Below are 56,940 nucleotides of genomic sequence, written 5' to 3' on the forward strand. Positions count from 1 at the left end.
TGCTCGCCAATCTGGCCTTCTCGCTCTCGCTCTACAGCGGCCAGATGTGCACCACCCCGCAGAATCTCCTCATCCCGCGCGACGGCATCTCCACGGACACGGGCCCGAAAGCCTTCGACGAGGTGGTCGCCGACCTGGCGGCCTCGGTGAGCGGTCTGCTGGGCGACGACGCCCGGGCCAACGGGCTGCTCGGCGCCCTGGTCAACCCCGACGTGAAGGGCAGGCTGGACGCGGCCGGGGACCTCGGTGACGTGGCGCTCGCCTCGCGTGTGATCGCGAATCCGGACTTCCCGGACGCGGTGGTCCGTACGCCGGTGATCGTCAAGTCCGACGGTTCGCGCAAGCAGTGGGACCCGGCGGCGGGGGCGAACGGCTCGGAGGCGCCCTATCTCTCGGAGTGCTTCGGCCCGGTCTCCTTCGCGGTCGCCGTGGAGTCGACCGAGGAGGCGCTGGAGCTGCTGCGCCGTACGGTCCGCGACAAGGGCGCGATGACCGTCGGGGCGTACACGACCTCGCCGGAGACGGAGCGCGCGGTCGAGGACGTCTGTCTGGAGGAGCTGGCCCAGCTGTCGCTCAATCTGACGGGCGGCGTCTATGTGAACCAGACCGCGGCCTTCTCCGACTTCCATGGCTCCGGCGGCAATCCGGCGGCGAACGCGGCGCTGAGCGACGCGGCGTTCGTGGCCAACCGCTTCCGTACGGTGGAGGTCCGCCGCCAGGCGTGAGACCGGCACCCGGGCCCGGCCGTCGAACGGCGGCCGGGCGCGGGTCAGTTCGGCCCGCCCCAGTGGAAGAGCGCCATGGCCACGCTGGTGGCGAGGTTGTAGCTGGAGACCTGGGGCCGCATCGGCAGGGCCAGCAACGTGTCGGCGCGCGACCGCAGTCCGGCGGAGAGTCCGTGCCGTTCGGAGCCGAAGGCGAGCAGCGCGTCGTCGGGGAGGGTCACCGACCGGATGTCCTCCCCCTCCGGATCCAGCGCGTACAGCGGACCCGGTGGGAATTCGTCGGGTGACAGCCGCTCCACGGCGGTGGCGTAGTGCAGTCCGGCGCCGGCGCGGACGACGTTCGGATGCCAGGGATCGAGCTCCCCGGTGGTCACCACACCGGTCGCCCCGAATCCGGCCGCGAGCCGGACCACCGCCCCGACGTTTCCGAGATTGCGCGGATTGTCGAGGACGACGACGGGTGAGCGACGGTCCACCGCCTCCAGCGCGGCCAGGTTCTCCGTACGCTCACGCCTGACCGCCAGGGCGGCCACCCGCGTGGGGTGCGCCTTGGGCACCAGTTCCCGCAGTTCGTCGGCGGAGACGTCGACCAGGGAGCGCCGCAGCGTGTCGGTCAGATCCCCGGCGAGCTCGGCCGCGAGGGCGAGCGCCGCCTCCTTGTCGCTGGTGACCGCGAGCCGCACGTCCGCGCCGAAGCGCAGGGCGTGCTTCAGCGCGTGGAAACCGTCGAGCACCACGGCGCCGGGGGCACTCTCCTGCCAGAGCCGCAGGGCGTTCGCGGTATCGACATCGTTCATCGGCCCAGCGTAGGCGGCGCGGCAAGGAGCGCTGTCACCGGACGAGTGAGCGGTCCGCGTCCACGCCGGGCGGCGCGGGAGGCGCCTTCGCCTCGGACCCCGCGTCCTCCGGCTCGCGCTGGTCCGGCACGGTCGCCCCGTCGGCGTCCTTGAGCACCGGCCCTCCGGTGAACCGCCGTCGCAGCCGCGTCGCCGCGTGGCCGAGCCGGACCATGAAGCTCGTCGGCAGGAACACGGCGTCCGCGGCGATCATGGCGAGCGAGAAGAACGGCAGCCCCAGCAGGACCGCGATGCCCGCGTGCTCCAGCATCATGGCCACCAGCAGGACGTTCTTGACCCGCCGGTTGAAGAGCGTGAACGGGAACGCGACCTGCACCATGACCGTGCCGTACGTCAGCACCATCACGATCAGACCGCTGGACGCCAGGATGTCGGCGAGCGCGGGCCAGGGGGCGAAGTAGTCCAGGTGCAGCGGGTAGTAGAGCGCGGTGCCGTCCTGCCAGCGCGAACCCTGGATCTTGTACCAGCCGGCCGTGGCGTAGATCAGACAGACCTCCGCCATGATCACGAAGAGCGCGGCGTTGTGCGCCAGGTTCGCGACGACCTCCAGCAGCGCGCGCGGCTCACTCCTCGGCGCGTAACGGTTCGCCGCCCACCACAGCCCTTGCGAGAGCCACAGCGTCCACAGGAGGGCGGTCATCCACCACTCGCCGCCGGTCGTGTCGAGCAGCGTGCCCAGCAGTCCCACGCCGAGCACGACCCACAGGACGGGCCCGGCCCGGTCCACCGGCGCGGTCCCCCCGGAGGCCACCAGGCGCGCGGCGCGGGCCTCCCTGCGTGCGTCCAGCGACCAGACCCGGCCGCAGCGTGTGAGCACCAGATAGATCGCCATCAGATGGATGACGTTGTCGCCGCCGTCGCCCATGAAGATGCTGCGGTTCTGGAGGGACAGCACGCCGACCATGAAGAGCACCGACATGGCGCGGGTGCGCCAGCCGAGCATCAGCAGGGCGCTGGACACGACGGCGACGGCGTAGACGATCTCGAACCAGACGGCGCTGTCCGACCACATCAGCGTGGTGAACGCGCTGTTGCCGGCGATCAGCTGCTGGGCGAGGTCCCAGCTCCACGGGCCGCCGGGCCCGTACAGCTCACGCCGGTTCGGCAGCTCACGCAGGAGGAAGAGGAGCCAGGCGGCGGCGAATCCGATACGGACGACCGCGCTCTGGTGGGGGCCGAGGGGCCCGGAGGTGACGCGCTGGAGGGCGAGCGCGGCCTGACGGGTGACGGTCCCCGCGTGGGCGGGGCGGTTCATCCGGTGGCCTCCGTACGGCCGTCGCCGGAACCGTCGCCCGGGCCGTCGTTCCGCACGCCGTCGGAGAGATCGGCCGGGGTCACGGTCCACCACGGGAAGACGCGGTAGCCGGGCTTGGTGTCGGTCTTCTCGTCGCTCCACGGGGGCGCCTGGACGACCCGGGAGGCGGAGCGGAGCTGGATACGGCCGACGGGACCGCCGAGATCGTACGACTCCAGGCGCAGCATCACGATCCTGCGTATGTACTTCTCGGAGAGCTCCCCGCGCAGACCGTTGGGGCGGGCCTTGTCGTCGTGGGAGTTGGCGAAGAAGTCCCAGCCCCGGCGCAGCTCGTTCTGGTCGACATGGCTGGGGAAGGGGTTGCCGCGGATCGACCGGGCGTCCTCGGCGGTCAGATTGATCCAGCCGGTCGTGTCGCGCGACCCGTCGGTCTTCGTCACGTCGGCGCGCACCTCGACGGCGATGTTCTGCTGGAGGGGATTGGGGGCGAACAGCTTCCAGTTCTGCTCGAACTCCGGATAGATCCAGTCGCCGACCTGCTCGCTGTACTCCTTGGAGACGGTGTTCTGGGGCGCGACGTGCAGGAACACCATGGCCACATGGCCCACGGCGACGAGTCCGACGACCGCGAGGGCGACCGCGGCGACCACCTGGTACGGGAAGGAGAGCCCGGCTATCCCGGCCGGTGGAGCCGCTGGTGCGCCCGCTGGTGGACCCGGTGGTGATTCCGGGTTCCCACCCTTGTCGTCGTTCGAATCCATCCCGCCCCGATCCCCGTCTTCCCACAGTCGGTTATCCACAGGGTTGACACCCTACGGGCCGCCGACCGACCATTGAAGTCCATGAACCGAACGATCGGTCGGTAGGGGGCCCGGATGACGGCAGTGACCGCGGGGACGGCTGTGGAGGCAACGGTGGAGACGACGGCAGAGGCACACGAGGCGGCGTTCGACGCCGCGGTGGCCGCCGACGAGCGCATCGAGCCCCGCGACTGGATGCCGGAGGCCTACCGCGCATCGCTCGTCCGCCAGATGGCCCAGCACGCGCACTCGGAAATCATCGGCATGCAGCCGGAGGCGAACTGGATCACGCGCGCGCCCTCGCTGCGGCGCAAGGCGATCCTGATGGCCAAGGTGCAGGACGAGGCGGGGCACGGGCTGTATCTCTACAGCGCGGCGGAGACGCTGGGCACCAGCCGGGACGAGCTGCTCGACAAGCTCCACGCCGGCCGCCAGAGGTATTCGTCGATCTTCAACTATCCGACGCTGACCTGGGCGGACGTCGGCGCGATCGGCTGGCTGGTGGACGGCGCGGCGATCACGAACCAGGTCCCGCTCTGCCGCTGCTCGTACGGGCCGTATGCGCGCGCGATGGTCCGTATCTGCAAGGAGGAGTCCTTCCACCAGCGCCAGGGGTACGAATCACTGCTCGCCCTCAGCCGCGGCACGCCCGCGCAGCACGAGATGGCGCAGGACGCGGTGAACCGCTGGTGGTGGCCCTCGCTGATGATGTTCGGCCCGCCGGACGACGAATCGGCGCACTCCGCGCAGTCGATGACCTGGAAGATCAAGCGGCATTCGAACGACGAGCTGCGGCAGCGGTTCGTGGACATATGCGTTCCCCAGGCCGAGACGCTGGGTCTCACACTCCCCGACCCGGACCTGAAGTGGAACGAGGCGCGGGGGCAGCACGACTTCGGGGCGATCGACTGGGACGAGTTCCGCGAGGTCCTGAAGGGCAACGGCCCCTGCAACGAACAGCGGATCGACCAGCGGCGCCGCGCCCACGAGGAAGGCGCCTGGGTGCGCGAGGCGGCGACGGCGTACGCGGCGAAGCACGGCGGCGCCAAGAGCGCCGGCCCGACGGAGAAAGAGGCGACGGCATGAGCGGTTCGACCCAGTGGCCTCTGTGGGAGGTCTTCGTACGGTCCCGCCGTGGGCTCTCGCACACGCACGCGGGGAGCCTGCACGCCCCGGACGCGGAGATGGCGTTGCGCAACGCCCGCGATCTCTACACCCGGCGCAGCGAAGGGGTGTCGATCTGGGTGGTCCCCTCCGACTCGATCACGGCGTCCTCGCCGGACGAGAAGGACTCGTTCTTCGAGCCGGCCGGTGACAAGCCGTACCGTCACCCGACGTTCTACGAGATCCCGGAAGGGGTGCGTCACCTGTGACCGGCACCGGCACCGGCACCCCGACCGGCTCCGCGCTCGCCCTCGCCGACGACGCCCTGATCCTCTCGCACCGGCTGGGGGAGTGGGCGGGACACGCGCCCGAGCTGGAGGAGGACGTGGCCCTGGCCAACATCGCGCTGGACCTGCTGGGCCAGGCGCGGGTCCTGTACTCCCTCGTGGGGGACGAGGACGAGCTGGCCTATCTCCGTGAGGAGCGCGCCTTCCGCAATCTCCAGCTGGTCGAGCAGCCCAACGGCGACTTCGCCCACTCGATGGCGCGCCAGCTCTACTTCTCCACCTACCAGCGGCTGCTGTACGAGGAGTTGGCGACCGGGGACGGACCGTTCGCCGGGCTCGCCGCCAAGGCCGTGAAGGAGGTGGACTACCACCAGGACCACGCCGAGCAGTGGACGCTGCGGCTCGGTGACGGCACGGCCGAGAGCCATGAGCGGATGCGGCGGGCGTGTGCGGCGCTGTGGCGGTTCACCGGCGAGATGTTCCAGCCGGTCGAGGGTGGGAGCGGCGCCGAGGATGAGGGCTACGGCGACGGGCTGGACGGCGTCAACAGGCGGAAACTGGAGGAGCGTTGGCTCTCCTCGATCACCGACGTGCTGAAGCGCGCGACGCTGACCGTGCCCGAGGGACCGCGCACCGGAGCGTGGACGGCGGGCGCGGGAAGGCAGGGCCTGCACACCGAGTCCTTCGGCCGGATGCTCGCGGAGATGCAGCACCTGCACCGCAGCCATCCGGGAGCGTCATGGTGACCGGCGCGAGAGACAGGACAGACCCTTCGGGCACGTCGGAGGTGACGGGTCCCGCCGGCACCGCACCGGCCGGACCGACAGCGCTGGAGAGCGAACTGCGCGCGCTCGCCGGCTCCGTCCCCGACCCCGAACTGCCCGTGCTGACGCTGGAGGAGCTCGGTGTGCTGCGCGCCGTGCATGTCCCGGGACCGGGCAGGGTCCGGGTCGAGCTGACCCCCACCTACACCGGCTGCCCCGCCATCGAGACGATGTCCACCGACATCGAACGGGTGCTGCACGAGAGGGGGATACCGGACGTCTCCGTCGTCACGGTCCTCTCCCCCGCCTGGTCGACGGACGACATCAGCGCCGAAGGCCGCCGCAAGCTCGCGGAGTTCGGCATCGCCCCGCCCCGCCCGCACAGCACGGACGGACCGGTGCCGCTCAGCCTCTCCATCCGCTGCCCGCACTGCGGCTCGACGGACACCGAGCTGCTGAGCAGGTTCTCCTCCACCGCGTGCAAGGCGCTGCGCCGCTGCTCGTCGTGTCGTGAACCGTTCGACCACTTCAAGGAGTTGTAGATGTTCCATCCGCTCCGAGTCAGCGAGGTCGAGCGGCTCACGGACGACTCGGTGACCGTCACGTTCGCCGTGCCGCCCGAGCTGGACGAGAGGTTCCGCCACACACCGGGGCAGCACATCGCGCTGCGCCGGACCGTGGACGGCGAGGAGATCCGTCGTACGTACTCGATCTGCGCGCCCGCCGGCGAGCGCCCGGTGCTGCGGGTGGGCATCCGGCTGGTCGAGGGCGGCGACTTCTCGACGTACGCCCTCAAGGAACTCGCCGTGGGCGACACGGTCGAGGTCATGGAGCCGACCGGCCGCTTCGTACTCCCGCCGCGCCCCGGCCACTTCGCCGCGATCGTCGGCGGCAGCGGGATCACCCCGGTGCTCTCGATGGCCACAACGCTTCTCGCCCGGGAGCCGGACGCCCGGTTCTGTCTGATCCGCAGCGACCGCACCGTGGCCTCGACGATGTTCCTGGAGGAGGTGGCCGACCTCAAGGACCGCTTTCCGGACCGCTTCCAGCTGGTCACGGTCGTGTCCAGGGAGGAGCAGCAGGCCGGGCTACCGTCGGGCCGGCTGGACGAGGAGCGCCTGGCGGGACTGCTGCCGGCGCTGCTCTCGGTGGACGGGGTCGACGGCTGGTTCCTGTGCGGCCCGCTCGGTCTGGTCAAGGGCGCGGAGCGGGCCCTGCGCGGCCTCGGCGTCGCGCGCGGGATGATCCACCAGGAGATCTTCCACGTCGACGAGGGCGCCCTGCCCCCGTCCACCGGCGCCGCGAGCCCCGCTGCGGGCAGCACGCTCACCGTGACGCTGGACGGGCGTTCGGGAAGCTGGCCGGTCCAGGAGGGGGACTCCCTGCTGGAGACGGTGCTGCGCAGCCGGGCGGACGCGCCGTACGCGTGCAAGGGCGGCGTCTGCGGGACCTGCCGGGCCTTCCTCGTCTCGGGCGAGGTGCGGATGGACCGCAACTTCGCGCTGGAGCCGGAGGAGACGGAAGCGGGCTACGTACTGGCCTGCCAGTCCCGTCCGGCCACGGCCGAGGTCGAGTTGGACTTCGACCGCTGACGGCAGCGGACCGCCCCACGGCGGGAGGTGACGCCCGGCGCCCGGCGTCCCACGGGGTCCGCTGGTGACATCGGCACCGGACCCCGTGCCGGAGAGCACGCGAGCGGAGGCAACAAGCCGCGAGCGGCAGATAGGCCGGTTCCGGACGACTTTCGCGGACGGCCCGCCCGTCGCCGAGGCGGGCGGGCGCGGCCCGTCACGATCGAACCGGCGGCACGCCGGTCGGTGGCCCGGGCGCCACGGCGGCCAGGAGGTCTACCGGTCGCCGTGAGTCGTCAGGCGTCAGGCGTCAGGCGTCAGGCGTCAGGCGTCAGAGCACGAACGGCTGGGCGCCGTTGTCGGTGACCATCGGGCGCCCCGCGCCCTCCCACGCCTGCATGCCGCCGTCGACGTTCGCCGCGTCGATGCCCTGCTGCACCAGATACTGCGTGACCTGCGCGGACCGACCGCCGACGCGGCACATGACGAAGGCCTTCCGGCCGTCGGCCACCGCCTCGGTCACCTCACCGAGCCGCGCCACGAACTCACTCATCGGGATGTGCAGCGCGCCCTCGACATGGCCCGCCGCCCATTCGTCGTCCTCACGGACGTCGAGCACCAGACCGTCGGACGGGACCGCCGCGGCGTCGACCGCGGGCAGCTGGGCAAAACTCATGTGATGTGCCTTCTCTCGTACGTGTGGGTCCCCGGGTGCGACAGATACAGCAGGTACAGCCTCGCGCACGCGGGCCGCTATCCCTGTACCAACCGGGCCAGTTCGGACTCGCGTGCCGAAACCTCCGCGAGCAGCTGCTCGGCGATCTCCTCCAGCAGCCGGTCGGGGTCGTCCGGCGCCATCTGAAGCATCGCCCCGATCGCGCTCTTCTCCAGCTCCTGCGCCACGAGCGACAGCAGCTCCTTGCGCTGGGCCAGCCACTCCAGCCGGGCGTAGAGCTCCTCGTTCTCGCTCAGGCGCGGCTCCTTCGGCACGGGCCCCGCCGCCCACTCGTCGGCGAGCTGCCGGAGCAGGCCCTCGTCCCCGCGTCCGTAGGCGGCGTTCACGCGCGTGATGAACTCGTCCCGGCGCTCCCGCTCGGCGTCGTCCTGCGCGAGATCCGGGTGCGCCTTGCGGGCCAGGTCGCGGTAGAGCTTGCGGGCCTCGTCCGTCGGCCGTACCCGCTTCGGCGGCTGCACGGACTGGTCGGTCAGCATCGCGGCGGCCTCGGGCGACAGACCGTCGGAGTCGAGCCAGTCGTGGAACAGCTCCTCGATGCCCGGCATCGGCTGCACCATCGCCCGTGCCTCACGCGCCTTGCGCAGATCCTCGGGGTCGCCCGACCGGGAGGCACGGGCCTCGGCGATCATCGCGTCCAGCTCGTCCAGCCGCGCGTACATGGGGCCCAGCCGCTGGTGATGCAGCCGGGAGAAGTTCTCCACCTCGACCCGGAAGGTCTCCAGCGCGATCTCGAACTCGATCAGCGCCTGCTCCGCCGCCCGCACGGCCCGCTCCAGCCGTGCCTCCGGCCGCTCAGTCCCCGACCGCGCGCCCGCGGCGCCGTCATCACCCTCGGCCCCGCCGACCGCGTCCCCGGCGCTCTCAGGGGCATCCACGCCCCCCGTGGCAGCCCCCGCCGCGCCTTCCACACCCTGCGCGCCCCCGGCGGCATCCGTCGTGGCATCCGTCGTCGCGTCCGGCACGTCTGGCACGTCCTGCTCGTCGTCGTTACGGATCGTCGGCTCCCGGAAGGCGTCCTGCGTCACCCGTCCAGCCTACGGGCGAACCCGACCCCCTCCTTCACATCCCTGGCCAAAGGCCCCCCGGGAACCGCCGAGCCCCGCCGATTCCCGGCCCCGCCCGGCCCCGGAACGCGTCTTTCGGACCGTGCCGCCCTCACACCCCGAGCTCAGCGGCGATCCGCCCGCTCCTGACGGCCGTCACCAGCTCCGCGTGATCCGCCTCGGTCCGGTCCGCGTACGCGACGGCGAAGGCCGCGACCGCCTCGTCCAGATCCTCGTTCTTGCCGCAGTAGCCCGCGACGAGCCTCGGGTCCACGCTGTGCGCGTGCGCCCTGGCCAGCAGCGCGCCGGTCATCCGCGCGTAGTCGTCTACCTGGTCGGCCGGCAGCGCGGCCGGATCCACACTGCCCTTGCGGTTCCTGAACTGCCGTACCTGGAACGGTCTGCCGTCCACCGTCGTCCAGCCCAGCAGGTTGTCGCTGACGACCTGCATCCGCTTCTGCCCGAGCACCACCCGGCGCCCCTCGTGCTCCACCTCCGACGCCGGGAACCCCGCCGCCTCCACGAACGGCAGCAGCGCCGACGCCCGCGCCTCCTTCACCTGAAGCACCAGCGCCTCGCCCCGGTGATCCAGCAGCAGCACCACATACGAACGGGTCCCGACACTGCCGGTGCCGACCACGCGGAACGCCACGTCGTGGATCGCGTACCGCGCGAGCAGCGGCAACCGGTCCTCCGAGAGCGTGTCCACGTACTCACCCAGCGCGGCGGCGACCGCCGCCGCCTCCCCGTCCGACACCCGCCGCAGCACCGGAGGCGCGTCGACGAACCGCCGCTGCCCCGCCCCGCCCGCACCCGGTCCCTCGCCGTCGCCCTCGCCCACGATCTCCGTCGACTTGGCGGCGAACCGCGCGCTCGTGTTCTTGCGCGCCTTCTCCGACACCCGCTCCAGCGTCCCCATCAGATCGCGCGCGTCCGTGTGGGAGACGAGCTCCTCGTCCGCGATCGCGTTCCACGCGTCCAGGGCCGACAGCTTCGACAGCAGCCGCATCGTGCGCCGGTACGCCCCCACCGCGTCCCGGGCGCCCCGGCGGCACGTCTCCTCGTCCGCGCCCGCCTCCCGCCCGGCGAGCACCAGCGAGGTCGCGAGCCGCTTGACGTCCCACTCCCAGGGCCCGACCACGGTCTCGTCGAAGTCGTTCAGATCGATCACAAGACGGCCGCGCGCGTCCCCGTACAGCCCGAAGTTCGCCGCGTGCGCGTCACCGCAGATCTGCGCGCCCGCACCCGTCACCGGTGTCCCCACCAGGTCGTGCGCCATCAGACCGGCCGCGCCCCGCAGAAACGCGAAGGGCGAGGCGGCCATCCGGCCCACCCGCAGCGGCGCCAGCTCCGGCACCCGGCCGCGGTTCGACTCCTCGACGGCGCGCACCGCGTCCGGCCGCGAGGCCGAGAGCACCAGCGAATCGTGCGAGGACCTCGGCACCCGCTCCCGCAGGGCCTTCCCCGCGTCCTTCGGCGTGCTTCCCGCCCCGCCGGGCGCCAGGCGGCGCGCGAAACCGGGCACCACCGGAATGCGTTCGTCCGTCACCACCGAACCGGCCTCACCCATGGAAAGCCGCCTCCCCCGTGCTCGCCCAACATCAACTACCCACGACGGTACTCCCGTGTCCCACGGCCGTCTCCCCCTGTGGATAACCCCAGAACCCCCAGCTCCCGGTGGTGTCGCCGGTGCGTGGTCCGCAGAGTGAAAGGGCGGGGGCTACTTCTCGGGCAGGCCCCGGTCCGCCCTCGGGCACCCGCTCTCGCCGGCCAGATGCTTCTCGGCCCACCGCCCCAGTTCCTGCAGCGCGGGCTCCATCGCCGTCCCCGCGTCGGTGAGCCGGTACGCGACCCGCAGCGGCGGTCCCTCGTCGACCTCGCGCACCAGCAGGCCCGCGCCGGCCAGCTCGGTCAGCCGGTCGGACAGCATGCGCTCACTGATGCCGGGGATCGCTCGCCTCAACTCCGCGAAGTGCACAGGGCGTTGCATGAGGACGGACACGATCAGCCCGGTCCACCTCTTGCCGAAAAGCTCGAAGACGCGGGTCATCCCCACGTCTGCCGGCTTGCACGTGTCGTCCGAGCGTCCCTCCATGCCCACCAGAGTACTGCGAATCCCAGGGAGACCTAATGAAAAGTAAGCTGCTGTGTTATCAATAGGTACGTACGAAAGCGCGGCGACGCGAGCACCGGCATCCGCCGGTCCGCGCGCACCGCCCACCCGTGTGTCCGTTCATCCGTCGTCACCCCCTGGAGAGCCCCATGGCCACGTTGCTGCACATCGACTCCGCCGTTTCCCCGCAGGGATCCGCCTCCCGCGAAGTCACCGCCGCCTTCGTAGAAAGCTGGCGCGAGCAGCACCCACAAGGCGAGGTCGTCTACCGCGACCTCGCGGCGGCACCCCTGCCGCACCTGAACATCGCCGCCGTCGTCGCGGGCCCCGAGAACGCGCTGCGCGCGGAGCTCGCCGCCGAGCTGGCGGCCGCGGACGCGGTACTCATCGGCGCCCCGATGTACAACTTCACGATCCCGTCGACCCTGAAGGCATGGCTGGACCACGTGATCATCAGCGGTCACAACTCCGGCGAGAACAGCCTGATCAAGGGCAGGCCGGTCACGGTCGTCGCCAGCCGGGGAGGCTCGTACGCGGCCGGCACCCCGCGCGAGGACTTCGAGTTCGTCCAGACCTATCTGGAGAAGGTCCTCAACGAGATGTTCGGGGTCGAGGTCGACTTCATCGTCCCGGAGTTGACCCTGGCCCACCAGGTGCCCGCGATGACCGACCTCATCCCGCTCGCCGAGGCGTCCCGGGCGAAAGCGCAGGAGGAGGCCGCGCGGAAGGCCAAGGCCCTCGCCGCCCGCCTCGCCGCCTGAGACGCCTGAGACGCCTGACGCGCCGGGAACTCGGCGCGAGCGACCGATCGACCCGCACCCGGGGCCGCCCCGGGTGCGGGTCGATCCGTGCGCAGACCCCCGCGGCGGTGTCGGCGTACCCGCGCGGTGACATGCGTCACCGCACAACTCATCACCCTCGCATCACGATCAACCTCAGCCCCGCACACCACACAGCGCACCGACGGCACCGAGGGACACCACCGGCCACACGTCGGAACAGCGGGATCCGGACATACGAGAAACGGGCCTCCGCCTGGACTTTCGTCCTTGGCGGAGACCCGTTCCTTCGGTCTCTCCTGGTGCGCGAGGGGGGAGTTGAACCCCCACGCCCTTGCGGGCACTGGAACCTGAATCCAGCGCGTCTGCCTATTCCGCCACCCGCGCATTGGGTGTGCCGTCGGGCCTCTCACCTGCTGGTGTGATCGCCTGGCGACATCGAAAAGATTAGCACGCTGCACAGCGTGGAATCACATCGGTTTGTCTCGGCAACCCGGCCGGGGAACAAGCAACCTCGAGCGGCCTCCCCCCACTCCTCCTGAGCGCACCCCGCGTGCGGGACACTGTCCTGAGGCCGCCTCTACGATCCGTGTGAGAGGTGACACTCATCGACGGGGCAGACAAGGGGAACCAGCCGATTTCCCGACGCGTGGATACGATCAGTAAGCAGTACCAGGACGGCAACGACGGAGGAGGTGCCCCATGGGAGTCCTGAAGCGATTCGAGCAGCGACTCGAAGGTCTGGTCAACGGCACCTTCGCGAAGGTGTTCAAGTCCGAGGTCCAGCCCGTGGAGATCGCCGGCGCCCTTCAGCGTGAGTGCGACAACAACGCCACGATCTGGAACCGCGAGCGCACCGTCGTCCCCAACGACTTCATCGTGGAGCTGAGCGCGCCCGACTTCGAGCGCCTCAGCCCGTACTCGGGACAGCTCGGCGACGAACTCTCCGGGCTCGTCCGCGACTACGCGAAGCAGCAGCGCTACACCTTCATGGGCCCGATCAAGGTCCATCTGGAGAAGGCCGACGACCTCGACACCGGTCTGTACCGGGTGCGCAGCCGCACCCTGGCGTCGAGTACGTCACAGGGCCCCGAGCACGGCCCGGGACCCGCGCCCGCACCCGGGCGGGGCCCCGCGGCCCCGCCGCCCGCGGCGCCCGGTGGTTACGGCTACCCGCCCTCGTCCCCGCCCCCCATGCCCTCGACGCCCCCGCCGGGCGCCGGGCGCCCCGGACAGGCCGCGCAGCCGCCCTCGACACCGCCTCCCGGGGCGATGCCGGGAGCCCAGGTCCGCCGCTGGATCGAGATCAACGGCAATCGCCACCAGATCTCGCGCCCCACGCTGGTGCTGGGCCGCAGCACCGACGCCGACGTGCGGATCGACGACCCCGGCGTCTCGCGCCGGCACTGCGAGATCCGGACCGGAACGCCCTCGACGATCCAGGATCTCGGGTCCACCAACGGCATCGTGGTAGACGGACAGCACACCACCCGCGCTACGCTCCGCGACGGCTCGCGGATCGTCGTGGGCCAAACCACCATCGTTTACCGGCAAGCCGAAGGGTGAAGCGGGGGCAATGTCAGAGCTGACCCTGACGGTCATGCGGCTAGGTTTCCTAGCCGTTCTGTGGCTGTTCGTGATTGTGGCCGTCCAGGTCATTCGGAGCGATCTGTTCGGCACACGTGTCACGCAGCGCGGCTCACGCCGCAACGCCGACGCACGGCCGCCGCAGGGCGCCGCCCGCCAGAACCCCGCGCCGCCCGCACAGCGGCAGCAGGGCGGCAGGCAGCGCCGGGGGGCGCCCACGAAGCTGGTCGTCTCGGAGGGCATCCTCACCGGCACCACGGTGGCCCTCCAGGGACAGACCATCACCCTGGGACGGGCGCACGACTCAACGATCGTGCTGGACGACGACTACGCGTCCAGCAGGCATGCCAGGATCTACCCGGACCGGGACGGTCAGTGGATCGTCGAGGATCTCGGGTCCACCAACGGCACGTATCTCGACCGGACCCGGCTCACCACCCCGACACCGATTCCGCCGGGCGCGCCGATCCGCATCGGCAAGACCGTCATCGAGCTGCGGAAGTAGTACGACAATGAGCGAGCGGAGCGAGCGAGCCGCGGCGGTCCTGACGTGGGACCGCGGCAGGCTCCCGACCGGAGGGTGGGCAGTGTGGCTCGAGACCGGCTGGCGCCACATTCGGCTGGCGAACCGACAGGAGAGGCGCGCATGAGTCTTTCTCTGCGCTTCGCCGCCGGGTCGCACAAAGGCATGATCCGGGAGGGGAACGAGGACTCCGGCTACGCCGGTCCCCGGCTCCTGGCCATCGCCGACGGCATGGGCGGCCAGGCCGCCGGTGAGGTCGCCTCGTCCGAGGTGATCTCCACGCTCGTGCAGCTCGACGACGACGTGCCGGGATCGGACATCCTCACCTCGCTCGGTACGGCGGTCCAGCGCGCCAACGACCAGCTGCGCGTGATGGTCGAGGAGGACCCCCAGCTGGAGGGCATGGGCACCACGCTCACCGCCCTCCTGTGGACGGGCCAGCGCCTCGGCCTCGTACACGTCGGCGACTCCCGCGCCTACCTCCTGCGCGACGGCGTGCTCACGCAGATCACGCAGGACCACACCTGGGTGCAGCGCCTCGTCGACGAGGGGCGCATCACCGAGGAAGAGGCCACCACCCACCCGCAGCGCTCCCTGCTGATGCGCGCGCTGGGCAGCGGCGACCATGTGGAGCCCGATCTCTCGATCCGCGAAGTCCGCGCGGGCGACCGCTACTTGATCTGCTCCGACGGCCTCTCCGGCGTTGTCTCGCACCAGACCATGGAAGAGACCCTGGCGAGCTACCAGGGCCCGCAGGAGACCATCCAGGACCTCATCCAGCTCGCTCTGCGCGGCGGCGGTCCCGACAACATCACCTGCATCGTCGCCGACGTCCTGGACGTCGAGTCCAACGACACCCTCGCCGGGCAGCTCAACGACACCCCGGTCGTCGTCGGCGCGGTGGCGGAGAACCAGCAGCTGCACGCCGCCGAGAGCGACCCGTCGATGCAGACGCCCGCCGGCCGCGCGGCCGGCCTGGGCCGCCCCGTACCGCAGCAGCACCAGCCGCCGCCGGGGGGCTTCGGCCCGCCGGGCAGCGGAGACGGAGCCGGTTACGGCGGCATGCCGCCGGACGCCGGCTTCGGCGCTTACAACGACGACGACTTCGTCAAGCAGCGCTCCGGCGGAAAGTGGTTCAAGCGCTCGTTCTTCGTCGCGCTCGCGCTGGTGGTCGTGGGAGGCGGTCTGTACGGCGGCTACCGCTGGACCCAGACCCAGTACTACGTCGGCGCCAACGACGAGCACGTCGCGCTCTACCGCGGCATCAGCCAGGATCTGGCGTGGGTCTCGCTGTCGAAGGTCGAAGAGGACTTCGCCAAGATCGAACTCAAGTACCTGCCGCCGTACCAGCGCAAGCAGGTCGAGGACACGATCGCCGAGGGCAGCAAGGCCTCCGCGCGCACCAAGATCGAGGACCTCTCCAAGCAGGCCGCCGCGTGCAAGAAGGACGAACAGCGCCGTGAGTCCGAGCGCGCGGCGAACGCGATCACCGGCGAGGGCGAGGCCGGCGGTACGACCGGGACGAAGCCGAAGACCGGGACCAGCACCGACACCAAGCCGAAAGAAGCGTCTCCCACTCCGGGCCCCAGCCTCTCGGAGGAGGAGCAGAAGCTGGCCTCGAACTGCGGTAAGCAGTAGCCGGCCGTAAGGGGCCTTCACCACCATGAGCGTTGTCACCAACACGACCACCATCGGCGCGATCGAAGCACCGAGCCGCCGCAACACCGAGCTCGCGATGCTCGCCTTCGCCGTCGCCATCCCCGTTCTCGCGTATCTGAACGTGGGTCTGGCGGTCAACGACGAAGTGCCCAGCGGCATGATCGGGTACGGCCTGGGCATCGGGCTGCTGGCCGGTGTCGGCCATCTCGTGGTGCGCAAGTTCGCCCCGTACGCCGACCCGCTGCTGCTGCCCCTCGCCACCCTCCTCAACGGCCTCGGGCTCGTCCTCATCTGGAGGCTGGACCAGTCGCCGCGGCTGATCGCCCGCGCCGAGCGCGCCTTCGGGGCGTTCACCCCGGACGCCCCCAAGCAGCTGCTCTACTCCGCGATCGGCATCGCGCTCTTCGTCGCCGTCCTGCTGCTGCTCAAGGACCATCGCATCCTCCAGCGCTACACCTACATCTCCATGGCGGTGGCGCTGGTCCTGCTGATCCTGCCGGTCTTCTTCCCGGCGGTGAACGGCGCGAAGATCTGGGTCAGCATCGGCCCGTTCAACGTCCAGCCCGGCGAGTTCGCGAAGATCATCATCGCGATCTTCTTCTCCGGCTATCTGATGGTGAAGCGCGACGCCCTGGCGCTCGCCAGCCGCCGGGTGATGGGCCTCTACCTGCCGCGCGGCCGTGACCTCGGACCGATCCTCGCGGTCTGGGCCATGTCGATCCTGATCCTGGTCTTCGAGACCGACCTCGGTACCTCGCTGCTCTTCTTCGGTCTCTTCGTGATCATGCTGTACGTGGCCACGGAGCGGACCAGCTGGATCGTCTTCGGTCTGGTGATGTCGGCCGCGGGCGCGGTCGGTGTCGCCACGTTCGAGCCGCACGTCCAGCAGCGCGTCGAGTTCTGGCTCAACCCCTTCGCCGAGTCCACCTGGGAGCAGAGCGACCAGATCGGCCAGGCGCTGATGTCGTTCGGCGCCGGCGGCACGCTCGGCACCGGGCTCGGCCAGGGCAACTCCGACCTGATCGGCTTCGCGGCCAACTCCGACTTCATCCTCTCCACCGTCGGCGAGGAGTTCGGACTGGCGGGCATGATGGCGTTCCTGCTGATCTACGGCCTGATCGTGGAGCGCGGCGTACGGACCGCGCTCGCCGCCCGCGACCCCTTCGGCAAGCTCCTGGCGATCGGCCTCTCCGGCGCCTTCGCCATCCAGGTCTTCGTCGTCGCCGGCGGCGTCATGGGCCTCATCCCGCTGACGGGTATGACGATGCCGTTCGTCGCGGCCGGCGGTTCCTCGGTGATCGCCAACTGGGCGCTGATCGGCATCCTCATCCGTATCAGCGACACCGCCCGCCGCCCCGCGCCGACGCCCGCACCATCACCCGACGCCGAGATGACTCAGGTGGTCCGACCGTGAACAAGCCCCTGCGCCGCATCGCGATCTTCTGCGGACTGCTCGTGCTGGCGCTGCTGGTGCGCACCAACTGGCTCCAGTACGTCGAGGCCGACGAGCTCAACACCCACGAGAAGAACCGCCGGGTGCTCATCGAGCGGTACGCCAAGGAACGCGGCAACATCGTCGTCGACGGCAAGCCCATAACGGGCTCCACCAAGACGGACGACACCGACTTCAAGTACAAGCGGACCTATCTCGACGGCCCGATGTGGGCGCCGGTCACCGGCTACGCCTCGCAGGCGTTCGGTGCCACGCAGATCGAGAATCTCGAGGACGGCATCCTCACCGGCAACGACGACCAGCTCTTCTTCGACCGCACCATGGCGATGTTCACCGGCGACGAGGCGAAGGGCGGCAACGTCGTCACCACCCTCAACGGCGCCGCCCAGAAGGCCGCCTTCGAGGGGCTCGGCGAGAAGAAGGGCGCCGTCGTCGCCCTGGAGCCGGGGACCGGCAAGATCCTCGCGCTCGCCTCCACCCCGTCGTACGACCCCTCGTCCTTCGCCGGCTACGCGGGCAAGGACGAGAAAGCCTGGAACTCGCTCGGCAAGGACGCCGACAAGCCGATGCTGAACCGCGCGCTGCGCGAGACGTATCCGCCCGGCTCCACGTTCAAGGTCGTCACGGCCGCCGCGGCGCTGGAGCACGGTGTCGTCGACGACATCGACGCGAAGACCGACTCCCCGCTTCCGTGGACCATGCCGGGAACGACCACCGAGCTGGTGAACGAGGGAAACATCCCCTGTAAGGACGCGACCCTCAGGGAAGCGCTGCGGGTCTCCTGCAACACCGTCTTCGGCAAGCTCGGCTTCAACGTCGGCAAGGACAAGATGCTGGAGACCGCGAAGAAATTCGGCTTCAACGAGGAGCAGTTCGTACCGGTCCGCGCCAACGCCTCGATCTTCCCCGAGGAATTGAACGATTCGCAGACCGCGCTCTCCTCCATCGGGCAGTTCGACACCCGCACCACCCCGCTCCAGATGGCCATGGTCGTCTCCGCCATCGCCAACGACGGCAAGCTGATGAAGCCGTACATGATCGACCAGCTCGAAGCCCCGAACCTGGACGTGATCAAGAAGACCGAGCCCGAGGAGATGGGCCAGCCCGTCAGCCAGGAGCACGCGCAGATGCTCCAGGAGATGATGGAGACGGTGGTCAACGAGGGCACCGGTGCGAACGCCAAGATCCCCGACGTCACGGTCGGCGGCAAGACCGGCACCGCGCAGCACGGCGAGAACAACAGCAAGAACCCGTACGCCTGGTTCGTCTCCTACGCCAAGGGCGAGAACGGGTCGCCGGTGGCGGTCGCCGTCGTGGTCGAGGACAGCGACGCGGTCCGTGACGACATCTCCGGCGGCGGTCTCGCCGCGCCGATCGCCAAGGACGTCATGAAGGCCGTGATCGACAGCAAGAAGTAATCAAGGACATTCGGTAATGGCCCGGACAGTCGCACACTGTCCGGGCCATTGTCGGACCCGGCGGGGAGACCTTCCGAGGAAGTGGAGAAGTTTCCCTTTACACCGAACCCGACGGTGCCGACCGTGGAATGCCGACGGAATCGGAATTCGGGCGCCGATGTCCCACGGGTGACTTACCTCACCACCGGGAACACGAGCATTAACGACCGATATGTGGCCATTGAAGTACCAGTCCTGTATCAGCTACCAGGGACGGTCGGACCGGATGCGGCGTGCCCGGTAGCGTATGCGCGAACAGCACACCGCCGGACCGCACACCGGTGCGGTCGGGACAGACGGAGAGGGCTGGAACAGTATGGAAGAGCCGCGTCGCCTCGGCGGCCGGTACGAGCTGGGCTCGGTGCTCGGCCGTGGTGGCATGGCCGAGGTGTACCTCGCGCACGACACCCGGCTCGGCCGCACCGTCGCTGTGAAGACGCTGCGGGCCGACCTCGCCCGCGATCCGTCCTTCCAAGCCCGGTTCCGCCGAGAGGCCCAGTCGGCCGCCTCGCTCAACCACCCCGCGATCGTCGCTGTCTACGACACGGGTGAGGACTACGTCGACGGGGTGTCCATCCCGTACATCGTGATGGAGTACGTCGACGGGTCCACTCTGCGCGAGCTGCTGCACTCCGGACGCAGACTGCTGCCCGAGCGCACGCTGGAGATGACCGTAGGGATCCTCCAGGCGCTGGAGTACTCGCACCGGGCCCAGATCGTCCACCGCGACATCAAGCCCGCCAACGTCATGCTCACGCGTACCGGCCAGGTCAAGGTCATGGACTTCGGCATCGCCCGCGCGATGGGCGACTCCGGCATGACGATGACGCAGACCTCCGCGGTCATCGGCACCGCGCAGTACCTCTCCCCCGAGCAGGCCAAGGGCGAGCAGGTCGACGCGCGCTCCGACCTCTACTCCACCGGCTGTCTGCTGTACGAGCTGCTGACCGTGCGCCCGCCCTTCATCGGGGACTCACCGGTCGCGGTCGCGTACCAGCACGTACGGGAGGAGCCGCAGCCGCCGAGCACCTTCGACCCCGAGATCACGCCCGAGATGGACGCGATCGTGCTGAAGGCCCTCGTCAAGGACCCGGACTACCGGTATCAGTCCGCCGACGAGATGCGGGCCGACATCGAGGCCTGCCTCGACGGCCAGCCGGTCGCGGCGACAGCGGCGATGGGCTCGGTCGGTTACGCGGGCGGCTACGGCGGCTCCGACGACCAGCCCACCACGGCCCTGCGCACGGCCCCGCCCGGCGGCGGCCAGACGTCGATGATGCCGCCGGTCAACCCGGACGCCGGCGGTGGCTACGGCAACTACGACGACCGTCCGGACCGGCGCCGGCAGAAGAAGTCCAACACCTCGACGATCCTGCTGATCGTCGCCGGCGTCCTGGTGCTCGCGGGCGCCATCCTGATCGGCAAGGCGGTCTTCGGCGGCGACGGCGGAGGCTCGGAGCAGATCACCGTGCCGCAGCTCGTGGGAGAGACGCTGGAGGAGGCGAAGGGACTGGCGAGCAACGCGTCGGTCGAGGTCGCCCAGTCCGGCACGGACCGCTGCGACCAGCCCAAGGGCGCCATCTGCTCCCAGCAGCCGGCGTCCGGCCAGAAGATGGAGCAGGGCGACACCATCCAGGTCGTCGTCTCCGAGGGCGCGCCCAAGGTCCAGGTGCCCGACGTCGCCGACGAGACGGTCGAGGACGCCACGAAGACCCTTCAGGAAGCCGACTTCAGGGTCGAGACCAAGCAGGTCGAGAGCGACCAGGACCCCGGCACGGTCGTCAGTCAGAAGCCGTCCGGCGGCTCCGAGGCCGAGAAGGGCGCGACGGTCACGCTCTCCGTCGCCAAGCAGGCACAGGTCCCGGTGCCGCCCGTCACGGACCAGACGTTCGACGCGGCGAAGAGCCAGCTGGAGACGCTCGGCTTCACGGTTGCCAGCACGGACGTGGACTCCGACAAGCCGGCGAACACCGTCGTCGGCCAGAGCCCGGCGGGCAACAGCAAGGCGCCCAAGGGCAGCCAGGTCACGCTCCAGGTGTCGAAGGGGCCCAAGCAGCCGGAGAAGGTGCAGGTCCCCGGCGACCTCGCGGGCAAGACCTTCGCCGAGGCGAAGGCCCAGTTGGAAAGCGTGGGTCTGACGGCCGCACTGGCGCCGAACTCGCCGAACGACCCCAACGCGCGGGTGATCGCGAGCAACCCCGGTGGCAACCAGCCGGTCGACAAGGGCAGCGCGGTGACGCTCTTCGTGACACCCGTCGGTGGCGGCAACAACGGCGGCGGGGACAACGGTGGCGGCGACAACGGAGGGTTCATCGGCGGCAACGGTGGATTCGGGGGCGACGGCTGAGGTCGTCATCTCCTGAGGAGGTGAAGAAGCCCCGGCGTCCTGGAGAGGACGCCGGGGCTTCTTCGTGGTCCGGCCCGCCTGTACGGCCGTCTGTCCGGCCGTTTGTACGGCCCGTCCGCCCGTCCGTCTGTCCGTCGCGGACGGCGCGTCCGCCGGGGACGGCGCGTCCGGCGCGGACCGCGCGGGGCTCAGCGCAGTTCGTCCGGCTTGGTGCGGTCCTTGTCGACCTTCTCCGTGCGCTCCAGCTCGGCCCAGACGACGTAGCGGTAGTCGGAGGTGTAGATGGGCGTGCACGTCGTGAGGGTCAGATAGCGGCCGGGCTTCTTCTTGCCCGACTCCTTGGGGACCGGCTTGAGCACGTCCACGTTGTACTTGGAGGTCTGCGGGAGGTCCTTGAAGACCTTGTAGACGTACCAGGTGTCCTTCGTCTCGAAGACGATCACGTCACCGGTCTTGAGCTTGTGGATGTTGTGGAACTTCGCGCCGTGCCCGTCGCGGTGGGCGGCCAGCGAGAAGTTTCCCCGCTCGGCGGAGGGCAGCGCGGACTTGACCGGGTCCGTGTAGTAGCCGGCGACGCCGTTGTTGAGGGACTTCAGGTCCGTGCCCTTCTTCACGAGGACCTCGCCGTTCTTCATGGCGGGCACGTGCAGGAAGCCGATCCCGTTCTTGACGTCGAGGGCGCCGGGACCGCCTCGGCCCTCGGCCCAGTTGTCGCGTACCTGGTTGCCCTGTTTCGTGGCCTCGCGGTCGGCCAGCACATTGGTCCACCACAGCGAGTAGACGACGAAGAGACCGAGCACCAGACCGGCGGTGATGAGCAGTTCGCCGAAGACGCTGACCACGGAGGCGGTACGGCTCCGCGTAGGAGCCCGGCGCACGGCCGGAGCGGGCTCGAGTTCAGGCCCGGACTCAGGCTCGGCCGGGGGCTCGGGCTCCACGGCCGGGGCCGCCGGGTCCCCCTCCGCGGACGCACGCTCGGGGTCGGCCACCCCCGTTGTCGCGGATGTATCGTTTTTCCCTGTTTCGCCGGGTGTGTTCACATGCCCGTCGTCGTGCTCTCCTGCCGCTGCCACAGCACCCGTCCCCCGGTCCCTGGTCTCCGTCGTGATTCGTTCAGCCGACGAGAGCGTCGGGCTTTCCCTTACCGCGTGGCCGTTCCTCAACCATCTTGCCCCACACGATCATTCGATACGTACTGGTGAATTCCGGCGTACAGGTCGTCAACGTGATGTATCGCCCCGGCTCCGCGAACCCGGAGCCGGGCGGCACGGGCCCGATGACGCCGACGTTCGACGGCGAGGTCTGCGGAAGGATGCTCGCCATGTCGTACGTGAAGTAGGAGTCCTGCGTCTCCACGATGATCTTGTCGCCGGGCTTCAGACGGTTGATGTAACGGAACGGCTCGCCATGGGTGTTGCGGTGTCCCGCGACCGCGAAGTTGCCCTGCTTGTCGGAGGGCATCGCCGTCTTGAGCCTGCCCTCCGAGTAGTGGCCGACCATGCCGCGGTCCAGGACCTTCGCCTTGTCGATGCCCTCGGCGATCGGCACGACCACGTCCAGCTTGGGGATGTGCATGATCGCGAATCCCTGGCCGGGCTCGAACGCCCCGGGCTGACGCCCCTTCGCCCAGCCGTCCTGGATCTTGTCCGTCTGCTTTCCCGCGTACAGATCGGCCTGGATGTTCGTCCACCACAGCTGGTACGTGACGAACAGCAGCATCAGAACGCCGAGGCTGATGAAGATCTCGCCGAGGGCGCGGCTGAGAATCACTCCGGGACTGTCCTTGAGAGCGCGGGCGGCACGCCGCGCCTCGACGCGGGAGAGCGGCCTGGAGGGCGCTGAGGCGCTCCGGGAGCCCCTGGGGCTCCCGGCACCCTCCGGGCGCCCACGACCGCGCCCACGGCCGCCCTTGGCCGCCTTACGGCGCTCCGCACGGCCCCCGGTGGCCGGTTCGGACCGCCTCGGCCGGTCCGGGCCGGATGCGGGGACGGCCGGCATCACCGCCGTGGCATCCCCGGCGCTCTCGGCGTCCTCCGTACGGAGGACCGTGGTCCCGTCGTCCTGGGCAGGGACATAGGGCGGCGCGGCATCCGGCAGCGGCGCCCGGAGAGGGGTCGGTGCGGCAATCGGTCCCTGCGTCGGCACGGGCGCGGGTGTCGGCGTCGGCACGGGCGTCGGCGCCTCCGGAGGGAGCGGCAGGGACACCGGCTCCGGGGCGACCTGCGAGGCCCAGTCCTGCCCGTATCCGGCGGGCACCTCCGTCGCGTACGGGTAGGGCCCGTACCCCGACCACTCCCGTTCCGCCTGGGGCGGCCCGGATATTCCGTCACCCGCCGTCCAGGGGCCGGGCGGCGGCGCGGGCGAGGGAAACGCGGGGGGAGTCGCGGCGGGGGGCGGCACGGGCGCCTGTCCGGGAAGGGGATCGTTCAACGGATCGGCGAGTCCGTCCACCGCCGCCTCGAACGCGCCGGCTCCCTCGTACGGTTCCCGCTGCTCGTACGAGGCGCCGTATCCCGCGTCGTGCTCGGGACGGAGTGCGGTCACGCGACCGCCTTGCCCACCACCGGCGCCAGGCCCGCCGACCGGCCCACGGCGCCCGGATCGCCGCACTGCGCCAGCCAGTTGGCCAGCATCAGATGACCGTGCTCGGTCAGTACGGACTCGGGGTGGAACTGCACGCCCTCGACGGGCAGTTCACGGTGGCGCACCCCCATGATGATGCCGTCGGCCGTACGCGCGGTGACCTCCAGCTCGTCCGGCAGCTCGGCGGGCTCCGCGGCCAGCGAGTGGTAACGCGTCGCGGTGAACGGCGAGGGCAGTCCGGCGAACACGCCCTTGCCCTCGTGCGTGACGAGCGAGGTCTTGCCGTGGAGCAGCTCGGGGGCGCGGCCGACCACGCCGCCGTACGCCACCGCCATCGACTGCATGCCGAGGCAGACCCCGAAGACGGGAACGCCGGTGGACGCGCAGTGGCGCACCATGTCGACGCAGACACCGGCCTGTTCGGGCGCGCCGGGGCCGGGGGAGAGCATCACACCGTCGAAGCCGTCCTGCGCGTGCTCCGTCGACACCTCGTCGTTACGGAGCACCTCGCACTCAGCGCCGAGCTGGTAGAGGTACTGGACGATGTTGAAGACGAAGCTGTCGTAGTTGTCCACGACCAGAACGCGGGCGCCGCTCATGTCCTGCCTCCGGCGCCGGTCACCGTCGCGTCCCCGAACGGGAGGATCGGCTCCGCCCAGGGGAAGACGTACTGGAACAGCATGAAGACGACCGCCAGGGCCAGCACGAGCGCGATGACCGCCCGCATCCACACGTTGCCCGGCAGATGCCGCCAGATCCAGCCGTACATGCTGTCCCTTCCGTTCCGTACCGTTCCCCGTTCGCGCCGCCGCCGTACCGGCGTGCGCGAACCAGACTAAGGGGCCGGGGGGTCACGTGGGCGGCGCATGGGCCAGGTGTGCCGTGAGCCTCTTTTTCTTCCCGGGGCCGCCGGGGCGTGCCGCCGGGCCCGGCTACTTCACCGGCTCCGCGTAATGGAGGTCCACGGCGCCCGTGTAGCCGGGGAGTGTCGTCCCGCCCTCCTCGTCGACCTTCCAGCCGAGGCCGTACGCCTGTACGTACAGCTGGTAGTTCTGGATCGCGGGCGAATCGTCCAGCGCCTTCCGGAGCCGGCCCTGGTCCCCCACGGCGGTGATCTTGTACGGAGGTGAGTAGACCCGGCCCTGGAGGATCAGGGTGTTGCCGACGCAGCGCACCGCGCTGGTGGAGATCAGCCGCTGGTCCATGACGCGGATTCCGCGCGCGCCGCCCTGCCAGAGGGCGTTGACGACTGCCTGGAGATCCTGCTGGTGGATGACCAGGTCGTTGGGCTGGGGCTCGGGGTAGCCCGGATTGGCCGTGGCGTCCGGCGGGGCGTCGTCCAGGGTGACGGTGAGGGCCTGGCCAGAGACCTTCCTGGTGCCCGCCGCGTCCTCCAGTTGACGGAGTTCGGCGTCCTCCGCCTTGGTGGAGCCGTCGTCGCGGTTGGCGAGCCTGTCGACGTCCTCGCGCACGGCGCCGGTGGACTCCTCCAGTTCGGCGTTCTTGTCGCTGCGCTCCTGGATCAGGTCCGAGAGCTTGAGCAGGGAGTCGTCCGTACGGAGGTTGGTGCCCCTCGCCGTGTTGAAGCTCGTGACGAAGATGAGGCCGGCGAGGGCGAAGACCCCGGCCGTGAGCAGCCGGACCGGTCGCCAGGACCTCCGGCGGACCGGCCCTTCGGGGAAGTCGGCAGAATTGCTCAACGTACCCTTATCTCCTTAGGCGCCACGGAAGCACTACGCTAACGGACGCCCGGGGGAGCCAGTGTTCCCCCTGCTCCTCACCCCGGCACACCGTTTCAGTTACCTGCGCGGTCACGCAGCGCATCGACAGGAGAGTCCCTCGTGCCGAAGTCACGTATCCGCAAGAAGCCCGATTTCACTCCGCCCCCCGCGGCGAAGCAGTCGACCACGATAAAGCTGTCCAACCGGAGCTGGGTGGCGCCGGTCATGCTCGGCCTGTTCCTCATCGGGCTGGCATGGATCGTCGTCTTCTACGTGACCGAGGGATCGCTGCCGATCGACGCCTTCGGCAACTGGAACATCGTCGTCGGCTTCGGTTTCATCGCCGCCGGCTTCGGTGTCTCCACGCAGTGGAAGTAGCGGTCGCGGCCGGCGTCAAGCTCTGCCCAGAGACTTATCCACAGTGCTGTCCACAGCCGGGGGAAAAGGTCTGACGATCTGTGGATAACTCCACGGCAGGTTGACGCCGGTGTGACTGGATCACCCGCTTCGGCCGTTGTGATGAAGCGTCTCGCCCCTTGTCCCTGCTGGGAAAACCCAGATCAGCGACAAGGGGCACTGATGTTCCCCCACAGAATGCACAAGATCCGACACACGCTGTGGACAACTGTGTGCTTCACCGTCTCCGAGAGCCCTCAGGACCCCGGAACACCGGGATCCGGGGAGCCCGGCCGGGCCCTCAGGTGAGCTGAGTCGTTCTGAGCACGACGACGGCCACGGTCGCGAGCAGCACCACCGCGCAGGTGCCCCACTGGACCAGCGCCCGGCGTTCACGCGGCGCGTGCACCAGGCCGACGGCGATCGCCGTCCCCGCGACGAGACCGCCGAGATGTGCCTCCCAGGCGATCCCGGACCAGAGGAATGTGAAGACCAGGTTCAGCGCCAGCAGCCCGAGGACCGGCTTCATGTCGTAGTTCATCCGGCGCATCAGTACGGCCGTGGCGCCGAGGAGACCGAAGATCGCGCCCGAGGCACCGAGCGACGGCTGGTTCGGCTCGGCGATCAGATAGGTCAGGGCGCTGCCGGCCAGTCCGGAGATCAGATACAGCGCGACGAAGCGCACGCGTCCGAGCGCCGCCTCCAGCGGCCCGCCGAGCCACCACAGCCCCAGCATGTTGAACGCGATGTGCCATACGGCCTGGTGCAGGAACATCGCGGTGAACAGCCGGTACCACTGCCCGTCCGCGACCCCGACGACCTCGCCGATCTCCGGGTTGAAGGCGTGCCCGATGAGATCCAGCTCACCGACGACGCGCTGTTCCGCCGAGAGGACGGCGACGAAGACCGCGAGATTCAGGCCCAGGAGGATCTTCGTGATCAGCCGGGGGTCGGCGGAGATCGTCCCGCCGGTGATCGTGCGCGGGCGGGTGGACGTCGGGGACATGCCCGATCCGGTCCCCTCCCGGACGCAGTTCGGACACTGGAATCCGACCGAGGCGCTGATCATGCAGTCCGTGCAGATGGGGCGCTCGCAGCGGGTACAGCGGATGCCCGTCTCACGGTCCGGGTGCCGGTAACAGTGGGGGGTCGCGTCGGCGGCGTGCCGGTCCGGTCCCCCGGGCTGCTGGTCCATCTGTCCCCTCGGTACTCGTTGCGGCGGGAGGGCGCACAACGCACCGCGCCCTCCCCGTCCGGTATGTAACCACTACGGACGGGCAGGGCGGGAGGTTCCCCGAACGTGAATCCGATACCGGGGGCGCGTCCTCAGCGGGACTCGACGACGACCGACTCGATCTTGACCTCTTCGACCGGGCGGTCGGTGCGCGGGTTGGTCTGGGTGACTCCGATGCTGTCCACGACCTTCTTGCTCGCCTCGTCGGTGACCTCGCCGAAGATGGTGTGCTTGCGGGTCAGCCACGCGGTGGGCGCCAGGGTGACGAAGAACTGCGAGCCGTTGGTGCCGGGGCCCGCGTTCGCCATGGCCAGGAGGTAGGGCTTGTCGAAGGAGAGGTCCGGGTGGAACTCGTCCTCGAACTCGTAGCCCGGACCACCGGTGCCGTTGCCCAGCGGGTCCCCTCCCTGGATCATGAAACCGCTGATCACCCGGTGGAAGACGGTCCCGTCGTACAGGCGGTCGTTCGACTTCTTGCCGGTCGCCGGGTTGGTCCACTCACGCTCGCCCTTGGCGAGCTCCACAAAGTTCTTGACCGTCTTCGGCGCGTGGTTCGGCAGGAGCCGGATCTCGATATCGCCGTGGTTGGTCTTCAGGGTGGCGTAAAGCTGCTCGGCCACGATCTGCCTTCCGTAAGTCTGATCTGACCCTGTCGATCCTCGCACGGACGGCGGGCGCGCCGCCCGCCCCGTACCCCTCAAGCGCTCGCGGCGCCCGGTGACGGGGAATCAGCGGCCGCGCGGGGGGAACACGCAACGGGCAGGCGACGACCGGGCGACGGTTGACCCGGATGCCCGCACCGCATGCCGGTCCGGCAGGCGGGAGGCATGATTTCGATCTGGGTGGACAGACGGATCTTTGTCCAAATAACGGGGGAAACCCCCAAGCCCCTGACCGCCACCGAGGAGGAGGATCCTGTGACCCGCATGGACAGCGTGCGCGCCGCTACCGATTCGGCGAAGGAGAGCGTGCTGCACGCCGCGGAAGCGGTGGCACCCTACGCCGATACGGCCAAGGAACAGGCCGCGTTGTACGCCGAAGAGGCCCGCGTCCGGCTCGCACCGAAGGTGTCGAAGGCCGCGAAGCAGGCTCGTGTTCAGTACGGCGTCCATGTGGCGCCGCATGTACCCCCGAACCTCGACATGGCAGCACAGCGTGCCGCCGCGCGGACGCGCAAGGCGGCGCAGCAGGCGGCCTGCTACACGGTGCCACGTGTCGAGCACGCCGTCTCCGTCGCACAGCCGGTGGCAGGGGAGGCAGCGGCACGTTCCGCCGCCGCTCTCGCCGCGCTGCGCGGTCAGGTCACGGTGCAGGAGGTCCAGAAGCTTGTGAGGAAGCATGAGCGACGGGCCAGGTGCGGACGGCTCGCCAAGGGCCTGGCGGTCCTCGGTCTGCTGACCGGTGGCGCTTACGCCGCGTGGAAGTGGTGGGACAAGCAGGCCAATCCTGACTGGCTGGTGGAGCCGCCGCCTCCTACCGAGGTCTCCGCGCACAACTCGTCGCTGTCGTCCGTCGACGGCAGCCAGGGTGCGCTCGACCCGGAGGCAAAGGCGAATCAGACCAAGGGAAAAGGGGCGAAGGATCGCGACAACCGCACGTGAGTGACGGGTGACCGGTGATCCGTAGGACGGTGGTGCGGGTGACGCGGGTGTCGCGCGTGGTGTGAGCACCACGTGTGGCACCGGTCTCGCGTGTGCCGGGGATGGCACCGACAGCACCGATGACACCGATGACGGCGACGACACTGGCGGAGCGGGTCGCGCGGCTGGAGCGGATCACCGTGGTGAGGCTCGTCGCGCGGGTGAAGCTCGTCAGGCAGGTGGAGCGGGTCGCGCGGGCTGAACTGGTCACGCGGGCGCTGTGCGCGGTGCGGATGCCGGGAGTCGTCAGGGAATCCCGGATTCTCACGCCGCGAGCGCCGCGTCGGCCGCCGCCTTGTTGTCCCGCGCGACCTCGGCGTCCGTACGGGTGTCGACGGGCAGCCGCCGGACCGAAGGTGACGAGCCGTGCGCCTCCGCGCGGATACGCTGCTCGATGGTCGGCGGCCGGGACGTGTCCGCCGGCCGCGCGCTCTCCGGCAGTGCCCGTCGTACCGCGGGTGCCGCCTCCCCTCCTCCCCGCTCCTCGGCGGCGACCGGCGGCTGACCGCCCTTCACCGGCTGGTCGGCGGGCTGCTGTACGGCGGCCTCCGCGGGCGCCGCGGGGGCGGTGAGCCCCAGGGTGGTGAGCACCGCGAAGAACGCGGTCAGGAAGGCTGTCCACAGATTCTTGACCTTGAAGGCGGCCATGACCCCTCGCTTTCAGGTTGCGCTCGGGTTGAGCGATCTACATACCTTCCTCATGATGTGTACGCATCTTGGGAATCGAGGGACCCACGCAGCCGCTGCACAGTTCTTCTGATGAACACCACCCGTACGGTGCAACGGGCGTCGTTAATCGTTTCTGATGCCGGGTCAGGCGGCCTTCCGGCTCCCCCTCATCACCGTGAACAGGCTGGTGAAGCTGGAGTCGCCGTGGCCTTCCGCGACCCCTCGTCGGAACAGCTCCAGGACCGCCGCCGGCAGCGCGGTGTCGACCCCCGAGGCCTCCGTGGTGTGCACGACGTGCTCGATACTCGCGACCCCCATGGCCAGCCTGTCGACATCACCCGGGAACTCGCCGGCGTCGATCCGGGGTGAGTAGAACTCGAAGAACCGCGACATCCCCCGGGTGCTCTCCGACGCGTACGGCAGGATCTCGGCGGCCGGGATGCCGTTGGCGTCCGCGACCGCCAGGGCGTGCACCCAGCTGAGCATCGTGGTCCAGAACAGGTCCATCCCGATCTGGTAGTACAGCGCGGCGAGCCCCTGGTCCTCGCCCCGGTAGTCGGTGCCGGTCAGCACCTCCAGCGTCGGGACCAGCTCGTCGAAGAGGTCCCTGGGGCCGCTGTAGTACGTGAAGGCCTCCCGCGTACCGATGCCGGAGGGCGGCGTGTTCACCCCGCCGGTCAGCTGCCGGGCACCGTGGCCCGAGAACCAGAGCGCCGCCTCCCGTGCCCGCTCCGGGGTGTCCGACGTCAGATTGACGACCACCCGTCCCGGCAGGCTCGCGGCGGCCGGTTCGAGGATCGCGTACATCGCGTCGTAGTCGGTCAGGCTGAGCAGCACCGGCCCGCCGGCGGCGAGGGCCTCGTCCACCGAAGCGGCGAGGGTCGCGCCCCTGGTCACCAGCTCGTCGGCCTTGCCGGCGCTGCGGTTCCAGAGCGTCACCTCGTACCCCTTGTCGAGGTACGCGCCCGCCATCGCCCGTCCCATGGGGCCGAGGCCGATCACGGTCACCGCGGGCGCACTCGTCTCCGTACTCATCAGGTTTCCCATCCCACTCTCGCTAAAACGAACGCTCTATCCAGTGGAAACGTAGCACGCCTCTGTAGCGAGCGTTCTATTCAGTAGACTCGGCGCTGTGAAGACTGCGGAGCAGGACCCCACGGAGGACACGGAACGCCCGGTCGGCACGCGCGAGAGAATCGTCCGGGCGGCGTCGCTGCTGATGCAGCGCCAGGGCTACGACGGCACGGGGATCAAACAGATCTCCACCGAGGCCGGAGCCACACTCGGGTCGGTCTACCACTTCTTCCCCGGCGGCAAGCAGCAGCTGGCAGTGGCCGCGATCGGCCACGGTGAGCGTGAGTTCGCCGACGAACTGCGCCTCACTCTCGACGGCGCGGACGACCCCGCCCAGGCGGTGATCGACTGCGCGTACCGCCTCGCGGAGGGACTGCGCGAGTCCGACTGGATCGAGGGCTGCCCGGTCACGTCCACGGCGCTGGGCACGGCGGGACGCGCCCCCGACATCCAGGAGGCGGCGGCTGCCGCGTTCGCGAACTGGCGCGACCTGGTGTATGCCAGACTTCGCCGCGCCGAGATCGCCGACGAGGACGCCCGCGATCTGGCCCATACGGTGATCAGCACCCTGGAAGGCGCCGAACTGGCCGCCCAGGTCTCCCGGAGCGAGCGGCCCCTCCTCACCGCCGGGCGTCATCTCGCCCAGCTGATCAACCTCTACAGCCCGGCGGCGAATTCCTGAGAGCGCGTCAGGCCATTCGGGTCGGAGCCGCTCTCAAGCGCCGCTCAAGGAGCGCTCAAGCGGGGCTCAAGCAAGGGTCGAGGGGCGGTCGAGCGGGATTCAAGCTCCGCTCAAGTTCCGCTCAAGCGGCGGTCGAGAAGGAGTCGAGCCGTGATCCAGCGCGCGTCCAGCGGCGCCTGAGCCGGAGTCGAGGTGCAGGCGGGAGAGTCGGGTCCGAGGGCACGGCAGCCCCGGGGGGCCCTGGTTCCGCATGGGCGCCCGCCACCGGCTCAAGGGGGACTCCCGTGGAACAGCAGACGAAGCTGACTCCGCAGATGAAGCACTACGAGGATTTCGCGGGCGCGGACATCCGCTGGATGCCGTACGTCATGTTCTACAACCGGACCGACTACCGGTCTCCCGCGATCAACACCGACTCCGCCGGCTTCCGGATAACGGAGACCGACAAGGGCCCGGTATCGCTCGGCGAACCCCTTCCCGAAGGGGAGGTGAGCCTGATCCTCGGCGCGTCGACCGCTTTCGGATTCGGCGCGACCGCCGACTCCCAGACCATCCCCTCACTGCTCTCGCAGGGCGAGGGCACGGTGCCGTGGCTCAATCTCGCGGCCCCCGCGTTCAACTCCACCCAGGAACTCATCCTCTTCCTGATGCACCGGCACAGCCTCGGCCGGGTCCGGGACATCGTCGTTTTCTCCGGGCTCAACAATCTGGTGGTCTCCGGCCTCCCCGGCGCGGACGAGGGGTACGGGCAGTTCTTCTTCTCCGGACCGTTCTTCCGGCAGCTGGGCATCATGACCGACCAGTTCGAGAAGCCCGGCCAACAGCCCGGGAAGCTCGCGCGGGCCGCGCGGCGTATCGGGCTCGGCGGCGGGCCGGACAAGGCCAACGACGCCGACAAGCCGGCGCTGGCCGACCCGGAGGCGCGGATCGAGGTCGCGCTGCGCAACGCGATCCGCGATCTCGACACGCTCCAGTACCTGGCCGTACCGACCGGGGCGCGCGTCCGCTACGTACTCCAGCCCACCGCGTCCTGGTCCGGAAAGTCCCTCACTCCCGAGGAGAAGCTCCTCATCGAGGAGAACTACACGGAACGCGGCGGGGTGTGGGATCTCTTCCGGCAGATCCTCGAACCCTCGGTCCACTCCGTCTACTCACAGGCGCTGGCGGACGCCTGCAAGACGCGCGGAATCGACTATCTCGACCTGAACGCCGCTTTCAAGGTGGCGCCGAACCGCGATTCCTGGCTGTTCACCGACCAGCCGCACCTCAACGACGAAGGAAACCGCCTGGCGGTGGACATCATGAACGCCGAACTGGGGCTCAACAGGCCGGCCTGACAGAGGCCACGGGAATGAGGTGATCAGCCGTGCTCAAGAAACTCATCGCGCTCTTCCGGCGACGCAAGAAGAAGCCTCGCAAGGACAACAGCATCTACCCGATGTTCTGAGCGGAAGGACCACGACCGCCATGTACCGCGCCCTGTATCTACGAGCGCTGGCCCCCGAGGGCCCGCTGCCACTGTCCGCCCGGGACGTGGAACTCGTACGGGCCGCTCTGTCGGCACCCGATACGGACGGCGCGGCGGACCGGCCGGCGGACCGGCCGAGAGGCTCGTCGGCGGGCGAACCCGCCGGCGCGGGCGCATCGGACGCCGCCCTTCCGGAGCTGATGGAGACCGTCCGGCGGTGGAGCGGCGAGGAGGCGGACCGGTTCGCCTCGGTGCTCGAAGGGCCGGAGGCCGTACGCGGTGTGCTGCGCGAGTGCGCGCCGCTGGCCCTCTCCGCCGGGGCCTGGCTCCAGTGGATCCCCAGCCCGGGCAACTCCGAGACCGAACCGGTCCTCAGAGTGCTCACCCTCTACGCCTCCGACGTGGGGGCCGGGCTGCCGCTCTCGGATCGCGGCAGCGCGTACCGCGCCCTGCTCCGCCGGCACCGGATCGCCGAGGAGCAGCCGGGGGTACGGCTGGCGAGCAGCGAGTACGTCGAGACCGCCGGCTTCCGGCTGCCCGCGCTGCTGCTCGCGATGAGCAGGCTGCCGGACGAGTTCCTGCCGGAGATCCTCGGTGCCGACCTCTGTCTACGGGCGGTGGGGACACTGCCCGCGGTCGCGGCGGTGGTCAAGGCGGGCATCGGCTCCGCCGGGGCGGGCGGCACCGACGGCGACGACCTGGAGAGCCTGGACATGGGCGGCGCCCGGCCCGGCGCGGTGCCCACCGCGCGGGAGCTGTCGCTGGCCGCCGCCCACGCGTACATCGATGAGCGGTCCGCCCTGGCGGGCCCGGCGGGCGGCCGGGAGGCGGAGCGCCGGCTGCGGCTCGGTTTCCACTGGGCGGCTCGCGAGGTGCGCTCCTGGAGCGCCCGGCTGCTCGACGAGACGGCGCTGGCCCGCCAACCCGACCACGGCGTCTGGCGGATGATCTGCCGCCGGGCCCGCCAGGCCGCCGTGTACCACTCCGACTACGAACTGGAGGGGCGCCCGCTCTCCGACTGGTTCGCCGACGTGGCCGCCGGTCCCGGTCCGTTCCTGACCGCGCTGGCCCGGAGCCGGCTCGTACGCCCGGGGAAACCGGACTCAAGTCCCCTGCTGGGAGGGCTGGTCGCGCCCGACGGGCCGATGTTCCGGATCTTCACCGACGAGGACGTCGCGGTGCTCCGCCGGTGGATCGCGCATCTGCCGTCGGAAGGCTCGGTGCTGCACCCGAAGGACGGCCCTCCGCCCGCCCACCACGAGGCACTGCGCGAGGCGCAGCGCACCTGGCATGCCCAGGACGCGGCCCACCAGGACGCCGACGGGGACACGCGCCGAGACACCGGTCGCACCGATACGGCGTCCGGGTCCACCGCTTCTGCTGCGCGTCCCGGCCGGCGCCGTACACCCGCGGCACGCTCCCGCCCCACGGCCCGGGGCACGTACCGAAGCCTCCTCAGCCGTGCCGACTCCCCGGCCCTGCGCGAGTTCGCCCACTCCTACGCGACCCGCTGGCTGGCCCGTTCCCGTTACGCCCCGCACCGCGCGCCCGAGCAGCTGCCCGCCCACTGGGACGCGGAGCACGGACTGCGTCACTGGCTCACGCGCGCACACGACCGGCACGCCGAGACCTTCCAAGAAGGCGACGTCGAACTGCCCTCCCGGGAAGAGCTGATCGACTCCACCCTCCAGCTCGCCCCGCTGATCATGATCGACGGAGGCTGGCTCCAGGGCTTCACCGACTATCAGCACGCCTCGTCCCGCTCCGGCCATCTGCTCTTCCGGACGTACTGGGACGAACTCGGCAACGGTGAGTCCGAGCTCAACCATCCCCGCATCTACCGCGCGCTGCTGAGCGAGATGGGCATCGATCTGCCCGCCACCGCGTCGCCGGAGTTCAGCGCCTGGCCGGACTTCCGCGACGAGGCGTTCTCGATGCCGGTCTACTGGCTGAGCATCTCGCGCTTCCCGGAGACCTTCATGCCGGAGATCCTCGGGCTCAACCTCGCGATGGAACTGTCCGGCGTCGGCGGCAGCTACCGCAGTGCGCGGGTGGGGCTGAAGCACCACGGTTTCAGCACCCAGTTCGTGGATCTGCACAACACCATCGACAACGTCGCGACCGGCCACTCCGCATGGGCGGCGGACGCGATCGACAGCTATCTGGCCGATCTGCCCGGTGTCCTCGGGCCCGGCGGGACCCATGACATCTGGGAGCGGATCAAGGTGGGCCACCGCTCGCTCAATCCCCCGGGCGGCCGGGCGGCGGAGCTGTACGCCGCGTTCCACAGCCGGCGCGCGAAGCGCGCCCGGCGCCCGGACCACCCGGCGCGTCAGGCCCCCGAGGCACACCAGGACCGCCCGCACCGGCCGGCACACCCGGACCGCCTCGATCTGAGGAGCTGACCCATGGCCCCGCGTACCCCGGCCACCACCGTTCTCGGCCTCTCCGCCTACTACCACGACAGCGCCGCCGCCCTGGTCGGCGAGAACGGCATCATCGCCGCGGCGCAGGAGGAGCGCTTCAGCAGGCGCCGGCACGATCCGTCCTTCCCCGAACTGGCCGTCCGCTACTGCCTCGACGAGGGCGGCGCGAAGCTCGGCGACCTCGACCGGATCGCCTACTACGAGCAGCCCACCCGTAAGTTCCGCCGGGTTCTGGCGACCTATCTGGGCACCGCGCCCCGGACCTGGAGCTCCTTCCGCGAGGTCGCGCCCGCCTGGCTGGGCCGGAAGCTGCGTACGGCCTCCGAGGTCCGCGACCGGCTCGCGGAGCTGGGGCTCGGCCCCGTACCGGACGTGGAGTGCTTTGAGCACCACGAGTCGCACGCCGCCTCCGCCTTCCTGCCGAGTCCCTACGAATCGGCGGCCGTGCTCTGTGTGGACGGCGTGGGCGAGTGGGCCACCACCTCCATCTGGCACGGCACCGGTGACCGGGTCACGCCCGTGGCCGAGCTGTCCTTCCCGCACTCCCTGGGGCTGCTCTACTCCTCCTTCACCTATTTCTGCGGGTTCAAGGTCGACTCCGGCGAGTACAAGCTGATGGGCCTCGCGCCGTACGGCAGACCCGTCTACGCGCCCCTGATACGTGAGCATCTGATCGACCTGAAGGACGACGGCTCGTTCCGGCTCGACACCCGGTTCTTCGAGTTCCTGCACGGGCATGTGATGACCGGGCGCCGCTTCGAGCAGCTCTTCGGGGGGCCGCGCCGGGAGCCCGAAGGACCGCTCACGGAGCGGGAGTTCGACCTGGCCGCGTCGGTGCAGCAGGTCACCGAGGAAGTGATGCTCAGGCTGGCCCGTACGGCGCGGCGGCTCACCGGCGAGAGCCGTCTGTGCATGGCGGGCGGTGTGGCGCTGAACTGCGTGGCCAACGGGAAGATCGTGGAGAGCGGCCTCTTCGAGGAGGTCTGGGTGCAGCCGGCCGCCGGGGACGCGGGCGGCGCGCTCGGCGCCGCGCTGCTGGCCAGGCGGGACGGGCCCGGCACGGAGCGCACGCATACGCGCGAGTCCCGTGACGCCATGCGTGGCTCGCGCCTCGGACCCGGCTTCGACAGCGACGGGATCAAGGCCTTCCTGGACGCCCGCTCGCTCCCGTACACGCGCCTTCCTACGGAGGAGCTCTCCCGCAGGGTCGCGGGAGAGCTGGCCGAGGGGAAGGTGGTGGGGTGGTTCCAGGGGCGGATGGAGTTCGGGCCGCGGGCCCTCGGCTCCCGTTCGATCCTCGGGGACGCGCGCAATCCGACGATGCAGTCGGTCATGAACCAGAAGATCAAGTTCCGGGAGTCCTTCCGGCCCTTCGCGCCGATCGTCATGGCGGAGCACACCGAGGAGTACTTCGACCTGCGGCAGCCGAGCCCCTACATGCTCGTCGTCGCGGCTGTCGCGGAACGCCAGCGGATCGAGGCGGACGTCGCGGCCGACGCGACCGGGCTCGACCGCCTGCGCGCGCGCCGGTCGACGATCCCCGCGGTGACGCATGTGGACCACTCCGCGCGGGTCCAGACCGTCACGGCCGACCACGACCCTCGACTGCACCGGCTGCTGGGCGACTTCAACGAACTGACCGGATGCCCGGTCCTGGTCAACACCTCCTTCAACGTGCGCGGCGAGCCGATCGTGGCCACGCCCGAGGATGCGTACCGGTGCTTCATGCGTACCGACATCGACACCCTGGCCCTCGGTGACTTCCTGCTGGAGAAGACCGCCCAGCCCGCCTGGTCGGAGAAGGACGACTGGCGCGACCTGATTCCGCTGGACTGAGGACAACGAGAGGACTTTGCCCATGAGCGGGATACGGCGCCTCGCCGCCTCCGCGCTGCTCGCCGCCGTCTATCTGCTGGTGATCACTCCGGTCGGGCTCGTGGCACGGGTGGTACGTGATCCTCTGCGGCGCCGGCCCGACCGCGCCGCGACCTCCTACTGGAACCGTCGCGACGGAAGCGCGCCGCACGGCGAATGATTCGGGCCCACGGGCACCACTGGTTTCAGAAATTGGCTGATACTCGGCTGCGACGGATCATGGGGTCGCATTAGCGTGACCACCATCGCTGGGTTGACCAGTGAGCCAAGGGGGATTACGGGGATTGGTCAGCGGAATGCGGCACACCCACGGCCGACCACCGTGGACGGAGTTACGGAAAGTAATTCCGGAGTGGCGCATTCTCGTTCTGACGGACTTGTCCGGCCGCAGCTGTCGGCCGGACGCGGCGTGGGCCGCTCCGCACCGGACGACCGGTGCCGACGACCCGCGCCGCCGAGGCACCTCTTGGTTCATGCGTGCGGCCAAGATGTTGCCTATTCACATACGGAGGTGCCGTATGGATATCGAAGTGCTGGGTCCGCTGTGCGTCCGGATCAATGACGGATCGATCGTGCCGAGGGCAGGCAAACCACGACAGTTGCTCGCCCTTCTCGCCCTGCGCGCGGGTCGCATGGTTCCGGTTTCCACACTCATGGACGAGATATGGGGCGACCGCATTCCACGGAGCGCCCCGACCACCTTGCAGACGTACGTACTGCAACTCAGACGACTCATCGGCGACGCCTTGCCCACGGACTCGCCGCTCACCCCGAAAGACGTTCTGACAACCCATTTCGGCAGCTATCAACTGAACGCGCCCGCCGTCACCTGCGACGCGAACACCTTCAAGGACATGAGCGCGGCGGCCGGGGAGGCGCTGGCGCGGGGCGACGACGCCCGGGCCTCCTGGATGCTGGGCGAGGCTCTCGCCCTGTGGCGCGGGGCGGCCCTGGCCGACGTCCCGGCCGGCCGGGTGCTGGAGACGGAGGTGCTCGGCCTGGACGAGCAGCAGACCCGGGCGCGGGAACTCCGTATCGAGATCGATCTGCGGCTCGGCCGGCACAACGAGATCCTGGGCGAACTGCTCATGCTGACCGCTCAGCGCCCGCTCGACGAGAATCTCTGCGGCCACCTGATGACGGCCCTGCACCGGGCGGGCCACACCTGGCGCGCGCTGGAGGCCTTCCAGCGTCTGCGGACGACCCTCGTCGACGAGCTCGGCGTCGAGCCCTCCGCCCGCGTACAACGCCTCCACCAGCATGTACTCGGTGGCAGGCCCATTCCCCAGGGCCGGGCGGCCTGACACGGAAGAAGGCCCTCCGACCACGTTTCCGCAGTCGGAGGGCCCGGAGAAGTGTGGAGCCTAGGGGAGTCGAACCCCTGACATCTGCCATGCAAAGACAGCGCTCTACCAACTGAGCTAAGGCCCCTGGAGGGGTGTACGGCGGCTCCGTACGACATCCCGGTGACCGCCTGGAACAGAGTACCGGGTGTCCCCCGTGATCCCGCAAAAGGATTGGGACTCCCGGTGCGGGACCCCGCTCCGTAGGATGCCCCAGAGGTTCGCAGCAGCGAAGCTGCCGCCTGGGGAAGCGATGGGGAGACGCGAATGGACGCCGCACAGCAGGAATCGACAGCAAGAGCCAGGGAACTCCAGCGCAGCTGGTACGGAGAACCGCTGGGAGCCCTCTTCCGTCGGCTGATCGATGACCTGGGGCTCAATCAGGCCAGGCTCGCCGCGGTGCTCGGTCTGTCGGCCCCGATGCTCTCCCAGCTCATGAGCGGCCAGCGCGCCAAGATCGGAAATCCCGCGGTGGTCCAGCGCGTTCAGGCGCTCCAGGACCTGGCGGGACAGGTCGCCGACGGCAGCGTCAGCGCCGCCGAGGCCACCGCCCGGATGGAAGAGGTCAAGAAGTCGCAGGGCGGCTCCGTCCTCACCGCGACCAGCCAGACGACGAACAGCACGGGCGCGCCGACCGTGCGGCGGGTCGTCCGCGAGATCCAGTCATTGCTGCGGTCGGTCGCCGCCGCCGGTGACATCATCGACGCGGCGGACTCCCTCGCACCGAGCCACCCCGAGCTGGCAGAGTTTCTCCGGGTCTACGGAGCCGGGCGCACCGCCGAGGCGGTCGCGCACTACGAGGCGCACCAGAACTAGGCCGCGGCTGGGCACGGCAGGCACGGGTGGGACCGCGGCCGAGGACGACGGTCCGCCGGACAGGACGACTGGGAGCGAGCGCGGCGCAATGGGTGAGGTCTTCGCTGGTCGGTACGAGTTGGTCGACCCGATCGGACGCGGCGGTGTGGGCGCGGTCTGGCGTGCCTGGGACCACCGGCGCCGCCGCTATGTCGCCGCCAAGGTCCTCCAGCAGAGCGACGCGCACACTCTGCTGCGTTTCGTACGCGAGCAGGCCGTGCGGATCGATCACCCGCATGTGCTCGCGCCGGCCAGCTGGGCCGCCGACGACGACAAGGTCCTGTTCACCATGGACCTGGTGAGCGGCGGATCGCTGGCCCATGTCATCGGCGACTACGGGCCGTTGCCCCCGCGTTTCGTCTGTGTCCTGCTCGACCAGCTCCTCGCCGGTCTCGCGGCGGTGCACGCCGAAGGAGTCGTGCACCGGGACATCAAGCCCGCCAACATACTGCTGGAGGCCACCGGGACGGGCCGGCCGCATCTGAGGCTGTCCGACTTCGGCATCTCCATGCGCAAGGGCGAGCCGCGCCTGACGGAGACCAACTACGTGGTGGGCACGCCCGGTTACTTCGCGCCGGAGCAGATGATGGGCGCGGAGCCGGACTTCCCCGCCGACCTCTTCGCCGTCGGTCTGGTCGCGCTCTATCTGCTGGAGGGCCAGAAGCCCGACTCCAAGGCCCTGGTGGAGTATTTCGAGGCGCACGGCACCCCCGGAGCACCGCAGGGAATCCCCGAGCCGCTGTGGCAGGTCCTCGCCGGTCTGCTCCAGCCGGACCCGAGCGCGCGGTTCCGTACCGCCACGGGGGCCCGCAAGGCCCTCACGGCGGCCGTCGAGATGCTGCCGGACCAGACCGAGGACGACGAGCCCGTCGAGGTCTTCGACCAACTCGGCCCGCTGCCGCACCCGTTCGGCCCCGAAGGGCCCGTCTCGCCCTCCGACCCGAACCGGTCGGCCGGGGCCCCTCAGCCGTCCCCGTACGGAAACCAGCACACCGGTGCCTTCACCGGGGGAGTGACCGGCGGGCTCACGGGCGGACTCACGGGCGGTGTCCCCGACGGGATGACCGGTGGGGCGACCAGCGGGACGACCGAGGGGCAGCAGCCCCGGAGCGGCCCGAGCGATCCCTGGACGCCCGACCCCACCTCCGTACCGCGGCAGCCCGCCCCCGCGACCTCCATGTCGGAGACCGGCAGCTTCCACCTCCCCCCGCCGCCGCAGGCCGAGCAGCGACAGGAACCGCACCACCACCCCCAGCAGCATCAGTCCCACCAACCCCCTTCCGGTCCGCACCCGTTGCAGCCGACCCCGCCCACCGCTCCCTACGCGACGCCCACGCATCCGCCCGCTTCCTCTCCCCCTGGGACGCCCGACCTGTCGCAGGCGCCCACCGCCGCCGTGCCGCACGACGACTTGCAGCACACCCGTAGATACACCGCTCAGCAGCCCGGGGTTCCCGCCCAGTACCCACCCGCTCCCTACGCCCCGTACACGCCGGGAGCACCCGGCACCCCGAGCGCCCCCGCCCCGGCCCACGCCCCGGTGGCCCCGCAGAAGCGACCGGGACCGCCACCCAAGGTGACGATCCCGGTTCTCCTGCTCGCACTTGTCTGTTTCGCCGTGGGCTTCTGGGCGCTCTCCCAGACCTGACGCCCCCGCGCCCGGCCGCCCGGAGAACCCGCTACCGCCCCGCCGCCCGCCGCCGCGCCAGCAGCATCCACCCGCCGAGCCCCAGCACCAGCACCGTCCCCGTACCTATCCCGCCCGCGGCGACCAGCTCCATCGTGCCGGAGTCCCCGGCGGCCTCGGACGTCTTCCCGTCGCCCGCCGGGTCGAGGCCCTCGTCCGGCACGGTGAACTCGTCGGCCGGCCCGTCGTACCCCGGCCCGTCCTCGGCCGTCCCGTCGACCGCCACCCGCAACGTCAGATCGTGCGGCAGCTGCCCGAACTTCTCGCCCACCTCGGGGTTGAGGCTCACCCGCAGGTAGTACCAGCCCGCGAAGCGCATCGCCCTCTCGTCACCCGAGGAACTGAAGCGGTTCGCGTAATCCACCGGCGGCGCCGGATCCGTCGACAGCGACTTCTGCTCGCCGTTGTACGTCATCGACTCCGCGCTGTCGACAAGCCCTCTCGCCGGGTTGTACACGGCCAGGGACAGCGCGCCGCTGACGAAGCCGTCCCCCTCCGAACTCCCCAGCTCCGCGCTGGTGAAGAGCTGCTGCCCCCAGTCGACGGGCACGCGGTAGAACAGCGACTCACCGGGATCGATCCCCGCCGTCCACTCACCCCGGCCCAGGCTCGTGGCATCGGTGAATCCGGCGCCGCCCTCACGCGCCTTCGAAGCGCCCGACGGCGGCTCGGGGGAGGCGCTCGGCCAGTCGTCCGGCGCCTCGGTGGGTCCGGCGGTCGTGAGCCCGGGCTCGGACAGGAACCGCAGTTCCAGGTCCCAGGCGTCCTGTGTGGAGGTGGCTTTCGACTCCCGCTCCACGATCACGTAGTACGTACCGGCCTTCCGGCACGCCCCGTACTCCTTGCCGTCGAGAGTCCGCGTCGCGTACGCGGTCAGCGGGTGCGGGTAGTCGCTCGACGACAGGACGCGGGCCTGTTCGGAGTCGCAGTCCCGGCCGTCGCCGTCCTGCACCGTGACCGTGAGCTTGTCGCCGTAGTCCACGCTCGACCCCAGCTCCGGCACGGCGGTCGCCGACGCGTACGCGCTCTCCGCCGCGTCCAGGTCCAGCCGGTAGAAGAGCTTCTTGCCCGGTTCGATCGAATCGCGGTACGTGGAGCCCGCTTCGAGCGGCCGTGCGGCGCTGGTGCTCGCGGCGCCACGAACCTGTTCGGCCGCCGGATCGAAGGCGTACGGACTCGGCCCCTCCGCCGCGCGGGCCGTACCGGCCAGTCCGGGCAGACCCGGCCCTCCGGAGCCCGGCTGCGCCGCCACCGCGCACATCGCCGCCGCCGCGACCAGCGCGACCCGGCCCCTGTTGCGCAGCCTCTTCACGAGCTTCCCCTTGTCGTCCCGGCGGCTCCGCCGCCCGCCACCAACAGCCCGCACCGGCCGCCCCACGGGGTCGGGGTGCCGGTCCATCCTGCCCCGCCGGTCCCGCGCCTGTCTGCGCGGGCAGCGGATCCGCCCGCACACACCGGGACCGCAACGGGACCACACCGGGCCAGACCTTTACAAAAGCAACCAAATCATTCGCCGAGGCGAATCGAACAGGCCCCACGACAGCGCGAAGCCCCGATCGCCTCAGCGACCGGGGCCCGCCTACCGACTACTGGGTCTCACACACCCGAACCTGCGGGCACGGAGTCAGTCGCCTCCGTCCACAGATCCTGCTCGGCGCGATCCGCCTGGATCTGGCGGTACACGAGGAGCCCGCCGATGGCGGCCAGTGCGACCAGGAGAAGCTTCTTCACCGCGCGACCTCGTCTTTCCTTGTCTAAGGGGCCTTCTGGCGCCCGACTATACACACCGACCGATACCGATCGGTGACCTACATGCGCCCCCAACTCAGGGCCCACCACCTCCAGTCAACACCCACGCGAAGCAAAGCGATCCGCCCGGACAGAAGACTCTCTGTCCGGGCGGATCGGCGCTTGTGGGCCAACAGGATGCGAACCCGCGGCCTTGTCCTCGTCAGGACTCGCCGCCACGTTCGAATGGTCCCCAGGTCGGCGTCGTACGGCTCTGACCTGCATCTTCATCCGTCTACACCAGCAAACACCCGCCTGCCCCACCGAAGGGGGCCCACCCGGTGCCGTAGATCCGGGCGGTGGCGGCCGCGAGAGGGGCTGGGCCGTCACCGTCCTGGCCGGGGATGGTGCGGCGCCTGCCCTGTCTCGCTCATAGTGTGGGGGTCTGGGTTTAGCCTTCGCCGCTGAGGATTTCGGAGACCTTGTCGGAGAGGCCGGTGGCGATGTCCTCGGCGACGCCGGTGCCGACGATGGCGGCGATGATGAGGGCGACGAGGACGATGACGCCGACGTATTCGACGGCTCCCTGTCCCTTGTCGCTGCGGCGCTTGAGGGCGGTGACGGCGGTGTTGGCCCAGGTGCCGACGTAGAGGCGGGCGTTGGTGGCGGCCTTCAGCGTGACGTTCGACATGTGAGTGTCCCCTTGGGTGCCGGCCGGCCGTCTTCCGGCCGACTCGTACGAGTCTGTGGTGCCACCCGCGCTTCCGGCTTCCTCCTGGCCGGTCTCGCTGGCGACATGAGAAACGTACGACCCCCACCCCACCCCCGGCATGGGCCCCAAGACCCAACCCCAGACCCAACCCCACACATAGGCCCAGCCCCTTGGCCGTCCCCGAAACGGTGGGTCCCCCGGCCCCGGGCCCACCGCGGACCGGACTCCTGAAAGCCCGGTTGACCGGCCGATCCCGCTCACCGAAACCAAAGACCCCCAGGCGCCTTCGCCTGGGGGTCTTCTCGCAAGTGGGGCTAACAGGATTTGAACCTGTGGCCTCATCCTTATCAGGGATGCGCTCTAACCAACTGAGCTATAGCCCCGCGCTGCCCCTGAAGATTAGCGCACTCCAGGGCCAGTCCCAAAATCGATACCGGGGCCCCCGCTCTCCCCCCGGCCGTCCTCCGGCCGTCCCCATCCGGCCTGTTGGGAGGGGTTCTTACTCGTCCTCGGCCAGCGTCAGCTCGACGCCGCCCACAAAGCCCGCCGACAGGTTGTAGATGAAGGAGCCGAGCGTCGCCAGCGCCGTCGCCAGCACCACGTCGATCACCGCGATCACCGAGGTGAAGATGAGCACGCGCGGCAGCGAGAGGAACGATTGCAGGTCGAAGCCGTTGCTCTCGTTCGAGCCCGTCGCCTCGCTGATCGTCCCGCCCACCGTCGAGAAGACGCCCATCGCGTCCATGACCATCCACAGCACCGCCGCGGCGATGACCGTGCACACGCCGAGGGCGATGGAGAGCAGGAAGCTGACCTTCATCACCGACCACGGGTCGGCCTTCGCCACCCGCAGCCGCGCCTTGCGCGTGCGCGGTGTCGTACGAGCGCCCGTACGCGGCAGGCGTACGCCCGTCGTCGTGGTGGACTGCCGGCCGCCGCCGGCCGGATATGTCTGTGCCGGCTGCCCCGGACTCACGCCCTGCCCCTGTCCTTGCCCCAGCTGTACATGCGGCTGGGCTGCTGCCTGCGCCGGTTGAGGCTGCGCCGGCTGTGCGGCCGGTCGCTGCTGTCCGCCCTGTGTCCCCCCGCCCGACGGCGTCGGATACGCCTGCGGCGGGTGGTACGGCTGCGCAGCCTGCTGCTGCGGCTGCTCGGATCCGTACGTCTCAAAAGGGGGCTGCTGCCCCCGGGTGTCGGTCACCGTACCCCCTGGGAGACCGTGGCAGGGCCACGGGCACCGTTCGCTCCGGAAGCGGCCGAGCCGGCGCCCGTGGCTCCACTCACGCTGTCTACTCCTCGTGCTCCGCGACCGAGGGCTCTGTGCCCTCAGCGTCCTCGGCAAGCGCGGCTCCTTCGGTCACCGGACCGTCCTCGGCATCCTCGCCGACGACCCCTTCGACCTCTTCAGCCTCACGACCCGCCTCGGCGTTACGAGCGATGCCTACCACGGCATCGCGCTTGCCCAGGTTGATCAGTTGAACACCCATGGTGTCACGGCCCGTCTCCCTGACTTCGTTGACTCGCGTACGAATCACACCGCCGCCCAGGGTGATGGCGAGGATCTCGTCCGTCTCCTCCACCACCAGCGCACCGACCAGCGACCCGCGGTCCTCCACGATCTTCGCGGCCTTGATACCGAGGCCGCCACGTCCTTGGACGCGATATTCGTCGACGTTGGTTCGCTTCGCGTATCCACCGTCTGTAGCAGTGAACACGAACGTACCGGGCCTGACGACATTCATCGACAGCAGTTCGTCCCCTTCGCGGAAACTCATCCCCTTCACACCCGATGTCGCCCGGCCCATCGGCCGCAGCGAATCGTCCGTGGCGGTGAAACGGATCGACTGAGCCTTCCGGCTGATGAGCAGCAGGTCGTCCTCCGCCGACACCAGCTCGGCACCGATCAGCTCGTCGTCCGCGCCCGAGTCCGTCTCACGGAGGTTGATCGCGATCACACCGCCGGAGCGGGGCGAGTCGTAATCCTTCAGAGACGTCTTCTTGACCAGACCGGCCTTTGTCGCCAGCACCAGATACGGCGCCGCCTCGTAGTCCCGTACAGCGAGGATCCGGGCGATCTTCTCGTCCGGCTGGAACGCCAGCAGGTTCGCCACGTGCTGACCGCGCGCGTCACGCCCGGCGTCCGGCAGCTCGTACGCCTTCGCGCGGTACACCCGGCCCTTGTTCGTGAAGAACAGCAGCCAGTGGTGGGTCGTCGAGACGAAGAAGTGGTCGACGATGTCGTCCGACTTGAGCTTCGTACCGCGCACGCCCTTGCCGCCGCGCTTCTGCGAGCGGTAGTCGTCGGTCTTCGTACGCTTCACATAACCGCCACGCGAGATGGTGACGACGATGTCCTCCTCGGCGATCAGGTCCTCGATGGACATGTCGCCGTCGAACGGCACCAGCTTGGAACGCCGGTCGTCGCCGAACTTCTCGACGATCACGGCCAGTTCCTCACTGACGATCTGCCGCTGCCGCTCGGGCGAGGCGAGGATCGCGTTGTACTCGTTGATCTTCGCCTGGAGCTCGTCGTGCTCGGCGACGATCTTCTGCCGCTCCAGCGCCGCCAGCCGGCGCAGCTGCATCTCCAGGATCGCGTTCGCCTGGATCTCGTCGATCGACAGCAGCCGCATCAGGCCGCCGCGCGCCGTCTCGACGGTGTCGCTGCGCCGGATCAGCGCGATGACCTCGTCGATCGAGTCCAGCGCCTTGAGCAGACCACGCAGGATGTGCGCGCGCTCCTCGGCCTTGCGCAGCCGGAAGCGCGTACGCCGGACGATGACCTCGATCTGGTGCGTCACCCAGTGCCTGATGAACGCGTCGATCGACAGCGTGCGCGGCACGCCGTCCACCAGGGCCAGCATGTTCGCGCCGAAGTTCGTCTGCAGGTCCGTGTGCTTGTACAGGTTGTTCAGCACGACCTTGGCGACCGCGTCGCGCTTGAGCACGACCACCAGCCGCTGCCCGGTACGCGAGGACGTCTCGTCGCGCACATCGGCGATGCCGCCGACCTTGCCGTCCTTCACCAGGTCGGCGATCTTCTGCGCGAGATTGTCGGGGTTGGTCTGGTACGGCAGCTCCGTGACGACCAGGCACTGCCTGTTCTGGATCTCCTCGACCGCGACGACCGCGCGCATCGTGATCGAGCCACGGCCCGTGCGGTACGCCTCCTCGATGCCCCGACGGCCCACGACCAGCGCGCCGGACGGGAAGTCCGGGCCCTTGATGCGCTCGATCAGCGCGTCGAGCAGCTCCTCGTGGGAGGCGTCCGGGTGCTCCAGCGCCCACTGCGCGCCCGCGGCGACTTCCCGCAGGTTGTGCGGCGGGATGTTGGTGGCCATACCGACGGCGATACCGGCCGACCCGTTGATCAGCAGGTTCGGGAAGCGCGCCGGCAGGACCGTCGGCTCCTGGTTGCGGCCGTCGTAGTTGTCCGTGAAGTCGACGGTCTCCTCGTCGATGTCCCGGAGCATCTCCATCGACAGCGGCATCAGCTTGCACTCGGTGTACCGCATCGCGGCCGCCGGGTCGTTGCCGGGAGAGCCGAAGTTGCCGTTGGAGTCCACCAGCGGCATCCGCATCGACCACGGCTGCGCGAGGCGGACCAGCGCGTCGTAGATCGAGGAGTCGCCGTGCGGGTGGTACGTGCCCATCACGTCACCGACGACGCGGGCGCACTTGTAGAAGCCCTTCTCCGGCCGGTAGCCGCCGTCGTACATCGCGTACAGCACCCGGCGGTGGACAGGCTTCAGACCGTCCCGTACGTCGGGCAGCGCACGCGAGACGATGACGGACATCGCGTAGTCGAGGTACGAGCGCTGCATCTCCGTCTCGAGCCCCACGGGCTCGACACGCATGCCCACGCCTTCCACGGCGGGCACCTCTTCGGGCATCACAGGAGTGTTCTCGTCGGCCATTGCTGGTCAGTGTTCCTTTCGGCCTGTTCGAATCTGTCAGCGGGAGACCGACTCAGATGTCGAGGAAGCGGACGTCCTTGGCGTTGCGCTGGATGAACGAGCGCCGTGCCTCGACGTCCTCACCCATCAGCACCGAGAACAGGTCGTCGGCCTGCGCCGCGTCGTCGAGCGTGACCTGACCGAGCACACGGTGGTCGACGTCCATCGTCGTCATGCGCAGCTCCTCGGCGTTCATCTCACCGAGACCCTTGAAGCGCTGGATCGAGTCTTCCCTGATCCGCTTGCCGTTCTGCTTCCCCAGCTCGACCAGGGCGTCGCGCTCCCGGTCCGAGTACGCGTACTCGAAGTCGTCCCGGCCCCACTTGATCTTGTACAGCGGGGGGCGCGACAGATACACGTGCCCCGCCTCGACCAGCGGGCGCATGAAGCGGAAGAGGAACGTCAGCAGCAGCGTGTTGATGTGCTGGCCGTCGACATCGGCGTCCGCCATCAGAATGATCTTGTGATAGCGGAGCTTCTCGATGTCGAAGTCCTCGTGCACACCGGTGCCGAACGCCGAGATCAGCGCCTGCACCTCGGTGTTCTGGAGGATCTTGTCGATCCGCGCCTTCTCGACGTTCAGGATCTTTCCGCGGATCGGCAGAATGGCCTGATACTGCGGGTTGCGGCCGGACTTCGCGCTGCCGCCGGCCGAGTCGCCCTCGACGATGAAGATCTCGCACTTGGACGGGTCGTTCGACTGGCAGTCGCTCAGCTTGCCCGGCAGCGACGCCGACTCCAGCAGGCCCTTGCGACGGGTGAGATCCCGCGCCTTACGGGCCGCGACCCGGGCCGTGGCGGCCTGGATCGACTTGCGGATGATGTCGGCCGCCTCATTGGGATGCCGGTCGAACCAGTCCGTCAGATGCTCGTGCACGATCTTCTGTACGAAGGTCTTCGCCTCCGTGTTGCCGAGCTTGGTCTTCGTCTGGCCCTCGAACTGCGGCTCGCCCAGCTTGACCGAGATGATCGCCGTCAGACCCTCGCGGATGTCCTCGCCCGCCAGGTTGTCGTCCTTCTCGCGCAGGAACTTCTTCTCGCGCGCGTACCGGTTGACCAGGCCGGTCATCGCCGCGCGGAAGCCCTCCTCGTGCGTACCGCCCTCATGCGTGTGGATCGTGTTGGCGAAGGAGTACACCCCCTCGCTGTACTGCGAGTTCCACTGCATCGCGATCTCCACCGAGAGCATCCGCTCCTTGTCCTCGGCGTCGATGTCGATGACCGTGGGGTGGATCAGCTCGCCCTTGCGGGAGTTGAGGTACTTCACGAAGTCGACGATGCCGCCCTCGTAGAAGTACGTCACGCTGCGCACCGGCTCCTCGCCGGCCTCCTCGGCCGAGTCCGCTCCCGCGACGTCGGCGCCCACGACGGCCTTCGCCGACTCGCGCTCGTCGGTCAGCTTCAGGGTCAGGCCCTTGTTGAGGAAGGCCATCTCCTGGAAGCGCCGCGAGAGCGTCTCGAAGGAGTACTCGGTCGTCTCGAAGACGTCGGGGTCGGCCCAGAAGGTGACCGTCGTGCCCGACTCGGCCGTCTCCTCGTTGCGCGCGAGCGGCGCCGTCGGCACCCCGAGCTTGTAGTCCTGCGTCCAGCGGTAGCCGTCGCGCTTGACCTCGACGGCGACCTTCGACGACAGCGCGTTCACGACGGAGACACCCACGCCGTGCAGACCGCCGGAGACGGAGTAGCCGCCGCCGCCGAACTTTCCGCCCGCGTGCAGCACCGTCAGCACGACCTCGACGGCCGGCTTGCCCTCGGAGGGGACGATGTCCACGGGGATGCCACGACCGTTGTCGACCACCCGGACCCCGCCGTCGGCGAGGATCGTGACGTCGATGGTGTCCGCGTGCCCCGCCAGAGCCTCGTCGACGGAGTTGTCGACGACCTCGGTCACAAGGTGATGAAGCCCACGTTCACCGGTCGAGCCGATGTACATACCGGGACGCTTACGGACCGCGTCCAGGCCCTCCAGCACCGTGATGGCGCTGGCGTCGTACGAACCCGTCACCTCGCCGTTCTCACCAGTGGTCACGGACGGAGTCTTCTCGTTGGGGTTGCCGGAATCGGCCACGAAGCGCCCTTTCTGGCACAGCACAGGCCGTTCTCCGGACAGGCGGGAGCGGCTGCGTCGTTCGGCTTGCGACAGTGTTTGTCGGTCTTGGTAAAGCGACTCCCGCCGACGAGGCGGGATTCTCGACCAGTCTACCGGTAGCCGCGACCCGAATGGGGGTTTGCCGGTACCTGAGTCCGCATGTGCCGCCCTGAACCGGCGGCTGCCGACTCCCCATATTCGGGCAGGGGCTCCAAGAGGCTCACGCGGGCTTTGAGCGCTTCGGGCTGTCAACCTCCCGCTACCGTGAGGGACAGCTCACACTGCGCAGGCGTACGACGAGGTCACAGCGGTCTCCGCGGCGCCCCGGAGAGACACGGGGGAACGCGTGTGAAGTGGGGTTCGCACAGGGGCTGTTGGGGCTTTCGGGGCCCTCCTGACGGGCCGTCGAAGCGGCTCCGGGAGGGGCCCCGGTCAACGGTGGGGCGCCCCGCTCAGCCGTACGGGGAGGCGCGGGGAGGGCCCCTCGGGAGCTCAGGGGCGCTTCGGGGTGGTTCGGGCGGGTTCGACTGAGAGGACGGAGCGGGATACGGAGTGCGTACAGGCGGCTACCGAACGGCCGCGTACCGGCGTACGCCCCGGATGGGCCGTACGCGCCGCCGCACCCGCGGGGCACGTACCGCCGCGCGCGGCCCTCAGCCGTACGTGTCCCCCGGGCCCTTGCTGCCGGGCGCCCGCAGCGCGCCGAAGCGCCGCGCGGGACCGGCGGGGCCCCGCACCTTGATCACCTTCACCGTGCCGTGCCCCAGGTCCTCGTTCAGCCGGGCCACCAGCCGGGGCGCCAGCAGCCGCAGCTGCGTCGCCCAGGCCGTGGAGTCGCAGATCACCGTCAGGATCCGCGCGTCCTCCTCGTACCGCTCGGGCACACAGTGCTTGGCCAGGTCGTCGCCCACGATCTGCGGCCACCGGCCCATCACACCGCCCACGGCGGCCGGTGTCTCCCAGCCGCGCTCGGTGATCAGCCGGTTGATCGCGGCCCCCAGCGAGAGCGGATCACGGCCGTCGGCCCCCGAGCCCGACCGCAGACCGCCGCCCCGTCTGGCCTGCTTCTTCTGCTGCGCGGCGGCGCCACGGGCGCGCGCCTGCTCCTTCGCCGCCCGCAGGGCGACCCGCGCCAGGTCCACGCCCGACGCCTCGACGGGCCCCGGGACGGCCGGCTCCGACGGCCCCCCGGCGCGACCGGCCGGGTCGGCGGGGTCGGGCAGCGCGGCGGGAGCGCCACCGCTCCGCGCGGACCCGCCCGCCCGCTCGTTCCTCCCGGGCCCGCTCATGTCCGCTCCACCGTGCCCTCGGCCACCGTGAACCGCACCCCGGCCAGGATGCCCGGCACGTCGTCGTCCACCGCCGCCGTGACCAGCACCTGTTCACCGGGCGCCACCAGCTCCGCCAGCCGCTCCCGGCGGCGCACGTCCAGCTCGGCGAAGACGTCGTCGAGGACCAGCACCGGCTCGTTGCCCTCGGCGCGCAGCAGATCGTACGAGGCCAGCCGCAGCGCCAGCGCGTACGACCAGGACTCGCCGTGGCTCGCGTATCCCTTGGCCGGCAACTGGCCCAGCTTCAGCAGCAGTTCGTCCCGGTGCGGCCCCACCAGCGTGACCCCCCGTTCGATCTCCTGCTTACGCGTCCCCGCCAGCGCGGCCATGAGCTGGGCGTACAGCTCCTCGCGCGTACGCGCCACCTCGGCGCCCGCACCGGGGGCCCCGCCGGAGACCGCGCCCTCGGAGGCGGCGGACGAGGACCGGTACTCCAGCGCCACCGGCCCGCCGCCGGGCGCCAGTTGCTCGTACGCCTTGTCCGTCAGCGGCTGCAACGTCTCGATCAGATCCAGCCGCCGCGCCAGCAACTCGGCGCCCACCTGGGCCAGATGCTGGTCCCACACGTCCAGCGTGGAGAGATCCATCCCGCGCCCGCCGTGCCGCCGCGCCATCGCCGCCGACTTCAGGAGGGTGTTGCGCTGCTTGAGCACCCGGTCGTAGTCCGATCGCACGCCCGCCATCCGGGGGGAGCGCGCCGTGATCAGCTCGTCGAGGAAGCGCCGGCGCTCACCGGGGTCGCCCTTCACCAGCGCCAGATCCTCCGGCGCGAACAGCACCGTCCGCACTATCCCCAGCACATCGCGCGGCCGGACCTGCGAAGACCTGTTGATCCTGGCCCTGTTCGCGCGGCCCGGATTGAGTTCGAGCTCGACCAGTTGCGAGCGGTCCCCCTGGGTGACGGCGGCCCGGATCACCGCGCGCTCGGCGCCCATCCGCACCAGCGGGGTGTCCGAGGAGACCCGGTGGCTGCCGAGGGAGGCGAGATAGCCGACCGCCTCGACCAGATTGGTCTTCCCCTGCCCGTTGGCCCCCACGAAGGCGGTGACGCCCGGATCGAGCGGCACCTCGATCCGGGCGTACGAACGGAAGTCGGCCAGCGAGAGATGCGTGACGTGCATGGACGTGGGCCGACCTCCCCGGTTTCTCGGCGCCGCCCGCGAGGGCGGAGGACTACTTCGTGTTCTCGGGAGCGGCGGGCTTGGGCTTGCCGGGCTTGCCCGGCGTGCTCTCGTCCGCCTGCTCGACCGCGTGGCCACCGAACTGGTTGCGCAGCGCGGCGACCATCTTCATCTGCGGCGAGTCGTCCTGCCGCGACGCGAACCGGGCGAACAGCGACGCGGTGATCGCGGGCAGCGGCACCGAGTGGTCGATGGCCGCCTCGACCGTCCACCGGCCCTCGCCCGAGTCGTCGGCGTAGCCCCGCAGGGCTTCCAGGTGCTCGTCGCCGTCCAGCGCGTTGACCGCCAGGTCCAGCAGCCAGGACCGGATGACCGTGCCGTCCTGCCAGGAGCGGAAGACCTCGCGTACGTCGGTGACCGCGTCGACCTTCTCCAGCAGCTCCCAGCCCTCGGCGTAGGCCTGCATCATGGCGTACTCGATGCCGTTGTGGACCATCTTCGCGAAGTGGCCGGCGCCGACCTTGCCCGCGTGGACCGCGCCCTTGTCGCCCGGGGGCTTGAGGGCGTCGAAAATCGGCTGGACCTTCTCGACGTACTCCGGCTTGCCGCCGTACATCAGCGCGTAGCCGTTCTGGAGGCCCCAGACACCGCCGGAGACGCCGCAGTCGACGAAGCCGACACCCTTGATGCCGAGCTCCACCGCGTGCTTCTGGTCGTCCGTCCAGCGGGAGTTGCCGCCGTCCACGACCACGTCGCCGGGGGACAGCAGCTCCGCCAGCTCGTCGATCGTCGACTGCGTCGCCGCACCCGAGGGGACCATCACCCAGACGACCCGGGGGCCTTCCAGCCGGTTCACCAGCTCTTCGAGGCTGTGGACGTCCGCGATGTCCGCGTTCCGGTCGTATCCGATGACGGTGTGGCCCGCGCGGCGGATGCGCTCGCGCATGTTGCCGCCCATTTTGCCGAGGCCGACGAGACCGAGCTCCATCAGTGGTTCCTTACGCGTTGAGCCGACAGTCGTTCAGGCGCGGGGCGGACGGCGACGTGCCGCACGACCCGGGCCCGAGCCTACGCCGGGCCTCGTGGGACGGTCCGGCGACACCTCCCCGAGCGCCCGGGGCGCCTCCCGACGGCCCGGCGCGGACGCGATCAGCCCGACAGCCGCACCGGCATGATCAGGTACTTGTACGCGTCGTCGGCCTCGGCATCCAGCGCCGGCTTCCCACTGAGGAGCGCCGGCTTGGTGGAGGTCGTGAAGGAGAGCTGCGCGACGGGCGAGTCGATGGCGCTGAGGCCGTCGAGCAGGAACGTCGGGTTGAAGGCGATCGAGATGTCGTCGCCGTCGAGCTTGGCGTCGACCCTCTCCACAGCCTGTGCGTCGTCGCTGGAGCCCGCTTCGAGGATGAGCACACCCTGCTCGAAGCTGAGCCGCACCGGGGTGTTGCGCTCGGCGACCAGCGCCACACGCTTGACCGCCTCGACGAACGGCGCGGTCTCGATCACCGCGACCGAGTTGAACTCCGTCGGGAAGAGCGTGCGGTACTTCGGGAGATCGCCTTCGAGGAGCCGCGTGGTCGTCCGCCGGCCCGCGCCCTCGAAACCGATCAGACCCTCGCCCGCACCGGAGCCGGAGAGCGCGAGCGTGACCGTGTCGCCGCTGGTGAGGGCCTTGGCGGTGTCCAGCAGCGTCTTGGCGGGCACCAGGGCGACCGCGGAGATGTCGGAGACCTCCGGCTTCCACAGGAAGTCGCGGACGGCGAAGCGGTAGCGGTCGGTCGAGGCGAGGGTGACCGTGTCGCCCTCGATCTCGATCCGTACGCCGGTGAGCACCGGGAGCGTGTCGTCGCGGCCCGCCGCGATGGCCACCTGGGCGGCGGCGGAGGCGAAGACCTCACCGGGGACGGTGCCGGTGGCGGTCGGCATCTGCGGCAGTGCCGGGTACTCGTCCACAGGCAGTGTGTGCAGCGTGAACCGCGAGGAGCCGCAGACCACCGTCGCCCGTACACCGTCTGTGGAGATCTCCACCGGGCGGTTGGGGAGGGCGCGGCAGATGTCGGCGAGCAGCCGGCCGGAGACGAGGACGGTGCCGTCCTCCTCGACCTCGGCGTCCACCGAGACCCGGGCCGAGACCTCGTAGTCGAAGCTGGAGAAGCTCAGCGCGCCTTCCTCGGCCTTCAGCAGAAGGCCCGCAAGAACGGGCGCCGGCGGACGGGCCGGGAGGCTACGGGCCACCCAGGCCACCGCCTCCGCCAGTACATCGCGCTCCACCCGGATCTTCACCGGAACCGCCTCCTGCTGTTGCTGACTCGTCCTGCCGGCCTTCTTCGTCGTCGGCATGAGCTCACTCCGCCGTGGGCAGGGTGAGGTTGCCGGGGACCAGTCTGACGTACGGCACCGACACTCGGTGCTGCTCGGGGTCAAGTCGCGACAACCCGGCCGGGGCGGTCCGGCGCCGAGTTGTGCACAGCACCCACTTCGAAACGGATTCCCAGGTAACTCCAGGTGTTAGTAGTAGTAGGGCCTGTGGATTCCGTGGATAACGTCGTTTTCGCAGGTCAGACCCGTTTTTTTGTCCACCGGCCCTGTGGGCGCCGTCGGTGGACAACCCCGTCGCTCTGTGGACGGCCGAAAGTTCTGCACAACCGGTGCACAGGGGACCCCCACTTCTCCCCAGGGTCGTCCCCAGCTTTTCCGAGGTTCCCCACAGGCCCCGAGGCAACCTCGGTGTGACGCCTTTCACTCGACTCGGTGAACAGTCGTGTTCTGTTGCCGAACAGTGGACAGCGATGTGGAGAAGCGGCCCGAAGCTGTGGGCAACGGACCGTTGCCTGTGGGCCGCCGGTGGACAACGCGACTCGGCGCCTGTGGGCGAAAAAACTGTCCACAGGCTGTGGAGGAAAGTTGGCCACAAATCCCCAGGGGTCTGACCAGGCATGATCCACTTCTGGTCGGCCGGCCTGTGGACGCAGTCTGGACAACTTATCGATCCCCAGGGTGTGGACGGGAGATCGGGCCGCTTTCTGTGGAGAAGCCGCCCTCGGCGCTCCCTATTCGAACGGCGGTTGGGCGCGTGTCATGTACCGGTGGCCCTCCGGACACGACGAAGGGCGCCCCGGGAGGTGTCCCGGAGCGCCCTGAGGCCGGCCGCCGAAGCGGATCCGGCCCGCTCAGCCGTTCTTGATGCGGTTGGTGAGTTCGGTGACCTGGTTGTAGATGGAGCGCCGCTCGGCCATCAGCGCGCGGATCTTGCGGTCGGCGTGCATCACCGTCGTGTGGTCGCGGTTGCCGAACTGCGCGCCGATCTTGGGCAGCGACAGATCCGTCAGCTCACGGCAGAGGTACATGGCGATCTGCCGCGCCGTCACCAGCACCCGGCTGCGGGACGAGCCGCAGAGGTCCTCCACGGTCAGCCCGAAGTAGTCGGCCGTCGCCGCCATGATGGCGCCCGCGGTGATGTCCGGCGCCAGGTCCTCGCCGCCGGGGATGAGGTCCTTGAGCACGATCTCGGTCAGCCCGAGGTCCACCGGCTGCCGGTTGAGCGAGGCGAAGGCCGTCACCCGGATCAGCGCGCCCTCCAGTTCACGGATGTTCCGCGAGATGCGCGAGGCGATGAACTCCAGCACCTCGGGGGGCGCGTTCAGCTGCTCCTGCACCGCCTTCTTACGGAGGATCGCGATACGCGTCTCCAGCTCCGGCGGCTGCACATCGGTGGTCAGGCCCCACTCGAAGCGGTTGCGCAGCCGGTCCTCCAGGGTGATCAGCTGCTTGGGCGGCCGGTCCGACGACAGCACGATCTGCTTGTTCGCGTTGTGGAGCGTGTTGAACGTGTGGAAGAACTCCTCCTGCGTCGACTCCTTGCTCGCCAGGAACTGGATGTCGTCGACGAGCAGGATGTCGACGTCCCGGTACCGCTTGCGGAAGGTGTCGCCCTTCCCGTCGCGGATGGAGTTGATGAACTCGTTGGTGAACTCCTCCGAGCTCACGTACCGCACCCGCGTACCGGGATAGAGGCTGCGCGCGTAGTGCCCGATGGCGTGCAGCAGGTGCGTCTTGCCGAGTCCGGACTCGCCGTAGATGAAGAGCGGGTTGTACGCCTTGGCCGGCGCCTCCGCGACGGCGACGGCCGCCGCGTGCGCGAATCGGTTGGACGCCCCGATGACGAAGGTGTCGAAGAGGTACTTGGGGTTGAGGCGCGCGTGCGGCTCCCCCGGTCCCGGCGGCGGCGAGGCCTGCGCGCCGAGCGGCCCGGTCGCCCCGCCCCGGCCGACGTGCCGCGACTGCTGCGGGTCGAGGTCGTGCCGCTCGGGTCGCTGCTGGTCGTAGGGCCGGCCCTCCGACGACTGCGGCGGCCGGTAGTCGTGCTGCGGCTGCTGGGGTCTTCCGCTCGCGTACGGGTCACGGTCCTGGAAACCGAGCCGCTGCTGCTGCCAGGACAGGTCGTCCGGGGTCCGGGGCCAGGAGCCGGGCTCGGGGCGCTGCTGCTGGTAGTCCGGGTAGGCGGGGCGGGCCGTCGGCATGCCGTCGTCGTCGGAGGAGCGGCGGCCGTAGGGGTGGTAGCCGCCGCCGTCGGAACGCATGTCGTCGAGGCGGGAGTCGAGCCGGGGGTCGTCCCCGCGCATGTCGTCGTGGCGCGGGCCGTGCGGATCACGGCCGTCGTCGTGGCGCGGACCGTGGTCGCGGCCGTCGTCGTGCCCCGGACTCTGGTAGCGGTTCTGCTGCGGCGGCAGCGGGAGGGGATCGCCGGCCGAGTCGTCGACGGTGATCGCGATACGGATCGGCCGGCCGCACTCGCGGCTCAGGGTCTCGCTGATGAGAGGGGCGAGGCGGCCTTCGAGCACCCGCTTGCCCCACTCGTTGGGCACGGCCAGCAGTGCGGTGTCGGCGACCAGGGCGAGCGGCTGGCAGCGCTCGATCCACTGTTTGTCCTTGGGCTCGACTCCCTGCTGGCCCTCCCTGAGGAGCTGCTCCAGCACTCGTGGCCACACTGCGGCAAGATCGGCAGGTACGTCAGCCACAGGGCACGCTCTCTCGCAGGTCCCACGAATATGTGGTTCTCGGGACGGGGTGGGAAGACCGGCGGAAAAGAATCCGGAGTTCGGCCACGGTAGTCAGGGCACCCACGTGGTTCAAGTTGTTGTCCACAGGCTGTGCATAATGGAACGTGGCAACTACCTGGTTTGACCGTATGGCGTAGCCGCGCGTACCGTGACCAGGTCGAGTTGTCGATGGCTGCTGCCGCCTGCCTCCGATGGGCAAGGATCACGATCTGTGGTTGTGAAGCGGTGCACTC

Annotated in this window: 50 protein-coding genes and 3 tRNA genes (1 of these 53 cut by a window edge); 23 read left to right on the forward strand and 30 right to left on the reverse strand. The window is 69.8% G+C overall.

The window, feature by feature from the left end; translation table 11 throughout:
- On the forward strand, nt 1-725 hold the 3' portion of the coding sequence (gene paaN / locus ACFWU9_RS19950) for a phenylacetic acid degradation protein PaaN (protein ID WP_384320113.1). 985 nt of this gene lie to the left of the window's left edge; the window shows 725 of its 1,710 coding nt (coding positions 986-1,710); its start codon lies off the left edge, out of view; it ends in the stop codon at nt 723-725.
- A gap of 44 nt (nt 726-769) precedes the next feature.
- Here paaN and ACFWU9_RS19955 read toward each other — a convergent pair whose 3' ends face one another.
- From ACFWU9_RS19955 to ACFWU9_RS19965, 3 genes are read right to left on the reverse strand one after another with little or no spacing between them, the layout of a single operon-like run.
- The gene (locus ACFWU9_RS19955; RefSeq protein WP_384320115.1) at nt 770-1,522 is read right to left on the reverse strand and encodes a TrmH family RNA methyltransferase; all 753 of its coding nucleotides are present in this window, start codon (nt 1,520-1,522) and stop codon (nt 770-772) included.
- A 34-nt stretch (nt 1,523-1,556) separates the two neighbouring features.
- On the reverse strand, nt 1,557-2,837 hold the full coding sequence (locus tag ACFWU9_RS19960; RefSeq protein WP_384320117.1) for an HTTM domain-containing protein: 1,281 nt from the start codon (nt 2,835-2,837) through the stop codon (nt 1,557-1,559).
- Nucleotides 2,834-3,598: a DUF5819 family protein gene (locus ACFWU9_RS19965; protein ID WP_384320119.1), complete on the reverse strand. Its 765-nt coding sequence runs from the start codon at nt 3,596-3,598 to the stop codon at nt 2,834-2,836. Before ACFWU9_RS19965 ends, ACFWU9_RS19960 begins: the two co-directional genes overlap by 4 nt.
- A gap of 114 nt (nt 3,599-3,712) precedes the next feature.
- On the opposite strand from ACFWU9_RS19965, the gene paaA reads away from it, so the two are divergent.
- From paaA to ACFWU9_RS19990, 5 genes are read left to right on the forward strand one after another with little or no spacing between them, the layout of a single operon-like run.
- The gene (paaA, locus tag ACFWU9_RS19970) at nt 3,713-4,723 is read left to right on the forward strand and encodes a 1,2-phenylacetyl-CoA epoxidase subunit PaaA (protein WP_384320121.1); all 1,011 of its coding nucleotides are present in this window, start codon (nt 3,713-3,715) and stop codon (nt 4,721-4,723) included.
- On the forward strand, nt 4,720-5,010 hold the full coding sequence (gene paaB, locus ACFWU9_RS19975) for a 1,2-phenylacetyl-CoA epoxidase subunit PaaB (protein ID WP_384320122.1): 291 nt from the start codon (nt 4,720-4,722) through the stop codon (nt 5,008-5,010). Before paaA ends, paaB begins: the two co-directional genes overlap by 4 nt.
- Nucleotides 5,007-5,774, forward strand: coding sequence for a 1,2-phenylacetyl-CoA epoxidase subunit PaaC (paaC, locus tag ACFWU9_RS19980; RefSeq protein ID WP_384320124.1), 768 nt, complete (start codon nt 5,007-5,009; stop codon nt 5,772-5,774). The genes paaB and paaC overlap by 4 nt, the downstream gene beginning before the upstream one ends.
- Nucleotides 5,768-6,334: a 1,2-phenylacetyl-CoA epoxidase subunit PaaD gene (gene paaD / locus ACFWU9_RS19985; protein ID WP_384320126.1), complete on the forward strand. Its 567-nt coding sequence runs from the start codon at nt 5,768-5,770 to the stop codon at nt 6,332-6,334. The genes paaC and paaD overlap by 7 nt, the downstream gene beginning before the upstream one ends.
- Nucleotides 6,335-7,384 (forward strand): 2Fe-2S iron-sulfur cluster-binding protein, encoded by a 1,050-nt coding sequence (locus ACFWU9_RS19990; RefSeq protein WP_384320128.1) that lies wholly within the window; start codon nt 6,335-6,337, stop codon nt 7,382-7,384.
- Between the two features lie 310 nt (nt 7,385-7,694).
- Here ACFWU9_RS19990 and ACFWU9_RS19995 read toward each other — a convergent pair whose 3' ends face one another.
- The 4 genes from ACFWU9_RS19995 to ACFWU9_RS20010 form a co-directional block, all read right to left on the reverse strand.
- Nucleotides 7,695-8,039 (reverse strand): rhodanese-like domain-containing protein, encoded by a 345-nt coding sequence (locus tag ACFWU9_RS19995; RefSeq protein WP_384320130.1) that lies wholly within the window; start codon nt 8,037-8,039, stop codon nt 7,695-7,697.
- A 77-nt stretch (nt 8,040-8,116) separates the two neighbouring features.
- Nucleotides 8,117-9,124 carry a J domain-containing protein gene (locus ACFWU9_RS20000; RefSeq protein WP_384320132.1) on the reverse strand — a complete coding sequence of 336 codons (1,008 nt, stop codon included), beginning with the start codon at nt 9,122-9,124 and terminating at the stop codon, nt 8,117-8,119.
- Nucleotides 9,125-9,254: 130 nt separating this feature from the next.
- On the reverse strand, nt 9,255-10,712 hold the full coding sequence (locus tag ACFWU9_RS20005; protein WP_384320134.1) for a DUF2252 domain-containing protein: 1,458 nt from the start codon (nt 10,710-10,712) through the stop codon (nt 9,255-9,257).
- Nucleotides 10,713-10,862: 150 nt separating this feature from the next.
- A complete protein-coding gene (locus ACFWU9_RS20010) occupies nt 10,863-11,237 on the reverse strand; it encodes a winged helix-turn-helix transcriptional regulator (RefSeq protein ID WP_384320137.1) in 375 nt (124 codons plus the stop codon).
- 167 nt (nt 11,238-11,404) lie between these two features.
- On the opposite strand from ACFWU9_RS20010, the gene ACFWU9_RS20015 reads away from it, so the two are divergent.
- On the forward strand, nt 11,405-12,016 hold the full coding sequence (locus ACFWU9_RS20015; protein ID WP_384320139.1) for an FMN-dependent NADH-azoreductase: 612 nt from the start codon (nt 11,405-11,407) through the stop codon (nt 12,014-12,016).
- A 318-nt stretch (nt 12,017-12,334) separates the two neighbouring features.
- On the opposite strand, the gene ACFWU9_RS20020 is transcribed toward ACFWU9_RS20015, so the two are convergent.
- Nucleotides 12,335-12,421: transfer RNA gene (locus ACFWU9_RS20020), tRNA-Leu, on the reverse strand.
- 315 nt (nt 12,422-12,736) lie between these two features.
- On the opposite strand from ACFWU9_RS20020, the gene ACFWU9_RS20025 reads away from it, so the two are divergent.
- The 6 genes from ACFWU9_RS20025 (at nt 12,737) to pknB (ending at nt 21,060) form a co-directional block, all read left to right on the forward strand.
- Nucleotides 12,737-13,600, forward strand: coding sequence for an FhaA domain-containing protein (locus tag ACFWU9_RS20025; RefSeq protein ID WP_384320141.1), 864 nt, complete (start codon nt 12,737-12,739; stop codon nt 13,598-13,600).
- Between the two features lie 10 nt (nt 13,601-13,610).
- Nucleotides 13,611-14,126, forward strand: a complete 516-nt coding sequence (locus tag ACFWU9_RS20030; protein ID WP_384320143.1) for an FHA domain-containing protein — start codon at nt 13,611-13,613, stop codon at nt 14,124-14,126.
- Nucleotides 14,127-14,267: 141 nt separating this feature from the next.
- Nucleotides 14,268-15,782, forward strand: coding sequence for a Stp1/IreP family PP2C-type Ser/Thr phosphatase (locus tag ACFWU9_RS20035; protein WP_384320145.1), 1,515 nt, complete (start codon nt 14,268-14,270; stop codon nt 15,780-15,782).
- 25 nt (nt 15,783-15,807) lie between these two features.
- Nucleotides 15,808-17,217, forward strand: a complete 1,410-nt coding sequence (locus ACFWU9_RS20040) for an FtsW/RodA/SpoVE family cell cycle protein (RefSeq protein WP_384320147.1) — start codon at nt 15,808-15,810, stop codon at nt 17,215-17,217.
- Nucleotides 17,214-18,674 (forward strand): peptidoglycan D,D-transpeptidase FtsI family protein, encoded by a 1,461-nt coding sequence (locus ACFWU9_RS20045; protein ID WP_384320149.1) that lies wholly within the window; start codon nt 17,214-17,216, stop codon nt 18,672-18,674. The genes ACFWU9_RS20040 and ACFWU9_RS20045 overlap by 4 nt, the downstream gene beginning before the upstream one ends.
- A gap of 355 nt (nt 18,675-19,029) precedes the next feature.
- Nucleotides 19,030-21,060, forward strand: a complete 2,031-nt coding sequence (gene pknB, locus ACFWU9_RS20050; protein ID WP_384320151.1) for a Stk1 family PASTA domain-containing Ser/Thr kinase — start codon at nt 19,030-19,032, stop codon at nt 21,058-21,060.
- A gap of 188 nt (nt 21,061-21,248) precedes the next feature.
- On the opposite strand, the gene ACFWU9_RS20055 is transcribed toward pknB, so the two are convergent.
- From ACFWU9_RS20055 to ACFWU9_RS20075, 5 genes are all read right to left on the reverse strand, one after another.
- Nucleotides 21,249-21,938: a class E sortase gene (locus ACFWU9_RS20055; protein WP_384320153.1), complete on the reverse strand. Its 690-nt coding sequence runs from the start codon at nt 21,936-21,938 to the stop codon at nt 21,249-21,251.
- Between the two features lie 235 nt (nt 21,939-22,173).
- Nucleotides 22,174-23,604 carry a class E sortase gene (locus ACFWU9_RS20060; RefSeq protein WP_384320154.1) on the reverse strand — a complete coding sequence of 477 codons (1,431 nt, stop codon included), beginning with the start codon at nt 23,602-23,604 and terminating at the stop codon, nt 22,174-22,176.
- Nucleotides 23,601-24,242, reverse strand: a complete 642-nt coding sequence (locus ACFWU9_RS20065) for an aminodeoxychorismate/anthranilate synthase component II (RefSeq protein WP_384320156.1) — start codon at nt 24,240-24,242, stop codon at nt 23,601-23,603. Before ACFWU9_RS20065 ends, ACFWU9_RS20060 begins: the two co-directional genes overlap by 4 nt.
- Nucleotides 24,239-24,412, reverse strand: coding sequence for a hypothetical protein (locus ACFWU9_RS20070; RefSeq protein WP_384320158.1), 174 nt, complete (start codon nt 24,410-24,412; stop codon nt 24,239-24,241). Before ACFWU9_RS20070 ends, ACFWU9_RS20065 begins: the two co-directional genes overlap by 4 nt.
- A gap of 163 nt (nt 24,413-24,575) precedes the next feature.
- Nucleotides 24,576-25,343 carry a DUF881 domain-containing protein gene (locus ACFWU9_RS20075; RefSeq protein ID WP_384320160.1) on the reverse strand — a complete coding sequence of 256 codons (768 nt, stop codon included), beginning with the start codon at nt 25,341-25,343 and terminating at the stop codon, nt 24,576-24,578.
- Between the two features lie 141 nt (nt 25,344-25,484).
- On the opposite strand from ACFWU9_RS20075, the gene crgA reads away from it, so the two are divergent.
- Nucleotides 25,485-25,742, forward strand: a complete 258-nt coding sequence (gene crgA, locus ACFWU9_RS20080) for a cell division protein CrgA (protein WP_384320162.1) — start codon at nt 25,485-25,487, stop codon at nt 25,740-25,742.
- Nucleotides 25,743-26,061: 319 nt separating this feature from the next.
- Here the strand turns inward: crgA and ACFWU9_RS20085 are convergent, their stop codons facing one another.
- Nucleotides 26,062-26,955 (reverse strand): rhomboid family intramembrane serine protease, encoded by an 894-nt coding sequence (locus tag ACFWU9_RS20085; RefSeq protein WP_384320163.1) that lies wholly within the window; start codon nt 26,953-26,955, stop codon nt 26,062-26,064.
- A 131-nt stretch (nt 26,956-27,086) separates the two neighbouring features.
- Nucleotides 27,087-27,614, reverse strand: coding sequence for a peptidylprolyl isomerase (locus ACFWU9_RS20090; RefSeq protein WP_384320165.1), 528 nt, complete (start codon nt 27,612-27,614; stop codon nt 27,087-27,089).
- Between the two features lie 297 nt (nt 27,615-27,911).
- On the opposite strand from ACFWU9_RS20090, the gene ACFWU9_RS20095 reads away from it, so the two are divergent.
- Entirely contained in the window at nt 27,912-28,595 is a 684-nt protein-coding gene (locus tag ACFWU9_RS20095) for a DUF5324 family protein (RefSeq protein WP_384320242.1), read from the forward strand.
- Nucleotides 28,596-28,898: 303 nt separating this feature from the next.
- Here the strand turns inward: ACFWU9_RS20095 and ACFWU9_RS20100 are convergent, their stop codons facing one another.
- Both ACFWU9_RS20100 and ACFWU9_RS20105 read right to left on the reverse strand, forming a co-directional pair.
- Nucleotides 28,899-29,282, reverse strand: a complete 384-nt coding sequence (locus ACFWU9_RS20100; protein WP_384320168.1) for a DUF6344 domain-containing protein — start codon at nt 29,280-29,282, stop codon at nt 28,899-28,901.
- 165 nt (nt 29,283-29,447) lie between these two features.
- Nucleotides 29,448-30,338 (reverse strand): NAD(P)-dependent oxidoreductase, encoded by an 891-nt coding sequence (locus ACFWU9_RS20105; RefSeq protein WP_384320170.1) that lies wholly within the window; start codon nt 30,336-30,338, stop codon nt 29,448-29,450.
- A 97-nt stretch (nt 30,339-30,435) separates the two neighbouring features.
- Between ACFWU9_RS20105 and ACFWU9_RS20110 the strand changes: the two genes are divergently transcribed.
- The 6 genes from ACFWU9_RS20110 (at nt 30,436) to ACFWU9_RS20135 (ending at nt 38,132) form a co-directional block, all read left to right on the forward strand.
- A complete protein-coding gene (locus ACFWU9_RS20110; protein WP_384320172.1) occupies nt 30,436-31,059 on the forward strand; it encodes a TetR/AcrR family transcriptional regulator in 624 nt (207 codons plus the stop codon).
- Between the two features lie 284 nt (nt 31,060-31,343).
- Nucleotides 31,344-32,396 carry an IopA gene (locus tag ACFWU9_RS20115; RefSeq protein WP_384320174.1) on the forward strand — a complete coding sequence of 351 codons (1,053 nt, stop codon included), beginning with the start codon at nt 31,344-31,346 and terminating at the stop codon, nt 32,394-32,396.
- A 130-nt stretch (nt 32,397-32,526) separates the two neighbouring features.
- Nucleotides 32,527-34,932 carry an iron-containing redox enzyme family protein gene (locus ACFWU9_RS20120; protein ID WP_384320176.1) on the forward strand — a complete coding sequence of 802 codons (2,406 nt, stop codon included), beginning with the start codon at nt 32,527-32,529 and terminating at the stop codon, nt 34,930-34,932.
- A gap of 3 nt (nt 34,933-34,935) precedes the next feature.
- The gene (locus tag ACFWU9_RS20125) at nt 34,936-36,789 is read left to right on the forward strand and encodes a carbamoyltransferase (RefSeq protein WP_384320178.1); all 1,854 of its coding nucleotides are present in this window, start codon (nt 34,936-34,938) and stop codon (nt 36,787-36,789) included.
- A 22-nt stretch (nt 36,790-36,811) separates the two neighbouring features.
- Nucleotides 36,812-36,988, forward strand: a complete 177-nt coding sequence (locus ACFWU9_RS20130; protein WP_384320180.1) for a hypothetical protein — start codon at nt 36,812-36,814, stop codon at nt 36,986-36,988.
- A 358-nt stretch (nt 36,989-37,346) separates the two neighbouring features.
- Nucleotides 37,347-38,132 carry a BTAD domain-containing putative transcriptional regulator gene (locus tag ACFWU9_RS20135; RefSeq protein WP_384320182.1) on the forward strand — a complete coding sequence of 262 codons (786 nt, stop codon included), beginning with the start codon at nt 37,347-37,349 and terminating at the stop codon, nt 38,130-38,132.
- A gap of 54 nt (nt 38,133-38,186) precedes the next feature.
- Here ACFWU9_RS20135 and ACFWU9_RS20140 read toward each other — a convergent pair.
- Nucleotides 38,187-38,259 (reverse strand) — tRNA-Ala (locus tag ACFWU9_RS20140).
- 179 nt (nt 38,260-38,438) lie between these two features.
- Between ACFWU9_RS20140 and ACFWU9_RS20145 the strand changes: the two genes are divergently transcribed.
- Together ACFWU9_RS20145 and ACFWU9_RS20150 are read left to right on the forward strand one after the other, a co-directional pair.
- Nucleotides 38,439-38,987, forward strand: coding sequence for a DNA-binding protein (locus ACFWU9_RS20145; RefSeq protein WP_189106179.1), 549 nt, complete (start codon nt 38,439-38,441; stop codon nt 38,985-38,987).
- Nucleotides 38,988-39,075: 88 nt separating this feature from the next.
- Nucleotides 39,076-40,674, forward strand: coding sequence for a serine/threonine protein kinase (locus tag ACFWU9_RS20150; protein ID WP_384320184.1), 1,599 nt, complete (start codon nt 39,076-39,078; stop codon nt 40,672-40,674).
- A gap of 31 nt (nt 40,675-40,705) precedes the next feature.
- On the opposite strand, the gene ACFWU9_RS20155 is transcribed toward ACFWU9_RS20150, so the two are convergent.
- The 12 genes from ACFWU9_RS20155 to dnaA form a co-directional block, all read right to left on the reverse strand.
- Entirely contained in the window at nt 40,706-42,025 is a 1,320-nt protein-coding gene (locus tag ACFWU9_RS20155; RefSeq protein WP_384320186.1) for a hypothetical protein, read from the reverse strand.
- Nucleotides 42,026-42,309: 284 nt separating this feature from the next.
- Nucleotides 42,310-42,444, reverse strand: coding sequence for a DLW-39 family protein (locus ACFWU9_RS20160; RefSeq protein ID WP_003958712.1), 135 nt, complete (start codon nt 42,442-42,444; stop codon nt 42,310-42,312).
- Between the two features lie 448 nt (nt 42,445-42,892).
- Nucleotides 42,893-43,132 carry a hypothetical protein gene (locus tag ACFWU9_RS20165; protein ID WP_384320188.1) on the reverse strand — a complete coding sequence of 80 codons (240 nt, stop codon included), beginning with the start codon at nt 43,130-43,132 and terminating at the stop codon, nt 42,893-42,895.
- A 330-nt stretch (nt 43,133-43,462) separates the two neighbouring features.
- Nucleotides 43,463-43,536, reverse strand: a tRNA-Ile gene (locus tag ACFWU9_RS20170).
- Nucleotides 43,537-43,652: 116 nt separating this feature from the next.
- Nucleotides 43,653-44,354, reverse strand: a complete 702-nt coding sequence (locus ACFWU9_RS20175) for a DUF3566 domain-containing protein (protein ID WP_384320189.1) — start codon at nt 44,352-44,354, stop codon at nt 43,653-43,655.
- An 88-nt stretch (nt 44,355-44,442) separates the two neighbouring features.
- Nucleotides 44,443-47,070, reverse strand: coding sequence for a DNA gyrase subunit A (gyrA, locus tag ACFWU9_RS20180; RefSeq protein ID WP_384320191.1), 2,628 nt, complete (start codon nt 47,068-47,070; stop codon nt 44,443-44,445).
- A 52-nt stretch (nt 47,071-47,122) separates the two neighbouring features.
- Nucleotides 47,123-49,201 carry a DNA topoisomerase (ATP-hydrolyzing) subunit B gene (gene gyrB / locus ACFWU9_RS20185; protein ID WP_384320193.1) on the reverse strand — a complete coding sequence of 693 codons (2,079 nt, stop codon included), beginning with the start codon at nt 49,199-49,201 and terminating at the stop codon, nt 47,123-47,125.
- Nucleotides 49,202-49,851: 650 nt separating this feature from the next.
- Nucleotides 49,852-50,487, reverse strand: coding sequence for a DUF721 domain-containing protein (locus ACFWU9_RS20190; RefSeq protein WP_384320195.1), 636 nt, complete (start codon nt 50,485-50,487; stop codon nt 49,852-49,854).
- On the reverse strand, nt 50,484-51,650 hold the full coding sequence (recF, locus tag ACFWU9_RS20195) for a DNA replication/repair protein RecF (RefSeq protein ID WP_384320197.1): 1,167 nt from the start codon (nt 51,648-51,650) through the stop codon (nt 50,484-50,486). The genes ACFWU9_RS20190 and recF overlap by 4 nt, the downstream gene beginning before the upstream one ends.
- A 52-nt stretch (nt 51,651-51,702) precedes the next feature.
- Nucleotides 51,703-52,638 (reverse strand): phosphogluconate dehydrogenase (NAD(+)-dependent, decarboxylating), encoded by a 936-nt coding sequence (gene gnd / locus ACFWU9_RS20200; protein WP_384320199.1) that lies wholly within the window; start codon nt 52,636-52,638, stop codon nt 51,703-51,705.
- A gap of 161 nt (nt 52,639-52,799) precedes the next feature.
- Nucleotides 52,800-53,930: a DNA polymerase III subunit beta gene (dnaN, locus tag ACFWU9_RS20205; protein ID WP_078079617.1), complete on the reverse strand. Its 1,131-nt coding sequence runs from the start codon at nt 53,928-53,930 to the stop codon at nt 52,800-52,802.
- Between the two features lie 887 nt (nt 53,931-54,817).
- On the reverse strand, nt 54,818-56,665 hold the full coding sequence (gene dnaA / locus ACFWU9_RS20210) for a chromosomal replication initiator protein DnaA (protein WP_384320201.1): 1,848 nt from the start codon (nt 56,663-56,665) through the stop codon (nt 54,818-54,820).
- Nucleotides 56,666-56,940: the final 275 nt, after the last annotated feature.

The sequence above is a fragment of the Streptomyces sp. NPDC058653 genome (assembly GCF_042716895.1).
Classification (GTDB): Bacteria; Actinomycetota; Actinomycetes; order Streptomycetales; family Streptomycetaceae; genus Streptomyces.

Bases quoted from the DNA above. Each gene is read 5' to 3' on its own strand.
- ACFWU9_RS19955 (WP_384320115.1), bottom strand. From the start codon at position 1,522: ATGAACGATGTCGATACCGCGAACGCCCTGCGGCTCTGGCAGGAGAGT.
- ACFWU9_RS19960 (WP_384320117.1), bottom strand. From the start codon at position 2,837: ATGAACCGCCCCGCCCACGCGGGGACCGTCACCCGTCAGGCCGCGCTC.
- ACFWU9_RS19965 (WP_384320119.1), bottom strand. From the start codon at position 3,598: ATGGATTCGAACGACGACAAGGGTGGGAACCCGGAATCACCACCGGGT.
- paaA (WP_384320121.1), top strand. From the start codon at position 3,713: ATGACGGCAGTGACCGCGGGGACGGCTGTGGAGGCAACGGTGGAGACG.
- paaB (WP_384320122.1), top strand. From the start codon at position 4,720: ATGAGCGGTTCGACCCAGTGGCCTCTGTGGGAGGTCTTCGTACGGTCC.
- paaD (WP_384320126.1), top strand. From the start codon at position 5,768: ATGGTGACCGGCGCGAGAGACAGGACAGACCCTTCGGGCACGTCGGAG.
- ACFWU9_RS19990 (WP_384320128.1), top strand. From the start codon at position 6,335: ATGTTCCATCCGCTCCGAGTCAGCGAGGTCGAGCGGCTCACGGACGAC.
- ACFWU9_RS19995 (WP_384320130.1), bottom strand. From the start codon at position 8,039: ATGAGTTTTGCCCAGCTGCCCGCGGTCGACGCCGCGGCGGTCCCGTCC.
- ACFWU9_RS20005 (WP_384320134.1), bottom strand. From the start codon at position 10,712: ATGGGTGAGGCCGGTTCGGTGGTGACGGACGAACGCATTCCGGTGGTG.
- ACFWU9_RS20010 (WP_384320137.1), bottom strand. From the start codon at position 11,237: ATGGAGGGACGCTCGGACGACACGTGCAAGCCGGCAGACGTGGGGATG.
- ACFWU9_RS20015 (WP_384320139.1), top strand. From the start codon at position 11,405: ATGGCCACGTTGCTGCACATCGACTCCGCCGTTTCCCCGCAGGGATCC.
- ACFWU9_RS20025 (WP_384320141.1), top strand. From the start codon at position 12,737: ATGGGAGTCCTGAAGCGATTCGAGCAGCGACTCGAAGGTCTGGTCAAC.
- ACFWU9_RS20030 (WP_384320143.1), top strand. From the start codon at position 13,611: ATGTCAGAGCTGACCCTGACGGTCATGCGGCTAGGTTTCCTAGCCGTT.
- ACFWU9_RS20035 (WP_384320145.1), top strand. From the start codon at position 14,268: ATGAGTCTTTCTCTGCGCTTCGCCGCCGGGTCGCACAAAGGCATGATC.
- ACFWU9_RS20040 (WP_384320147.1), top strand. From the start codon at position 15,808: ATGAGCGTTGTCACCAACACGACCACCATCGGCGCGATCGAAGCACCG.
- pknB (WP_384320151.1), top strand. From the start codon at position 19,030: ATGGAAGAGCCGCGTCGCCTCGGCGGCCGGTACGAGCTGGGCTCGGTG.
- ACFWU9_RS20065 (WP_384320156.1), bottom strand. From the start codon at position 24,242: ATGAGCGGCGCCCGCGTTCTGGTCGTGGACAACTACGACAGCTTCGTC.
- ACFWU9_RS20070 (WP_384320158.1), bottom strand. From the start codon at position 24,412: ATGTACGGCTGGATCTGGCGGCATCTGCCGGGCAACGTGTGGATGCGG.
- ACFWU9_RS20085 (WP_384320163.1), bottom strand. From the start codon at position 26,955: ATGGACCAGCAGCCCGGGGGACCGGACCGGCACGCCGCCGACGCGACC.
- ACFWU9_RS20100 (WP_384320168.1), bottom strand. From the start codon at position 29,282: ATGGCCGCCTTCAAGGTCAAGAATCTGTGGACAGCCTTCCTGACCGCG.
- ACFWU9_RS20105 (WP_384320170.1), bottom strand. From the start codon at position 30,338: ATGAGTACGGAGACGAGTGCGCCCGCGGTGACCGTGATCGGCCTCGGC.
- ACFWU9_RS20120 (WP_384320176.1), top strand. From the start codon at position 32,527: ATGTACCGCGCCCTGTATCTACGAGCGCTGGCCCCCGAGGGCCCGCTG.
- ACFWU9_RS20125 (WP_384320178.1), top strand. From the start codon at position 34,936: ATGGCCCCGCGTACCCCGGCCACCACCGTTCTCGGCCTCTCCGCCTAC.
- ACFWU9_RS20130 (WP_384320180.1), top strand. From the start codon at position 36,812: ATGAGCGGGATACGGCGCCTCGCCGCCTCCGCGCTGCTCGCCGCCGTC.
- ACFWU9_RS20135 (WP_384320182.1), top strand. From the start codon at position 37,347: ATGGATATCGAAGTGCTGGGTCCGCTGTGCGTCCGGATCAATGACGGA.
- ACFWU9_RS20145 (WP_189106179.1), top strand. From the start codon at position 38,439: ATGGACGCCGCACAGCAGGAATCGACAGCAAGAGCCAGGGAACTCCAG.
- ACFWU9_RS20150 (WP_384320184.1), top strand. From the start codon at position 39,076: ATGGGTGAGGTCTTCGCTGGTCGGTACGAGTTGGTCGACCCGATCGGA.
- ACFWU9_RS20165 (WP_384320188.1), bottom strand. From the start codon at position 43,132: ATGTCGAACGTCACGCTGAAGGCCGCCACCAACGCCCGCCTCTACGTC.
- gyrA (WP_384320191.1), bottom strand. From the start codon at position 47,070: ATGGCCGACGAGAACACTCCTGTGATGCCCGAAGAGGTGCCCGCCGTG.
- ACFWU9_RS20190 (WP_384320195.1), bottom strand. From the start codon at position 50,487: ATGAGCGGGCCCGGGAGGAACGAGCGGGCGGGCGGGTCCGCGCGGAGC.
- recF (WP_384320197.1), bottom strand. From the start codon at position 51,650: ATGCACGTCACGCATCTCTCGCTGGCCGACTTCCGTTCGTACGCCCGG.
- gnd (WP_384320199.1), bottom strand. From the start codon at position 52,638: ATGGAGCTCGGTCTCGTCGGCCTCGGCAAAATGGGCGGCAACATGCGC.